Source organism: Oceanobacillus saliphilus, from assembly GCF_023522835.1.
Taxonomy (GTDB): domain Bacteria; phylum Bacillota; class Bacilli; order Bacillales; family Amphibacillaceae; genus Oceanobacillus; species Oceanobacillus saliphilus.
This window is the reverse complement of record NZ_JALCZU010000003.1, coordinates 288,358-346,028: the sequence shown is the minus strand read 5'-3', so window position 1 is coordinate 346,028 and position 57,671 is coordinate 288,358. Positions and strand designations below refer to the sequence as shown.

At 39.9% G+C, this 57,671-nt stretch carries 45 protein-coding genes (1 of these 45 running past the window's edge); 29 read left to right on the top strand and 16 right to left on the bottom strand.

The features are described 5' to 3' along the window. The first annotated feature begins 432 nt into the window (after nt 1–432). The 7 genes from MN204_RS07790 to MN204_RS07760 all read left to right on the top strand — a co-directional run bounded on the left by MN204_RS07790 (nt 433) and on the right by MN204_RS07760 (nt 8,098). The gene (locus MN204_RS07790; RefSeq protein ID WP_249870538.1) at nt 433–1,335 is read left to right on the top strand and encodes an EamA family transporter; all 903 of its coding nucleotides are present in this window, start codon (nt 433–435) and stop codon (nt 1,333–1,335) included. 223 nt (nt 1,336–1,558) lie between these two features. After that, a complete protein-coding gene (locus MN204_RS07785; protein ID WP_249870537.1) occupies nt 1,559–2,671 on the top strand; it encodes a carbohydrate kinase family protein in 1,113 nt (370 codons plus the stop codon). Continuing rightward, entirely contained in the window at nt 2,655–3,572 is a 918-nt protein-coding gene (locus tag MN204_RS07780) for a pseudouridine-5'-phosphate glycosidase (RefSeq protein ID WP_249870536.1), read from the top strand. The genes MN204_RS07785 and MN204_RS07780 overlap by 17 nt, the downstream gene beginning before the upstream one ends. A 205-nt stretch (nt 3,573–3,777) precedes the next feature. Next, entirely contained in the window at nt 3,778–5,001 is a 1,224-nt protein-coding gene (locus MN204_RS07775; protein ID WP_249870535.1) for a NupC/NupG family nucleoside CNT transporter, read from the top strand. A gap of 140 nt (nt 5,002–5,141) precedes the next feature. Further along, nucleotides 5,142–6,074: a nucleoside hydrolase gene (locus tag MN204_RS07770; protein WP_249870534.1), complete on the top strand. Its 933-nt coding sequence runs from the start codon at nt 5,142–5,144 to the stop codon at nt 6,072–6,074. A gap of 70 nt (nt 6,075–6,144) precedes the next feature. Next, nucleotides 6,145–7,026, top strand: a complete 882-nt coding sequence (rbsK, locus tag MN204_RS07765) for a ribokinase (RefSeq protein ID WP_249870533.1) — start codon at nt 6,145–6,147, stop codon at nt 7,024–7,026. A gap of 70 nt (nt 7,027–7,096) precedes the next feature. Beyond that, entirely contained in the window at nt 7,097–8,098 is a 1,002-nt protein-coding gene (locus MN204_RS07760; RefSeq protein ID WP_249870532.1) for a nucleoside hydrolase, read from the top strand. A 151-nt stretch (nt 8,099–8,249) separates the two neighbouring features. On the opposite strand, the gene MN204_RS07755 is transcribed toward MN204_RS07760, so the two are convergent. The 3 genes from MN204_RS07755 to yidA form a co-directional block, all read right to left on the bottom strand. Beyond that, on the bottom strand, nt 8,250–9,443 hold the full coding sequence (locus MN204_RS07755; RefSeq protein WP_249870531.1) for an Acg family FMN-binding oxidoreductase: 1,194 nt from the start codon (nt 9,441–9,443) through the stop codon (nt 8,250–8,252). A gap of 14 nt (nt 9,444–9,457) precedes the next feature. Next, nucleotides 9,458–10,042, bottom strand: a complete 585-nt coding sequence (locus tag MN204_RS07750) for a TetR/AcrR family transcriptional regulator (RefSeq protein WP_249870530.1) — start codon at nt 10,040–10,042, stop codon at nt 9,458–9,460. A 375-nt stretch (nt 10,043–10,417) separates the two neighbouring features. Continuing rightward, nucleotides 10,418–11,245: a sugar-phosphatase gene (yidA, locus tag MN204_RS07745; RefSeq protein ID WP_249870529.1), complete on the bottom strand. Its 828-nt coding sequence runs from the start codon at nt 11,243–11,245 to the stop codon at nt 10,418–10,420. Nucleotides 11,246–11,682: 437 nt separating this feature from the next. On the opposite strand from yidA, the gene MN204_RS07740 reads away from it, so the two are divergent. The 3 genes from MN204_RS07740 (at nt 11,683) to MN204_RS07730 (ending at nt 14,771) form a co-directional block, all read left to right on the top strand. Next, nucleotides 11,683–12,852 (top strand): hypothetical protein, encoded by a 1,170-nt coding sequence (locus MN204_RS07740; RefSeq protein WP_249870528.1) that lies wholly within the window; start codon nt 11,683–11,685, stop codon nt 12,850–12,852. Between the two features lie 325 nt (nt 12,853–13,177). After that, on the top strand, nt 13,178–14,422 hold the full coding sequence (locus MN204_RS07735) for a metal-dependent hydrolase family protein (protein ID WP_249870527.1): 1,245 nt from the start codon (nt 13,178–13,180) through the stop codon (nt 14,420–14,422). 127 nt (nt 14,423–14,549) lie between these two features. Further along, the gene (locus tag MN204_RS07730) at nt 14,550–14,771 is read left to right on the top strand and encodes a hypothetical protein (protein WP_249870526.1); all 222 of its coding nucleotides are present in this window, start codon (nt 14,550–14,552) and stop codon (nt 14,769–14,771) included. 316 nt (nt 14,772–15,087) lie between these two features. Here the strand turns inward: MN204_RS07730 and MN204_RS07725 are convergent, their stop codons facing one another. After that, entirely contained in the window at nt 15,088–15,648 is a 561-nt protein-coding gene (locus MN204_RS07725) for a sigma-70 family RNA polymerase sigma factor (protein WP_249870525.1), read from the bottom strand. 662 nt (nt 15,649–16,310) lie between these two features. Between MN204_RS07725 and trpB the strand changes: the two genes are divergently transcribed. Continuing rightward, a complete protein-coding gene (gene trpB / locus MN204_RS07720) occupies nt 16,311–17,474 on the top strand; it encodes a tryptophan synthase subunit beta (RefSeq protein WP_249870524.1) in 1,164 nt (387 codons plus the stop codon). Nucleotides 17,475–17,781: 307 nt separating this feature from the next. Further along, the gene (locus MN204_RS07715; RefSeq protein WP_249870523.1) at nt 17,782–18,417 is read left to right on the top strand and encodes a YdcF family protein; all 636 of its coding nucleotides are present in this window, start codon (nt 17,782–17,784) and stop codon (nt 18,415–18,417) included. A 188-nt stretch (nt 18,418–18,605) separates the two neighbouring features. On the opposite strand, the gene MN204_RS07710 is transcribed toward MN204_RS07715, so the two are convergent. The 8 genes from MN204_RS07710 to MN204_RS07675 all read right to left on the bottom strand — a co-directional run bounded on the left by MN204_RS07710 (nt 18,606) and on the right by MN204_RS07675 (nt 28,915). Next, nucleotides 18,606–19,424, bottom strand: coding sequence for an ABC transporter permease (locus MN204_RS07710; RefSeq protein WP_249870522.1), 819 nt, complete (start codon nt 19,422–19,424; stop codon nt 18,606–18,608). An 11-nt stretch (nt 19,425–19,435) separates the two neighbouring features. Beyond that, nucleotides 19,436–20,377, bottom strand: a complete 942-nt coding sequence (locus tag MN204_RS07705; RefSeq protein ID WP_249870521.1) for an ABC transporter permease — start codon at nt 20,375–20,377, stop codon at nt 19,436–19,438. A gap of 16 nt (nt 20,378–20,393) precedes the next feature. Next, nucleotides 20,394–21,953, bottom strand: coding sequence for an ABC transporter substrate-binding protein (locus MN204_RS07700; protein ID WP_249870520.1), 1,560 nt, complete (start codon nt 21,951–21,953; stop codon nt 20,394–20,396). Nucleotides 21,954–22,181: 228 nt separating this feature from the next. Further along, nucleotides 22,182–23,147: a P1 family peptidase gene (locus tag MN204_RS07695; RefSeq protein WP_249870519.1), complete on the bottom strand. Its 966-nt coding sequence runs from the start codon at nt 23,145–23,147 to the stop codon at nt 22,182–22,184. Nucleotides 23,148–23,170: 23 nt separating this feature from the next. Continuing rightward, nucleotides 23,171–24,190 carry an ABC transporter ATP-binding protein gene (locus MN204_RS07690; RefSeq protein WP_249870518.1) on the bottom strand — a complete coding sequence of 340 codons (1,020 nt, stop codon included), beginning with the start codon at nt 24,188–24,190 and terminating at the stop codon, nt 23,171–23,173. Further along, nucleotides 24,180–25,208, bottom strand: a complete 1,029-nt coding sequence (locus tag MN204_RS07685) for an ABC transporter ATP-binding protein (RefSeq protein ID WP_249870517.1) — start codon at nt 25,206–25,208, stop codon at nt 24,180–24,182. Before MN204_RS07685 ends, MN204_RS07690 begins: the two co-directional genes overlap by 11 nt. A gap of 59 nt (nt 25,209–25,267) precedes the next feature. Continuing rightward, nucleotides 25,268–26,488, bottom strand: coding sequence for a M20 family metallopeptidase (locus tag MN204_RS07680; RefSeq protein ID WP_249870516.1), 1,221 nt, complete (start codon nt 26,486–26,488; stop codon nt 25,268–25,270). Nucleotides 26,489–27,277: 789 nt separating this feature from the next. Then, the gene (locus MN204_RS07675; protein ID WP_249870515.1) at nt 27,278–28,915 is read right to left on the bottom strand and encodes a PucR family transcriptional regulator; all 1,638 of its coding nucleotides are present in this window, start codon (nt 28,913–28,915) and stop codon (nt 27,278–27,280) included. A 201-nt stretch (nt 28,916–29,116) separates the two neighbouring features. Here MN204_RS07675 and MN204_RS07670 point away from each other — a divergent pair, with 201 nt between their 5' ends. The 5 genes from MN204_RS07670 (at nt 29,117) to MN204_RS07650 (ending at nt 37,108) form a co-directional block, all read left to right on the top strand. Continuing rightward, nucleotides 29,117–30,472, top strand: coding sequence for an aspartate aminotransferase family protein (locus tag MN204_RS07670; protein WP_249870514.1), 1,356 nt, complete (start codon nt 29,117–29,119; stop codon nt 30,470–30,472). Between the two features lie 29 nt (nt 30,473–30,501). Continuing rightward, complete coding sequence (locus MN204_RS07665; RefSeq protein ID WP_249870513.1) at nt 30,502–31,962, top strand: CoA-acylating methylmalonate-semialdehyde dehydrogenase; 1,461 nt, start codon at nt 30,502–30,504, stop codon at nt 31,960–31,962. A gap of 397 nt (nt 31,963–32,359) precedes the next feature. Further along, nucleotides 32,360–33,997 (top strand): gamma-glutamyltransferase, encoded by a 1,638-nt coding sequence (ggt, locus tag MN204_RS07660; RefSeq protein WP_249870512.1) that lies wholly within the window; start codon nt 32,360–32,362, stop codon nt 33,995–33,997. A gap of 39 nt (nt 33,998–34,036) precedes the next feature. After that, entirely contained in the window at nt 34,037–35,647 is a 1,611-nt protein-coding gene (locus MN204_RS07655; protein WP_249870511.1) for an L-lactate permease, read from the top strand. A gap of 408 nt (nt 35,648–36,055) precedes the next feature. Beyond that, nucleotides 36,056–37,108, top strand: a complete 1,053-nt coding sequence (locus tag MN204_RS07650) for a C45 family autoproteolytic acyltransferase/hydrolase (protein WP_249870510.1) — start codon at nt 36,056–36,058, stop codon at nt 37,106–37,108. Between the two features lie 134 nt (nt 37,109–37,242). Here MN204_RS07650 and MN204_RS07645 read toward each other — a convergent pair whose 3' ends face one another. Further along, on the bottom strand, nt 37,243–37,791 hold the full coding sequence (locus MN204_RS07645) for a MerR family transcriptional regulator (protein WP_249870509.1): 549 nt from the start codon (nt 37,789–37,791) through the stop codon (nt 37,243–37,245). A gap of 356 nt (nt 37,792–38,147) precedes the next feature. On the opposite strand from MN204_RS07645, the gene MN204_RS07640 reads away from it, so the two are divergent. The 6 genes from MN204_RS07640 to MN204_RS07615 all read left to right on the top strand — a co-directional run bounded on the left by MN204_RS07640 (nt 38,148) and on the right by MN204_RS07615 (nt 43,764). Beyond that, nucleotides 38,148–39,146, top strand: coding sequence for a TRAP transporter substrate-binding protein (locus MN204_RS07640; protein WP_249870508.1), 999 nt, complete (start codon nt 38,148–38,150; stop codon nt 39,144–39,146). Nucleotides 39,147–39,192: 46 nt separating this feature from the next. Then, nucleotides 39,193–39,708, top strand: coding sequence for a TRAP transporter small permease (locus tag MN204_RS07635; protein WP_249870507.1), 516 nt, complete (start codon nt 39,193–39,195; stop codon nt 39,706–39,708). Continuing rightward, nucleotides 39,705–40,991 (top strand): TRAP transporter large permease, encoded by a 1,287-nt coding sequence (locus tag MN204_RS07630; protein WP_249870506.1) that lies wholly within the window; start codon nt 39,705–39,707, stop codon nt 40,989–40,991. The genes MN204_RS07635 and MN204_RS07630 overlap by 4 nt, the downstream gene beginning before the upstream one ends. An 18-nt stretch (nt 40,992–41,009) precedes the next feature. Then, nucleotides 41,010–41,918 carry a hydroxymethylglutaryl-CoA lyase gene (locus MN204_RS07625; RefSeq protein WP_249870505.1) on the top strand — a complete coding sequence of 303 codons (909 nt, stop codon included), beginning with the start codon at nt 41,010–41,012 and terminating at the stop codon, nt 41,916–41,918. 18 nt (nt 41,919–41,936) lie between these two features. Then, the gene (locus tag MN204_RS07620; RefSeq protein WP_438804692.1) at nt 41,937–43,157 is read left to right on the top strand and encodes a CaiB/BaiF CoA transferase family protein; all 1,221 of its coding nucleotides are present in this window, start codon (nt 41,937–41,939) and stop codon (nt 43,155–43,157) included. Between the two features lie 106 nt (nt 43,158–43,263). Then, a complete protein-coding gene (locus tag MN204_RS07615; protein WP_249870504.1) occupies nt 43,264–43,764 on the top strand; it encodes a LytA/YqiH family protein in 501 nt (166 codons plus the stop codon). Between the two features lie 587 nt (nt 43,765–44,351). On the opposite strand, the gene dsdA is transcribed toward MN204_RS07615, so the two are convergent. Then, nucleotides 44,352–45,719 carry a D-serine ammonia-lyase gene (dsdA, locus tag MN204_RS07610; RefSeq protein ID WP_249870503.1) on the bottom strand — a complete coding sequence of 456 codons (1,368 nt, stop codon included), beginning with the start codon at nt 45,717–45,719 and terminating at the stop codon, nt 44,352–44,354. Between the two features lie 1,098 nt (nt 45,720–46,817). Here dsdA and MN204_RS07605 point away from each other — a divergent pair. From MN204_RS07605 to nagE, 4 genes are all read left to right on the top strand, one after another. Continuing rightward, nucleotides 46,818–49,133, top strand: coding sequence for a TOTE conflict system archaeo-eukaryotic primase domain-containing protein (locus MN204_RS07605; protein ID WP_249870502.1), 2,316 nt, complete (start codon nt 46,818–46,820; stop codon nt 49,131–49,133). A 475-nt stretch (nt 49,134–49,608) separates the two neighbouring features. Next, entirely contained in the window at nt 49,609–50,112 is a 504-nt protein-coding gene (locus MN204_RS07600; protein WP_249870501.1) for a PTS sugar transporter subunit IIA, read from the top strand. A 30-nt stretch (nt 50,113–50,142) separates the two neighbouring features. Beyond that, nucleotides 50,143–50,967 (top strand): PRD domain-containing protein, encoded by an 825-nt coding sequence (locus tag MN204_RS07595; protein WP_249870500.1) that lies wholly within the window; start codon nt 50,143–50,145, stop codon nt 50,965–50,967. Nucleotides 50,968–50,985: 18 nt separating this feature from the next. Next, on the top strand, nt 50,986–52,440 hold the full coding sequence (nagE, locus tag MN204_RS07590) for an N-acetylglucosamine-specific PTS transporter subunit IIBC (protein WP_249870499.1): 1,455 nt from the start codon (nt 50,986–50,988) through the stop codon (nt 52,438–52,440). A gap of 387 nt (nt 52,441–52,827) precedes the next feature. Here the strand turns inward: nagE and MN204_RS07585 are convergent, their stop codons facing one another. Beyond that, nucleotides 52,828–53,370, bottom strand: a complete 543-nt coding sequence (locus tag MN204_RS07585; protein ID WP_249870498.1) for a Gmad2 immunoglobulin-like domain-containing protein — start codon at nt 53,368–53,370, stop codon at nt 52,828–52,830. Nucleotides 53,371–53,931: 561 nt separating this feature from the next. On the opposite strand from MN204_RS07585, the gene MN204_RS07580 reads away from it, so the two are divergent. Continuing rightward, nucleotides 53,932–55,323, top strand: coding sequence for an L-cystine transporter (locus tag MN204_RS07580; RefSeq protein WP_249870497.1), 1,392 nt, complete (start codon nt 53,932–53,934; stop codon nt 55,321–55,323). Between the two features lie 178 nt (nt 55,324–55,501). Then, on the top strand, nt 55,502–56,797 hold the full coding sequence (locus tag MN204_RS07575) for a M20 family metallo-hydrolase (RefSeq protein ID WP_249870496.1): 1,296 nt from the start codon (nt 55,502–55,504) through the stop codon (nt 56,795–56,797). Between the two features lie 286 nt (nt 56,798–57,083). On the opposite strand, the gene MN204_RS07570 is transcribed toward MN204_RS07575, so the two are convergent. After that, nucleotides 57,084–57,671, bottom strand: the 3' portion of a protein-coding gene (locus MN204_RS07570; RefSeq protein ID WP_438804691.1) for a lactonase family protein. The gene runs 459 nt beyond the window's last position; the window shows 588 of its 1,047 coding nt (coding positions 460–1,047); its start codon lies beyond the right edge, outside the window; its stop codon occupies nt 57,084–57,086.

Sequence of the window (57,671 nt, the reverse complement as noted above, 5' to 3'; positions counted from 1 at the left end):
TTTTGCACCATTAGCATTTAAAAAGTTTTAACTGCTTATTTTGAAAGATAACAAAGTATAAAATTTTGGCAGCAATTAATTCTTACACATAAACAGCCACGTCCAGCTCCAGCGCCCAGGGACTAGCGAGACTTCCTTCGCCTCCGTACGATAAGTCAACATCGACTCTCTCCGTCCGTCGTGTTTCCTTTATCTCCTACGCCTCAGTCCAGTCCGTACGTCCCTTACCGGGCGCTTGCGCTTTTGTTCTTTCTATCGTAATTAATAATTGACAAAAAGTCCAATCTAGCATTATATTAAAAGCTATTTATTTTTTGGTGCAAAACAAATCTAACGATAAGAGATTGCACCTTGAAATTTATAAGTAAACTTTATTCCGTCGGGTTCCAAGCTGTCCCTATGGAAAAATAATATATTCGGAGGAATTAAGTAATGAAAACACCCTGGATTTACTCATTGTTAGTTATTATTGCGGCCAGTAGTTATGGTATCGTATCAACGATTATTAAACTGGCAATGGAAGACGGTTTTACCGCATCAGAAGCGGTCACAAGTATGTTTATGATCGGTTTTTTCCTGGCCTTCATTATTTTTGTTTTGACAAATCGGGAAAAAATAAATTTTAACGGAATGAAAATTCTAGTTCTTGCTGGTTTTTTAACCGCATTAACGAATATTCTATATGGCCGCTCACTTATTTATTTACCTGCTTCTTTAGCTGTTGTTCTACTATTTCAATTTACCTGGGTTGGCATGCTGATTTCCTCTGTCGCCAAAAGGCAACTACCAAGCAGAATTGAATTTATTTCATTAATTGTGTTATTTGCAGGAACGATTCCGGCAGCAGGTCTGATCGATGCTGATTTAAGTCAAACTCCTCTTCAAGGCTGGTTATGGGGATTCGCTGCAGCGGTCAGCTTCTCCTTCTTTATTTATATGAATGGCAAAGAAATTAAAGGGATGAAAACATCAAACCGGTTGCTGATTGTTGCCTTTTTTGCTTCTATTACAACGGCAATCTTACAGTCCCCGCAAATTATTTGGAACGGGACGTTATTTGGTGAGGGACTTTGGGTTTATGGATTGGCTTTGGGATTATTTGGGATGATTGTTCCTGTTTTCCTATTTTCGATTGCAATTCCCAGAGTCGGATCTGGAAAGTCCTCGATCCTCAGTGCCTTTGAACTGCCAATTGCCGTGACAGCTTCAGTTATAATGCTTGGGGAATCTATAACGTTCCTGCAAGTTGTGGGGATTGTCGTTATTCTTATTGGTATTGGACTACCAGCAATGAAATACAATGAAAAGTTAGTCACTATAAAGGAATATAGGTAGTTTACGTAAGAATAAAAGCGCAAGAACTAAAGCACACTATCGTTATCGTTTACTAAACTAAGCTGAAAAATTTCCCATATTGAAGGAAAGATTTTTTTAACAAAAAAATCATGTAAAAATAAAAAGTTCTACTTCTATTTTCCGGGTTGACACTTTTTATGTGAAAGCGTATACTAAAACTAAAGTTTAGCAAATAAACTATTGTTTATTACCGTGAAAGTAGGTGAGAAAAATAACTTATGACACTAGCTATAATAGTGATTTAACGACTGGTAATCCATCATCCAATTCACAGAAAGAAAACATAGTGGATCTGGAAACATCTAAATCTTCAAATGCTAAAACAGATAAAGCAAATGTGGAAAAGAGTTTTGCAGTAAATAAAAATCAAAAGCAACCGGTTATTTGTATCGGTGGAGCTAACATTGATAGAAAGCTTTATGTGAAACAAGCTATTAGTTCTGGGACATCCAATCCGGTAACCTCCTCGAAAACAATTGGGGGAGTTGCAAGAAATATAGCTGAAAACTTAGGCAGACTTGGTGAATACGTTACGTTATTCTCCGTAGCCGGGAATGATATCGATTGGAAAGAAATTGATGCTGTTTCATCACCATATATGAATTTAGAACATGTTACGCAATTGGAGCATGCAGCAACTGGCTCTTATACGGCGGTATTGGATCAACATGGTGATATGAAAATTGCCTTAGCGGATATGGACATTTTTGAAGAAATAACTCCAGAATTGTTAAAGGGAAAAATCAATATGTTAAGACAAGCAAAATGCATCATCATAGATTTGAATTGCCCTGGAGATACTGTTGATTTTCTCAGCAAATTCACAATGGAATATAATATTCCACTCGTTGTGATCCCGGTTTCCTCTCCAAAAATGGACAGGCTTCCGAGTTCATTAGACTCGGTAAGTTGGCTTATTGTAAATAAAGATGAAACCGAAACATTTTTAAATACTAAAATTAAGAATATCGATGATTGGAAACAATCTGTAAAGGGCTGGCTAGAATTAGGGGTTAAGAATGTCATTGTTACAAATGGAGCAGAAGGTGTTATTCTCGGGAATGAAAATGGGGACATCCGTTATTATCCTGCTATTCATACACCCGAAGTAGTTGATGTGACAGGTGCTGGCGATGCATTTTGTTCCGCTGTCATCCATTCCTGGTTACAGAAGAGAACGATTCATTATATTATTCATTCTGGATTAGTGAATTCGCATAAAACGATAACCTCAAAACATACCGTTAGACAAGAATTATCAGCAGAACAATTAAAAATTGATATGGAGGAAATATTAAATGAAAAATTATCTTGAATTATCAAAAGAAGTACAGGAAGCAAAAGAAGCAGGGAAAGCAATTGTCGCATTAGAATCAACGATTATTTCTCATGGTATGCCATATCCGCAAAATGTAAAAATGGCTCGTGAAGTGGAACAAATTGTCCGTGATAATGGAGCGGTACCTGCAACAATCGCAATTATCGATGGAAAAATTAAAATCGGTTTAACAGATGATGAATTGGAAATGTTCGGTAATAGCTCTGGTATTGCTAAAGTGTCTAGACGTGATCTGCCCCAAATCATCGCAACAAAGCAATTAGGAGCTACAACTGTTGCAACAACAATGATTTGCGCTGAGATGGCAGGAATTGAAACGTTTGTAACAGGTGGGATAGGCGGGGTTCACCGTGGTGCCGAAACAACAATGGATATCTCAGCAGACTTAGAAGAATTATCACAAACAAATGTAGCTGTTATTTGTGCAGGTGCAAAGTCAATCCTGGATATTGGTCTTACATTGGAATATCTTGAAACAAAAGGAGTTCCTGTAATCGGATATGAAACGGAAGTTCTTCCAGCATTCTATACAAGAAAAAGTGAATTCAAATTAGGTTTCTCTACTGATTCTGTCGATACAATCGCAGATACAATGAAGGCGAAATGGGATTTAGAGCTTGATGGCGGGCTTGTAATTGCGAATCCGATTCCTGAAGAATATGCGATGGATGAAGCGTATATTAACGGAATCATTAATCAGGCAATCAAAGAAGCAGAAGAAAATAATATTGTCGGTAAAGACGCAACCCCATTTTTACTTGGAAAAGTTAAAGAGCTAACAGATGGCAAAAGCCTTGATGTTAATATCGAATTGGTCAAACACAACGCTAAGGTTGGTAGCTTGATTGCGGTAAGTTTTAATAATAAAAAGAAATAATGATCAGGAAAAAAGCAACCTCTATATACTACGCAACAAAATGATAGAGGTTGCTTTTAAAATCAAATTATAAACTGGTGTATATTATTTGCAGGCCCGGCATGTTTTCATGAAGAATGAATTCAGGTTTGATTGTATGGAGATAGAATAGTAGAATATTGAAATTCCTGTAACCGATTACAATAAGGGAAGGTGTGAAAAATAAATGAATATTTTATGGGGAATTATTGGTATCTTAACTGTTTTAGGTCTTGCATATCTTCTAAGCACTGACCGAAAACAAATATATATGCGCACCATTTTTGGGGCATTAGCAATCCAACTTATATTCGCGTTTTTAACTTTAAAATCATCAACGGGACGAGCTGTTTTGGGATGGGTCACTGATGCTGTACAGGGGATTATTGGTTACGCAAATGAAGGTATATCCTTTGTATTTGGATCTCTAGTAGGAGGCGATGGCTTTGTTTTTGCCTTTGAAGTATTGACTATCATTATTTTCTTTTCATCTTTAATTTCGATCCTTTACTATCTAGGAATTATGCAATGGGTTATTAACATTATAGGAGGAGCATTATCGAAATTATTACGAACAACAAAAACAGAATCCTTGTCTGCAGCAGCTAACATCTTTGTTGGCCATACGGAAGCACCATTGGTAGTAAAACCATTCATTAATAAAATGCATCAATCAGAACTTTTTGCCATTATGGTAGGAGGTATGGGATCTGTTTCAGGTTCAGTTCTTGTTGGATATTCACTATTAGGTATACCACTTGAATATTTATTAGCAGCAAGTTTTATGGCTGCACCATCAAGTTTATTAATAGCAAAAATAGTTATGCCCCTTCCAAAAGAAATTAGAGAAAGTATCGGCGGTAACGAAGATAATATTAAAGTTGAAAATAATGAGAAGGCAGCTAACGTAATTGATGCTGCTGCAAGTGGTGCGAGTACAGGCATGAAGATGGCATTAGAGATTGCTGGTACACTATTAGCATTTGTTGCTTTAATCGCTTTAATTAATGGTGTTTTTGGTATAGTAGGTAATTTTGTTGGAATTGAAAATTTAACAATGGAACGTATTTTAGGTACTATTCTTTCACCTCTCGCTTTTCTTATAGGTATTCCATGGGATGAAGCTGTAACTGCAGCGCAATTTATTGGTCAAAAAATAGTAGTCAATGAATTTGTGGCATTTGCTGGAATGGGTGCGATAGTTGAGACAATGTCCGCTAAAACGGTTATGGTTTTAAGTTTTGCACTAGCTGGATTTGCTAACCTTGGATCCATCGCTATTCAAATTGGTGCGTTAGGATCACTTGCACCAGATAGAAGAAAAGATGTATCAAAATTAGGAATGAGAGCAATGCTTGCTGGTACACTTGCTTCCTTATTAAACGCTGCTATTGCAGGTATGTTTATTTAACTTCATTTAGTTTCGTTATTCAGCAGGTAGGATAAACTTACCTACCTGCATACGTGCAATTAAGGCTGTCACCATAAGGCTTGGTGACAACTAAGTTTATTGATAAATAGGAAAAATCATAACATGAGGAGGTTTTTATAATGGAAAGAAAAGTTATATTAGACTGTGATCCTGGACATGATGATGCAATCGCAATTATACTAGCAGCTTCTAAAATCAGCAATTTGAAAATAGAAGCGATTACAACTGTTGCAGGAAATGTAGAAGTTGAAAAGAATACGTTGAACGCTTTGAAGGTTTGTGACATTATCGGTTTAGAAGATGTTCCTGTAGCACAAGGTGCAGAAAGACCTTTAGTAAAAGAAAGAGAAATTGCTGAGGAAATTCATGGTGAAACTGGTTTAGATGGTCCTGTTTTACCTAAAAATCCAACTAAACAAGTAATCGACAAACATGGTGTGGATGTCATTATCGAAAAGCTACTAAACTCGGATAATGATATTACTTTAGTTCCTACAGGTCCCCTTACAAACATAGCATTAGCGATGATTAAAGAACCTAGAATTGTTCCAAAAATTAAAGAAATTGTCTTAATGGGTGGAGGTACGTTTGGTAATTGGACCCCTGCGGCAGAATTTAATATTTATGTTGACGCAGAGGCAGCAAAAGTTGTTTTTGATAGTGGGGTTCCAATTGCAATGTTTGGATTGGATGTGACTCACCAAGCCATTGCAACAGATGATATCGTAAAAGAACTGTCTGAAATAGAGAATCCTATAGCTGATTTTGTTATTGATCTCTTAGAATTTTTCTCTAAAACATATAAAGAAGTTTTTGGTTTTGCGGGACCACCAATCCATGATGCATGTACCGTTGCATATTTAATCGATCCTTCTATTTTCGAATTAAACCATGTACGTGTTGATATTGAAACAAAAGGTGAATTTTCATATGGGATGACAGTTGTAGATACCCTGGCGACAACTGGCAGGGATCCGAATGTTCATTTTGCATATCAATTAGATTCGGATAAGTTTTGGGATTTGATGAAAAGGGCTTTGAAATCTTATTAAGAGACGGAGATTTCGACTGGGAATTCTCAACAAAATAGGTATAACAAAAAATGTGTAAGGAGGGAGCCTGGTGAGCAATCCTACGATTACAGTAATCGGAAGTATTAACGTGGATATGGTAACAACCACCGATGTTTTGCCTAATCAAGGTGAAACGTTGGTAGGCAGGGAATTTCATATAAAACCTGGAGGAAAGGGTGCGAACCAAGCAATAGCTGCAGCACGATTAGGAGCAAATGTAAACATGATTGGTAGAGTAGGCCAAGATAAAAATGGTACAGATATGCTCCAAGTGCTGAAGGATGAAAATGTCTCTACTAGCATGGTAAAAACTGTTGCTAATGTTAATACAGGTATTGCGAATATTTTGCTTTCCAATCGTGATAACCGAATCATCATCGTTCCAGGTGCAAATGATGAAGTAACCCCACATTTTCTGAAGCAATTCAAAAAGGAAATTATTCAAAGTGATCTTGTATTGATACAATTTGAAATTCCTCTTGAGACAATACTGTATTGCCTTGATCTTTGTTACGAAAATAATATACCAATTGTGGTAAATCCTGCACCAGCAAAAGAACTTCCTTATGATTATTGGCTTAAAGCAACTTACATTACTCCAAACGAAACAGAGGCAGAGCAATTATTCAAAGGCAGAGAGAAAGAATCGGCCCTGAATAATAAATTGATTATAACAAAAGGAGAAAATGGTGTTTCTTATTATAAGAATGATGAACTTGTAAACACTCCAGCATATTCGGTTACTCCTGTCGATACAACTGGTGCAGGGGATACGTTTAATGGTGCCTTATGTGTGGCTCTCTCTGAACATAAGAGTCTATCCGCCGCAATTCATTTTGCAAATGCGGCAGCAGCTCTATCCATTCAAAAATTTGGTGCGCAGGGTGGAATGCCGACAAGGTCAGAGGTGGATTCTCTTTTAACAGAATAATTCTCTTTGTATAAGGTATTCGTTTTGCATGGCAACAACTTGTTTGATTTTACCTGAGGGAAGTGAAAACATGGAAAAAAGAAAGGTTATCATTGACACAGATCCTGGCATTGATGATACGTATGCAATAGTTGCAGCTTTATCTTATAAGGGTTTTGATGTATTAGGAATCACAGTAGTTGCTGGAAACGTAGGTTTGGATAACTGTGTCGTTAATGCTCTAGGAGTTGTTAATTTAATGAATGCTGACTGTTTCGTTTATCCTGGAGCACAAACTTCATTAAATCAGTTGGATAACTTTGAGACCTATGATTTAAAGACTTCGGTTCATGGAGAAGGTGGACTTGGAAGTGTTACACTCACTCCTGATTTTTCGAAACGGTCAGAAACCCATGCTGTAGATTTCATATTGGAAACAGTAAAAGAGAACCCTGGAGAAGTCGAAATTATTACTTTAGGTCCACTAACTAATATTGCATTAGCGATCCGAAAAGATAAAGAAACGATGAAAAAGGTTAAGAAGATCTGGTCTATGGGTGGGGGTGTCCGATTTGGAAACCGTACACCTGTAGCCGAATTTAACTATTGGGCAGACCCTGAAGCTGCTAAAGAGACCTACGCGTTAGGTGAAGATATTGAAATCAATATGATAGGATTGGATGTTACACAACAAACTCGCTTTACTTTAGATGATTTGTTCTTTTTGCAAACAGAGTGTGGGGAATTGGGTGCGCTTTTAAGTGAAATGTCAAATCATTATACGAAAATCTATTGGGATTCTCTTCGGATTACCGGGGTTGTCGTTCATGATTTAGTTGCGGTAATGCTTGCAATTGACCCGAGTCTAAGCAATGAAGATGATATCTTTAATAGAGTCAATTTAAGTATTGAACATGAAGGAATGTGCAGAGGACAGACAGTGGTTCAATTATCTCCTAATGGTATGTACGAGGATGCTGGTCCCAAAAATGCAAATGTGTATATGGGAATTGACAATACAGCTTTTAGGAAAGCCTTTATTAAACTGTGCTTCCCAAAAGCTTATCCCATGTATATCAAATATATTTTATAGAAGAAGCATGGGGACGGTTCTCATGCTTCTTTTTTTGGTCGGTATGATTGTATAAAATTACCATTAACAGCATAAGTGCAATTATGGCTATCACAGTTTGGCGACAACCAAGTTTTGTAAATAAGGAAGCAAAAGAACCGTCCCCGTGCTTCTAAAAAGTTACTTGATCTACGGAACGTCTTGGGCTTGGTAGTGTGTCTTTTAAAGCGTAACCCAATCGGAATAAAAACAATCCCTGCCATGATGAATCACCAGTAATCTTTTTCAGTTCCATTCCGAACTTTTCTTTCGTTCCTAAATATTTTTCGCGGTCACTCATTTCATTCGGCTGGTTTAATGGGTGCATCCCAATATTTTGTGTCGATCCATATAAATGTATTCTTTGCCATGCTCTGCCTGCAAGCATTCTTTCTAGATTATCCGATGCATCTCTTACAGAAATCAATCCATAAGCTCCTGCTGTTGCGGTATGTCTTTCACGGGTTGACTTTAACCAAAATTGATTATTTTGATCGTCTGACAAAGGCTGAAGTATTTTTCCCATTGCTCTTGTCCAAATGGATTCACCTTGTGCATCAAGTGTAATGCCATCCCGTGATTCTTGAAGATCATCCCAATTTTCTTTAAACCACATATTACTAGATGTGCTCATATCATAATCCTGGATTATTGCTGCAGTCGCATTGACGATTAGATCTCCAATAAGCTTTTTCTCCTCTTCGGTTTTAAACCAAGTAAGTTTAACTTTTTCTTTCTCTTCAATAACATTATCTATATGTTGGAAAATCTCAGCTGGAATGGGACGTTCGATATCATATGCACCTCGGTCAGTATGGCGAATGGAGATAGCTTTGTAAAGAGCCGATTCTTTCTTACTTCCTTGCTCGAGTGTAATACGTGCAACATAATTTGGATCTGATGCGTGTGGGAAATAATTTATCGTTGGATTGTATTCATTATATGCAGCTGATAACATAAGATTCTCAATAGCACAGCCTAGGCCCATAAACATTTCTCTTCGGAACGGGTCCATAGCCCCGAGGTTTCGAGCCTCATCTGCAAAGAGTTCGATTTGTGTATCGGTCACTTTAAATAGCCATGGCTGACTATTATGTGGATTAGCGGCTAAAATAGCATCAGCTACCAATGCAAGGGGACCGTCGTATTCATTCTTGCTAATATCCCATGGCTCATATGCAGGACCAGAGGAGGAGCTGAACACACCTTGATCAAGAGCTCTGAATGCTATACTACCTGAAGTTAAAATAAAAATCGTTATTCCAGTTTTCTTTATAAATGTTCTCCTAGTCATCCCCTGTTTGGCAGCCTTATTATTTGCTTCCATTTCTCTCCTCCTAGTTAAATAGCTAAGTATGGTTTAAATACAGTTAAGATTAGTTGAACTCCTCTTTCCACTTGCTCGTCTGTAATTTCCTGACCATCTGATTCTAAAAAGGATAACCAGTAATTACTAATCAGCCAGCTTATTGTTAATAAAGAATCTATATCAGAAGGGCTCCTTAGATTACGGATAACCCCGGAGTTAATAAGGTTTTCTATTAGTTTTTTCTGTTCTTCTATTCTCTGCTTCTCTATCTCTTGGTGACGTTGTTGAAGCTGTTCGTCAATTCGCATAAGTGCAATTAACTCACGATAGAAAAATCGATATTTCCACTCTAGATGAAAGCTTTGTCTAATAATCGTTTGTAAACCATCTAGTATATCCCCGTTACTAGGAGCGACCCATATATGATCCCAATCAGAAATCATGCACTCCAGAATTTCGCGAATAATTTCCTCTTTATTTTTAAAATAGTAGTATAAATTTCCAATACTAACACCAGATTCTTCTGCAATGTGGTTCGTCGATACTGAACTTGTTCCGTAAGTATTAAAAAGCAGGACTGCCGAATCGACTATCTCTTCTTTTGTGTTTTTTTTCAATTTTATTCCTCCAAATAATTAGAGTAATTACTCAATTTCATTTATAGAGTAATTACTCTAATTTGTCTATAGGTTTATATTATGTAAATAAATCTTAACAGGAAAGAAGCATGGGGACGGTTCTCATGCTTCCTTTTTAGTGAGCAATAAGCAAAAGAAGCCTTCCTGTGCTTCTTTCACCAACAGAAAAAAGAAGTAATCGCCCACCGTACAAATCAAAGTGTGGGTAATTACTTCTTTTAATGTTGGAAGCATGGGACATTCCCTCATGCTTTTCTTATTGCTTCTGCATACGTGCAACAAAGGCTATCATCAATAGGCTTGGCGACAACCAAGTTTTGTAAATAAGGAAGCAAAAGAACCGTCCCCATGCTTCTATTTGGGAACACGTAAAGGTTCTAGTGCGAGTTTTTCGATTGCATATGCCACTCCGTTTTCATTGTTACTTCGGGTTTGGAAATCGGCTGCTGCTTTGATCTCTGGAATGGCGTTATCCATTGCCACGCCACACCCTGCGTACTGAATCATCGATAAATCATTTCCATTATCACCGATACTCATAACTTCCTCTTGCTTAATACCAAGCTGTTCCGAAAGCTTCCTCACTGCATTTCCTTTGCTTGCACTAGGATGAACAAATTCAAGGAAATAAGGGGCACTTCGAACAATCGTATACTCTTCATTTAGGTTCTCCGGAAGTGCTTGGATGGTTTGATTTAAGTTTTCCGGATTATCAATAAACATGATTTTTGGTATCGATAGGTTTGTTGGTATATCGCTCACCTGGCGATAACTTAATGGAATTTTATTTAAATACGATTCTAACACCGTATATTCACTAATATCGGCGTTCGGCGTATAAAGACCTTCTACATCAAAGAAATGCATTGGTGTGTTCAGTTCGATACTAAGTTCATGCAGCTTCACTAAATCATCATGTCCAAGTGAAATTTGTGCTACAACTTTGTTTGTATGCGTATCTTGAACAAATGCACCATTATATGCGATGACAAAGTCACCCTCTTCATCTAAGTTTAATGCTTTTATGTAGCTCCGCATTCCGCCAATTGGACGCCCGGAGCAGAGGACAATTTTAATCCCTTGTCTTTTTGCTTCATCCAATACATTTTTTACATCTTCGGTTACTTCATGACGGTCATTTAAAAGTGTCCCGTCCATATCTATCGCAATTAATTTATACAATGTTCATTCTCCATTCTCCAGTCTGATAGGACCATTATACGACAACAAGGCTTATTTGGCATGTGGATAGATTTGGAGTCATTCCCAAAGTCTTGCATTATAAAAGAAATTATTTCAAATTTTATAAGACAATTTTTCTTTGCTTTTCTACTTCTCGAACTATACCGTATCGTACGTAAGAAATCCTTTAATTTTTGGTAATAATTAGCTTTATAAGTGGCATCCTATGGAGTGACTTACATCGAGTAAAATCGTAATCGTTTACATAACGAAATTTGACGAATACTTCAAAAAACATATTGATTTTCACGAAATAGTACGTATAATGTGTATTTACAAACGCTCGAATTATAAGGTGAATAGCTTGCTAGGGGCCCAAATTTTAGAGTGAATTATCATAATAATAGAATTACAAACATCTTAGGAGGGTCTTTTTTATGCTTAGTAATCCACTTATCGCAACAACATTAATTTTTGCATTAATTGCTTTAGGGGAATGGCTTTCAATCGTTTCCCGAGCAAGAATTCCGATGCTGCTGACAGCTATGGTTGGCTACCTTGTTTTAGTTTGGACAGGAATCTTCCCAGTTGATCTGTTGGAAAGATCTCAATTTGCAGCGTTGGGCGCCATTCTCATTGGCCCTGTTATCCTGCATATGGGAACGATGATTCCTTTTGCTACTTTAAAAAGTCAATATAAAGCAGTACTGATTGCAGTCGGCGGACTCGTTGTGTCAGGGGTACTTGTACTGACCATTGTCACCTTCCTGTTTGATTATCCAACTGCTGTTGCAGGGGTTGGTCCTCTTAGTGGCGGAGTTGTAGCGTTAATCATTACATCTGAGAAGCTAACTGAGATTGGTCTTGCCAGCTTAATCATTATTCCAGCTTTAATCGTCGCATTCCAGGGAGTATTGGGAATGCCACTTGCTCAATTTTTCCTGCGTAAATATGCTGTTTCGATTCAAAAGGAAATGGATAACGGAACATTTGTATCTGTCAATGATACAGGTACAGATCATACTGCAACTGAGACGGCTTCATCATCAAGTCCAATCAAAACGAGTATGACTTTAAAATTATTCTACGTATTTGTTGGGGCAGCCATAGGTGTTTTGCTCGGTGAACTCACTGGAATTAACTACAGTCTTTGGTGTCTTATTATTGGTGTTGTCGGGTTAAAGATTGGTATTTTTGAATCGAAACAGCTTGAGAAAGCTAATTCATTTAACATATCGATGCTAGGAATTATTTTTGTCGTGATTGGTTCCATGGCAGGAGTTAGTCCACAAGACGTTGTCAGTAATCTGCCAAGTGTAATCGTACTGATTTTGCTCGGGACTACGGGTCTTTGTATTGGTGGATATATTGTTTCCAAACTGGTTAAATGGCATCCAAACAAAGGAATGCCTGTAGCGTTAACTGCACTATTTGGATTCCCTGCAGATTATATACTTTGTGAAGAAGTAAGCAGAAGTATTGCTCGAAATGAAAAAGAAGAAAAAGCAATTTTTAATGAAATACTGACACCGATGTTAATTGGCGGTTTTACTACAGTTACCATTGCTTCGATTATTATAGCTGGAATATTGGTAGAGACATTATAGAAGCTGTTTAAAAAGTCTGATAAAAATGACACACCAATCTCGCACGAATGCTTTCTTTTGTATTCCATAGAAAAGAAAAACATTTTCCTGTGTGCGAAGAGATTCTTTAGAAGCATCCTTTGTACGCATATATTAAAAAGCACACAACACGCTACTCAAAGATATGCTTCCTCAGAACTTTCGACGCACAGGACGTGCTAGTGTCGGTTTCGCAACAAAGCTTTTCGATGGAGCGAGTAATCGTAGGCTCCAGGACATTGCGTTCTTGGCCGACCGGTCCTTTTTATCCTTCTTTTTGAACAGAAATTATAGGAGGTAATAGTTAATGACTAGAACGCTAATTAAAAATGGTTTATTCATTGATGGAAATGGTGGCGCCCCCCAGGAGAACGCAGTTGTTGTTATGGAGGATAACCGTATTGTTTATGCCGGGCAAGAAAATGATTACCGTTCCACTGGTGAAGAAACGATTCTAGATGCGCAAGGTGGAACGATCATCCCTGGATTGTGTGATACACATGTACATATGATGCTGGAATTTTCCTCACCTGCAGAAAGACTGGCAACACCTTTCTCATTTATGTATTACCAAGCTGCAAAATATTTGGAAAGAACGCTTCATGCAGGTGTGACCTCCGTTCGTGACGCTCTTGGTACCGACCTTGGCGTAAAAAAAGCGGTTGACGAAGGATTAATAGCTGGACCGAGATTGCAATTAAGTATCAATGCGTTGACAATCACGGGTGGTCATGGAGATGGTTATACCGTATCAGGGAGAGACATGGATCTGCTTCCTTCTGATTATCCTGGAATGCCAAATGGCAAGTGTGATGGAGTGGAAGAGGTACGTAAGAAAACCCGCGAAATGCTGCGTGCTGGTGCAGAGGTAATCAAAGTACATGCAACTGGAGGTGTGCTAAGCGCAACAGATCATCCGGAGTTTACACAATTTTCACAGGCAGAGCTAGAAGCTATTGTTGAAGAAGGTAAATTCAGAAAAGGTGTAAAAGTGATGGCGCATGCCCAAGGTGCAGAAGGGATCAAGAATGCGGTAAGAGCTGGGATTCATTCAATCGAGCATGGAATTTTTATCGATGACGAAGCAATTGAACTGATGCTGGAAAAAGGAACATTCCTTGTCCCGACATTGCTTGCGCCAGTAGCAGTTCTTGAAACAGCAGATGAAATGGGAATGCCAGAAACAGCAGTACAAAAGTCCAAAGAGGTTATCGAAATTCACAAAGCAAGCATTGCAAAAGCATATAAAGCTGGCGTTAAGATTGCAATGGGAACCGATGCAGGCGTGATGAGGCATGGCACAAACCTTCGTGAATTAGGTCTGATGGCGGATGTTGGAATGACACCAATGGAAACGATCGTTGCTTCGACAAAAACAGCTGCAGAGTGCTTGGGCTGGGAAGATAAATTAGGAACCATTGAGCATGGGAAACTTGCCGACATTGTTATCGTTAAAGGTAACCCATTAGAAGATATCTACTCAATGGCAAATCACGATACCATTCAAGTTGTTATTAAAGATGGAAAAATAGAAAAGAACCTTCTTGTTTAAACAAAAAGCCTATCCTAAAACCGGATAGGCTTTTTTGGTACTGTCACTTCAACATAGATAGGATTAATAAATTTTATAAAACTGCAGAAGATATACTTGTCTTTACTATTACTGAGGAGGGATCTTGATGACTCAACAACCAATTGATGTAAATCAACTGACACAAGCAAAAGCAAATGTAACATTAACAAAGGAGTTATTAGCCCAAGCAATTGAAAAGTCTACATCAGACCAGGCACTTGCCCAAGAAGCAATTAAACAAGCTTCTTCTGAAATTGCCACTGCCCAGACAGTGATTAGCCAAGTTCAAAGTGCCATATTATCGCAACAAGCTCAATCTGAATCTTAAGAAGTATTGTAGGTGTTTCATTGTCCGAGGAACATCCTGCCTATTATGGTGTCAGCACTTCAACTTGTGAAGCATTGAAAATTTTTAGAAAAATAATGTAAGTAGAAAAAGGCCTGATTTAATTCTGGCCTTTTTTCATGGATTGGGTGTAATGTATCCCTTCTTTATTTGTAGCGATGTCAATGGCATTCTTTTGCTAAAGTACAGAAGTTTTCAAATAAGTATAGAGTTTAATTTAATTAATTCGTCAAACAATACTGATTGTAAGTGGTTTTGCGAGTGTGTGGGTCTGACCTGAAATTCCAAGAATCAATTGCTAAGGAAACTCCCCCTCCAGCGACCTGATAAACTCCGCATTTCGCATTTTCTTTCTTGCTTCCTTTCCCCAGCTCTTCACTGCCTCAACAGATACACCTTCCTGCTCGGCAATTTCTTTTAATGACTTGTCCGCAATAATATAGCCCTCCACCCATTTCCATTGCTTCCCCGACAATAGCTCCATTACATGTTGCCAAATCTGCTCATCTTCAATAATATCTTTAAAATTATCGACGTGAGTAGAAGATGATTCATTCGTCTGATACACAGAATTTTCAAATGCGGCTTCTTCATCTTTTGGAGCTAATATTTCTTTTTCCTGTCGTTTACTTTCTTTGCGAATCAGATCAATCAACCGGCGCCTAATAATGAAGTTGAAATACGTGTTAAGCGGGCCTTTATCAGGTTGATAGTTTTCATATGCATTCCACATTGCAATTGCCCCTTCCTGATAAAATTCTCGATGGGGATCTCGGATGTTAAGTTTGTGAAGATGGTAATGAATCCTCCGCTCATTCTGCTTGAAAATCTCTTCAAAGGTAAAGGTCTGCTTATCCATTATTCAATCACTCCTCAATTAGAAACTTAGACGCACTTTTGCAGTAGGAAAGGTTTATCTTTCTTTTCTGCTATATAAACTTATCCATAGCTATAATCGAAGTTGCTTCTTAGTTTGGGGTGCATGTAAAGAAATGCGTATTCAAAATACGACATAACTACAGTTATAAAGAAATTAGCGGGAAACAGAAGTTGTATCAGAAGGTGAGATAGGACATATGTGACAGGCAAGAAGGCCAGTTCCAGTGCTTCGTTCGAACCGGCCTTTGCTTTTTTGCATCCGTCCAAGTTGGAAGAGTACCCCAGCCAAACGGGAGAGCCCTCCCCTAATTCGGGAGAGCCCCCCGCTCAAGCGGGAGAGCCCCCCGCCCAAACGGGAGAGCTCCCCACCCAAACGGGAGAGCCCCCCGGTCAAACGGGAGAGACCCCCGGTCAAACGGGAGAGCCCCCCGCCCAAACGGGAGAGCTCTCCACCCAAACGGGAGAGCATCCCGCCCAAACGGGAGAGCCCACCCAAACGGGAGAGCCCTCTCTAACACTTCTCTTTTCCAATATCCATTATAATGCAAATCATTTCATAGCCCGCAAACCTTTAAGTTAATTAATTTTTCATATATAATAGAAAACATGGTTTAGAATTATAGATTAGGAGCTGAGAAAAGAATGAGTAGAGAGAGTGTAGCTGAGCAAGGGTATTTCGGAGAGTATGGGGGCAGTTTTGTTCCGGATGATTTGAAAATAGTATTAGATCGAATCGGAAATGAATTTCATCGATATAAAGAAGATCCGGAATTTCTCGAGGAGTACCGTTATTATTTGAAAGAATATGTTGGGCGTGAGAATCCGCTCACATTTGCAAAGAATCTTACAGAACAAATAGGTGGGGCGAAGATTTATTTGAAACGTGAGGATTTAAACCATACTGGAGCACATAAAATCAACAATGCTTTAGGCCAGATTCTTTTGGCAAAACGCATGGGTGCTAAGCGGATTATTGCAGAAACTGGTGCAGGTCAGCATGGGGTTGCGACAGCGACAGCGAGTGCAATGGTTGGTTTGCCATGTACGATTTACATGGGCAAGGTGGATACGGAAAGACAGGCATTGAATGTTTTTCGAATGGAATTGCTTGGAGCTGAGGTTGTTGCAGTGGATAAAGGCCGCGGCAGATTGAAGGAAGCTGTCGATGAGGCGTTTGCCGACCTTGTAGCAAACCAGAATGATACTTTTTACTTAATTGGTTCAGCTGTTGGGCCATACCCATATCCGGAGATGGTAAAGTTTTTCCAGGCAATTATTAGTGAAGAATCGAAAAAGCAAATTCTCGAAAAAGAAGGTAAGTTGCCGACAGCGGTCGTTGCCTGTACAGGTGGAGGAAGCAATGCGATTGGAGCCTTTGCCAATTATATCGAGGATGAAAAGGTGCGTTTAATCGGGGTAGAACCAGCAGAGGCACCGTCGATTTCGGAAGGGGTTTCTGCCGTATTTCATGGGTACCGTTCCCTGATATTATTGGATGAGGATGGAAATCCAAAACCAACTAATTCGATTGCTGCAGGTCTTGATTATCAAGGTGTCGGACCAGAACATAGCTATTTACATGCTACTGGAAGAGGAGAATATGTCACAGCTACTGGTCAGGAAGCACTGGAAGCCTTCCAGCAATTATCGAAAATTGAAGGCATCATCCCGGCGCTGGAAAGTTCTCACGCTGTCGCCCACGCAGTAAAATTAGCAAAAGAACTAAATAAGGATGATGTGATCATTGTCAACCTCTCGGGTAGAGGGGATAAGGATGTTAATCAGGTTTTTGATATGTTGAAGTAGCAGCAAAATATTTTTATGGTTTTATTCACAGTGAATGTAGCCCCAGAGAGGGAAGTTTCTATTATTCTTGAAACATGCAAACACTGGAACCAACGTGGAAGATTAAAAACACAATGTGAGCACAATAGCCCATCAACTCGGTCATACGGAGTAAGATGGGTTATTTGTTTGTAATGTTATAAAAGAGGGATTACACTTTGGATGAAGCTCTTCACAACTACGCTTATACTCAATATATGACCTGAATATCTGTCTCCTCTAACAGAATATAAGATTTTATTTACTACGGTATCAGGGAGGCAATACTATGAAAAAAACGAAAATCATGTTAATCCTACTTACTCTATTTATAGCACTTATACTTCTTTTTCTCCGCTATGGCGGGGAGTGGTTAGTGGCTGAAGATAATCTGGAAGAAATGGATCATGCGGTTATTGTTCTGCTGATGGGAAGTGTCGCTGACAGGGGACTTGGTGCTGCAGAGCTTTATGAGCAAGGCAAGGGGGACAGCATTCTCATGGTACGTTCGCACATGCCCGGTGCAGAGGCATTAGAGGAGCGGGGAATATCCATTTCTGGGGATGCAGATAACAGTCAGCGGATTTTATCGGAATTGGGAGTGCCAGAAGCGGATATTACTATTCTCCCAGGTGATGCCCAGAGTACAAAGGATGAAGCGTTAGCAGTTGCTGAGTATTTGGAGGGCAGGCCGAATATCGATCGGATCGTACTTGTTACATCGAAATACCATTCCCAGCGGTCCAAGCTTATTTTCAACAAAGCTCTCAAGCAATTGGATATAGAAATTTATTCAGCGCCAACTCCCTATGATACCTTTCATGCCAGAGAATGGTACTGGGACAGGGAAGATATTCAGCGTGTCGCAACAGAATACCTGAAACTCGCTCACTTTCTATTACTAGAGCAGTTTCAAATGAGATGATAGACCGGCTATCGGAAATCATTAGAAAACGTGGCATACGCCAAGTATTTTCGCGGATGTCATAGTTGTACTTGCTAAAAAAGAAGGCTATCCGGAATGTTAAACTTAACATTCCGGATAGCCTATTATTCGTATATAAGCAAGTATACTACCAACCTAGGTAAGTGCTACTCTTAATGCCAAGTTTTCTAAGAATTTGACCGTGGATCCATCATATCTCGAATAGCATTACTTAATAAATATAATCCCAACACCAACAGCGTGATCGCACCACCTGGGGCGTAGGTATACCAAGGGGAAGCAATCAAATAGGCCTGGGCATCTTTCAGCATTCTTCCCCAGCTTGGATCTGGCGGTTGGACACCTAGACCTAAATAGCTAAGTGCTGCTTCAGCTAACATCGCTATTGCAAAGGCAATCGATGCAGCAACGATGATTTGCGAAGAAATGTTAGGCAAAATATGTTTGAACATAATTTTATAAGACTGGACACCAATCAATTTCGATGCTGTGACATATTCCGCTTCCTTCTGCTGGACAAACCCACTCCTTGTTACCCGTGCAATACTTGGAATGGCAATGATACCGAGAGCTATTGATGTATTTATAATTCCTGGGCCGAAAACAGCAACGAGCATGAGTGCTAAAATGATTCCAGGAAAAGCCATGAGTGCATCCATGAATCGCATAAAAATCTCGTCTATCCAACCACCGACATAACCTGCGATACCACCGATTAATACACCGAAGAACACCCCGATAGTCACCGTCAGTGCCCCTACAATAAATGCAGTTTGGCTGCCTTTTAATATTCTGCTGAAAATATCGCGCCCAAATTCATCCGTACCAAAGATATGCTTACTGCTTGGTTCCTGAAGTTTGTTTGGGATATCCATCGAATTCACATCATAAGGAGTATAGAAGAAACTCACAACCATCATGCCAAGGAAGACGAAGAGTATCAGCGATCCCAGTATGAGATTTATATTTTTAGCATATTTACGCATCTTTACACATCCTAACGCAACCTAATTCGCGGATCGATGACAGAATACAAGATATCCACTACGAAATTAATAAACACGACGGTAATCGTAATATACATAACGATTCCTTGTACTAATGGAAAATCACGATAACTGATCGATGTAATTAACAATTGCCCGATTCCCGGTAAAGCAAAGACTTGTTCGACAATAATAGTTCCAGCAACTACTTCTGCCGTGATCAATCCAAAAATAGTGAGGATTGGAATCAAAGCGTTTTTTAAAATATGTTTATACACGACGATTTTTTCAGGTAAACCTTTACTCCGGATGGTACGCACATAGTCGAGTTGCATTTGCTCTAAAATCGAAGTCCTTACATAGCGAAATTTTACGGCAATTTGTGGAATGGCAATCGTTAATGCAGGCAGGATTAATGTGCTTAGTGCACCCTTGATACTTTCTGACCAGGGAATATATCCGCTGATTTTAAAGAAATCGACGTTCATCCCGATATAAAGAATAAGGATCATTCCCAGCCAAAAAGATGGGATTGCCATTCCTAATTGTGTCACGGATGATAACACTACATCACTGAATTTTTTTTGTCGTTTTGCCACAAATATTCCTAAAGGGAGAGCAACGAGTACAACGATGATTAATGCCATACTCGCCACCGACAATGTAACAGGCAACCGTTCCATTAACAGCGTACTGACCGGCATCGAAAACCGGATCGAATTTCCTAAGTCGCCAGTGAATAGCCCTTTTATCCAATCAACGTATTGTTCATGTAGTGGGCGGTTTAGACCGAGCTCATTCCTCAAGCTTTCAATTTGAGTCTCATCCGCCTCTGTCCCCAGCATGGTTCGTACAGGATCTCCCGGTAATATTTGAAACACGGCAAACGTAATGATGGATACGAGTGCGATTGTGACGACAAGTAAAAGTAAACGGCGAATGATGTAAAACATAGTACCAGCCCTCTGCTTAATCGAATTTAACTTCTTTCATATCATGGAACCAGAATGGATAACTCTTTAAACCTGAAATGTCTTGCTTTGAACCCCATAAGATCTGGTAGTCCGCGATATAAACTGCTGCTGATTCTTCATTTAAGATTTCTTGGGCCCGGTGATAATAGTCAATTTGTTTTTCTCTTTCCGTTTCTTTTAGCACGTCTGCCATTACCTGATCGAATTCCTCATTATCAAATAGGAAGAAGTTCTCTGCATCATTGGTCGAAATATAGTCATTTAAAATCTCGTATGCAGATGGTCTGCCTGTTAAATCGATTGTTGTCATTTCATAATCACGTCCAAAATAAACCCGCTCTAACCAGATACCCCATTCCACTACTTCGATCTCTACATCGATACCAATTTCTTTTAGATTTTCTACTGCGATTTGGCCAATGCTTGAATAGATATCATTGTGGGAAGAAACCGTGATTTTCGTTTTAAATCCATCTGGATAGCCTGCTTCTGCGAGTAGTTGTTTGGCTTTCTCCACATCCCGCTGATAGACATCCTGAAGTCCATCAAGGTAATAATCTCCCATGGCAGGGCTCATATTGGAACCGATTGGAGTAGCATAACCAGAGAAAACAGAGTCAATAATATCCTGTTTATTAATGCTTAAGTTAATTGCTTGGCGAACGTTGACATCATTAAAAGGTTCTTTTTCTTGATTAAAGGTAATGATTAACGTTGAGTTGTTATTTTGGTGGGAAATGTTAAAGCTGTCCTCCACCTCTGAAACACGATGGCCTGGAACGCCTGTCACATCTACTTCTCCAGCGATAAGATTCATGACGGCTGCCTGGTCATCCGATTGGAATACAAAGGTTACATTGTCTAAATAAGGCAGTCCATCTTCCCAATAGTCTTCATTTTTCTTTAGTTCAAGATTTGCACCTGGTGAATAGTTAACAAAGGCAAATGGACCAGTTCCAATTGGGTTATCATTATGTTTGCCATCATTACTTTGTGGTACGATTGCCGATTGTAATGCAGTTAAAGAATAGAGGAAATTAGAATTTGCTTCTTTTAATGTCATGACAAACGTTGTGTCATCAAGTACATCAATGGAATCTAAATTATCAAAGTTACCGGATAATTTTTCGCCGCCATTTAGTCCCATCAACCGTTCGAAAGTATAGACGACATCATCAATGGTTAAAGGTTTTCCATTATGGAATGTTACGCCTTGGCGAATCGAAAACGTATAGGTTAACCCATCTTCAGAAACTTCATAGCTATCTGCTAAACCTTCTGTTAATGAGCCGTCTGTTTGCGGGATAAATAATCCTTCAAACATATTTAAAATCATCTGGAATGAAATAGATGCGGTTGCACGATGTGGATCCAAAAAGTCTGGATCATCATTCACCCGTACCCGAATGTCCTGTACCTGATCTGCTGCTCCTGCTGTTGCTTCAGCCTCGTCTTTACTACCCGTTGTGTTTCCTTCATCTGCGTTGGAACAAGCACTAATGAAGAGCACGACCAATACCAAAACGATTGTCAACCAAAATTTTCTCTTTAACAAATTAACCACCCCTTTTTTAAAAGTAAATAAAGTATAAATTTTTGGCAGCAATTAATACTTACACCTAAACTGCCACGTCCAGCTCCAGCACCCAGGGACTAGCGAGACTTCCTTCACCTCCGTACGATAAGTCAACATCGGCTCCCTACGGTCGCCGTGTTTCCTTTATCTCCTACGCCTCAGTCCAGTCCGTACGTCCCTAAACGGGCGCTTGCGCTTTTGTTCTTTTTAATCGATTAAGCTGGAATAACTTTTCATATTATTAATCGGCTCTGCTGCTCTTATTGCCTTTAAAATGGCCTTTTCCATGGATTCTGCAGCAAGTGTGCCTAAATAATCCACCGGGTACTTTTCCGTGCCTGTTCCTAATACAAAGATCGTATCTCCATCAAACATCGTATGAACGGGGAAGATGACTCTTGCTAATGCATTCTGGGTGAGTGCAGCAATTTTTTTCGCTTCTGCTTTTGTCAGTTTTGCATTCATGGCGACAACACCAATCGTCGTGTTTGTTCCTGCCTGGGCTTGTGAAGAAACGTTTCTTTTTATGTAGTCGATACTATCGATGAATTCAGACGTTTCCGGATCCCATGCACCTGCAAGGATGGTGTTTGTTTGCGGATCTCGAATATCTCCTACCGCATTCACTGCAACAATCGCACCGACGATTAAATCTCCTACACCCTCAACCGAACAACTGCCTAATCCAGATTTCATCGAAAGCTCTGGTCCTGCTAGTTTACCAACCGTTGCCCCACATCCTGCACCTGTATTACCTTGTTGAAAGTCGCCAGCCTTTGCCATACTTGCCGCTTGGTAGCCCATCTTGATATCCGGTCTTACGTTCGGGTCGCCAACATTTAAATCAAAAATGACGGCACTCGGAACAATCGGTACTTTTGCTACGCCCACATCAAATCCGACTTCCTGCTCTTCTAAATATTTCATCATTCCAGAGGCTGCTTCCAATCCGTAAGCACTACCACCGGAGAGACAAATGGCATGAACTTCCACAATCGCATTAATCGGGTCAAGTGCATCCGTTTCTCTTGTTCCGGGCGCAGATCCGCGGACATCAACCCCACAGACGGCACCTTCCTCCGTCAAAATGGCTGTACAGCCTGTTAATGCCTGAGCGTCTTCGTAATTTCCCACCTTGACACCCGGAACATCTGTAATATTGCCATATCTCATTCATTGATCACCAAGCTTTCCTTTCAGACTTGAACCATACTGGATACCGTGTTTTCCTTTTTCTCTTTTTCTTCATATAAAAAGCATGCAACCTGCTGCTGGTCATTGACTTCTTTCAACAGCGGCCTATTCTGTTTGCATTTTTCCATAGCAAATGGACATCTTTGGTGAAACGCACAACCAACTGGTGGATCTACTGGACTTGGCAATTCACCTGTTATCGGAATTTCCTCCCGCTTCTGGTCGAAGTTAACAACGGGAATGGCTGAAAGTAATGCTTTCGTATACGGATGTAATGGATTAGCATAAAGCGAATCCTTTGTTGCAATTTCTACGATCCTTCCTAAATACATCACCGCAACCCGGTCACTAATATGCTTAATGACACTTAAATCGTGGGATATAAATAAATACGTCAGCTCAAATTCATCCTGTAAATCCAGCAGTAAGTTCAGTACCTGAGATTGAATGGAGACATCGAGTGCGCTCACAGGTTCATCTGCAATAATAAGCTTAGGGTTAATCGCCAGTGCGCGGGCAATCCCGATTCGTTGCCGTTGTCCACCTGAAAACTCATGGGGGAGTTTTTTCAAAGCCTCTTCAGATAAACCGACCTTTTCAATCAATTCCACAACCCTTTTTTTCCGTTCGGACTTAGTGAGGGTTGTATGCATTTTTATCGGCTCTTCGATAATCTTTTCAATCCTCATCCTGGGATTTAGGGAACCAAATGGATCCTGAAATATCATTTGCATTTGGTTCCGATGAACTTGAAGTGCTTTTGATTTCAGTTTTTCAAGGTGCTGCCCTTCAAAAATAATCTCTCCATCCGTTGGCTCTACCAGCTTCAAAATCGTTCGTCCCAATGTGGACTTGCCGGACCCTGATTCACCTACAATTCCGAGTGTTTCTCCTTTATACAGATTTAGCGATATATCATCGACCGCTTTTAATACGGATCGTTTTCCAATTCTAAAAGGTACTTTGACTGGGAAATAGGTTTTCAAGTTAGATACCTTCAGTAACACTTCTTTATTGGGCATCGTATTCACCGCCTTTTAGGAACGGAAGATGGCAGCGAGCTTTATGTCCATCTGAAATACGTACTAGCTCTGGTGCGACTTGTCTGCATTTTTCCATTACGAATTCACATCGGTCTGCAAAACGGCACCCTTCCGGAAACTGATGTGCTGGAGGGACATTTCCCGGTATGGATGGTAATCTTCTTAGATTTTGGTCCAGGTTTGGCATTGTTTTTAGGAGAGCCATCGTATATGGATGTTTTGGATTCAAAAATAATTCTTTAACTGCAGCTTCTTCAACAATTTGTCCACCATACATGACAAGCACCCGGTCGGCTGTTTCTGCGACAACTCCCATATCATGAGTAATTAATAGAATGGAAGAGTTAAACGTATCTTTCATTTTTAACATTAGCTTCAGAATCTGGGATTGCACCGTTACATCCAAAGCGGTTGTGGGCTCATCTGCAATTAATAATTTAGGGTTATTGGACAATGCAATTGCAATCATGACACGTTGCCGCATCCCACCAGATAATTGATGTGGATATTCATCAATGACTTTTTCAGAGTTGGCAATTCCAACGATTTTTAATAACTCGATTGCCTGCTTCCTTGCTTCTTTTTTGGATAGCCGCTGATGATAAACAAGCGACTCGATGATCTGATTACCGATCGTAAAAACAGGATCAAGAGATGTCATCGGTTCCTGAAAAATCATGCCAATGTCATTTCCCCGTACTTTCCGCATCGATTTTTCGGGTAGGGATAGTAACTCCTGCTCTTCTAATTTGATTGTGCCACTGATAATTTTCCCGGGTGGCATCGGAACAAGTCCTATAACAGATAACGAAGTGACACTTTTTCCACTGCCTGATTCACCAACTAAGGCGACTGTTTCCCCTTTATGAATAGAAAAATCGACACCATCAACGGCCTTCGCAACTTTTTTTCGGTTTATGTCAAAATAAATTCTTAAGTCGTTAACCTCGAGCAGGACATCTTTTTGTTTGTTATTTTCTACTGTTGACGATTTCATCTTAGCCCCCCGCAACTTGAACTACTATATTCATTGAAAACCAATCATTACTGGTTTTATCATTCTCTGTTTAAAAAGAGCAATGCCGCCTCCCGGTATATGGCTGTTGTTTCAGCTAATTCCTCAATATCAACATATTCGTTTAATTGATGTGGCACTTCACGATCACCAGCTCCAATCGTCACTATTGGAATACCATGTACATGTAAAAATGTTCCATCTGTTGCACCGGGCACCCCGTTATAGATGGGAGTTTTACCAGTGACACCTTGAACAGCTTCATATATTGCTTGTACGACCGGGTCGTCTTTTGCAGTTAAGGTAGGCGGGCGATTGTCAATGACGGTTAATTCCGAACGAAAATCTGCATCTTCCGCTTTTAGACGATCCACAATGGAATCTATCTTCTGTAATAAATCATCATGATTTTGAGCGGGAATGGTGCGTATATCCAGTGTCAGCATGCAATGGTCAGGAATAACGTTAATTTGAGCTTCCCCCTTAAATGGAGACTGAATAATGGTCGGTGTAATGGAAGGCCATTTCAGGAAGGGATCTTCCCCATATCTTTCTTGTTCTTCTTTTTCCAGCTTTTCCAATTCAACAATGAACCTTGCTAGTCGCCAGTTTGGATTGATACCGCTCCATGATATAGCGCCATGGGCCATTTTCCCAAAAATATCAACCTGTAATCGGATCGCACCACGTTGGGCAATACAAACTTGATTTTCTTCCGGCTCGCAAATAATTGCTCCATCGACTCCATCTGCCCAGCCTTGTTTAATGAAATGTTTAATGCCTAGCATGAGACCTTCTTCATCACATGGAATACAAAGAATAATCTTTCCTGTAAATTCCTCTTTATCTAATAGAATCGATTGTACTGCTGTAATCATACAAGCAAGATTCCCTTTCGTATCATTCGTTCCACGACCATACATTCTTCCATCTACAATTTCGGCACCAAATGGGTCATATTTCCATGCTTCCCGATTTCCAGCAGTTACCACATCTGTATGTCCTTCAAACAGGAGTGTTTTTCCTGGTTTACCAGAATCGACAATCCCAATAACGTTCGGTCTTCCAGGTACTACTTCTTCTATATGTGTTTCAATCCCGATCTGGTTCAAGTAATTTGCTACATAGCTCGCAACCTCGGTCTCATTACCTGTTGGATCGTTTTCCCGGTAAACACTAGGAATCTTCACCAGTTCTCTCGTTAATTGAATAACTGTTTCCCGATCTCTTGTGTACGTTTCACTGACAACTGTTTTTTTCAAAAGATATCCCCCTATTTTTTTACAAAATATTCGAATATTTTTATACATTATATAAGAATTTAGCAAACTAGTAAATAACTATTTTATTTAGAACTTCTTGGACGGAAGAGCCCCACCTCAACTCAGTAGAGTGTCCCGTCCGAACGGGAGAGCCCCACCTTAACTAGGGAGAGAGCTCCGTCTAAACGGGAGAGCCCCCCGTCCAAACGGGAGAGCCCCCGTCCAAACGGGAGAGGGCCCCGCCTAAACGGGAGAGGGCCCCGCCTAAACGGGAGAGAGCCCCGTCCAAACGGGAGAGAGCTCCGTCTAAACGGGAGAGAGCTCCGTCTAAACGGGAGAGAGCCCCGTCCAAACGGGAGAGAGCCCCGCCTAAACGGGAGAGAGCCCCGTCCAAACGGGAGAGAGCCCCGTCCAAACGGGAGAGAGCTCCGTCTAAACGGGAGAGAGCTCCGTCTAAACGGGAGAGAGCCTCGTCTAAACGGGAGAGAGCCTCGCCTAAACGGGAGAGCGAACTCTTAATCCAGCTTTCTATTCGATATAATATCGTTTTCGAATTCTAGTTAATTTACTCTTTTCTCACGTTACGAGTAAGCTTATCCTCTAAAGTAATTTACATCCTGCTATGCTATTAATATAATATACAATAAACTGAATATTCTATATTATAATTCTATCAAACACAGTTAACATCTTCCATTATGTTAAAAGTATGCAACCTATATTTTACAAAGTGTCCAATCGCAATCGAAGTAGAAGAAGGGACATGAACATGAATAAAAGTTTTCCCCTCTATGTAACGAACTCTTGAGATTCCTCTACGATTGATGTTTGCTTTAACAGTTCATAGCCGCTTAATGCGAGTTCAAGGGCTTGTCGATATGTAGGTTCCATGAAATTTGTATCAAGCAATTCCTCAATCTTTTCCAACCGATGATAAAGGGTTTGCCGCACAATGAATAATTGCTCCGCAGTTTCTTTTTTGGAACCCATGCACCGAAGATAGATAGCTAGTGTTTGTAGGAAATCGCTATTATTTTCTCGATCATATTTTAATAGCGGGTCCAGATAATCATGGACATATTCGGTCAGTCTTCCATTTTGTAATTGCTCCAGTAAAATCCGATAGACACCTATTTCTTCGTGAAAGGGGGAATTTAATAGATTCAGCTTTTGTATAAACATACTATCTTTCGCTTCCTTATAGCTTTTGGAAAGAGAAGTGTAGTGCTTTTTGACAGTACTGATTCCACATAATAAGTTACGGTTTTGTTCTTCATGTATGCTACGAATCGCTTCTAAGGTCTGCTCGAATTGGCTGACTGCTTTTTTGTTTTGCTGATCACTATAAAATGAAGTAATAATTGCTGTTTCGTGCTTTTCGATGGAAATGGCAGGGAAGAAACCGTATTTTTTAAAGGTGGACCGTAACATGATGGATTGCTGTAATTTGGCTTCCTCCCATTCATCTTCTGTATAGTCATTTATATCATTGGAAAGAAGAACCAACCGGTAATATAGATTTTCCGATGGGGCAGGTAATACTGATTCTGCTATGGATGGGTCATATGTGTCATCATGAATTAATTTTCGCACCATTTCATGTTCTTTATTCTGTTTTCGTTCTTCCTGTGTTCGATTCCGAAGCATAATTTGAGTAATTGCTAAAGCAGCTCGATCAACAATAGAATAATGAAATTCATCAAGGTAATTTTCCAATAAGGGATTTTCGATACATAAATAACCCCAGCCATGTCCAAGACCACGGATCGGGAAAAAAGTGCAGTTTTCCCCATGAAATTTCGTAATCTCCCTTACATTTGATTGTTGATCAATAATTGTGAATAAATCGGCCGGATTACTTTTTATATTAGGCGGATAATGGAAAATCTTTTTTTTATCCGTAATAAAAATAATAGAGGTTTTAAAATGAAGGAATAATTCATTTAATATTTTTAAAACCCCATTAGGCATAAGAGACAATTCATTAAACTTTTTAGAAATATGATAAATTTGGTGCAGCATTTCATGATGCTGATTAATAATCAATGTATGAAGGTCTTGTGTAATATCAACAAATTTTACGATAGTCGAGAAAACAATTAAAGGGAAATCGTGCTTATCCAGATATTCAATAATTTCCGGTGAGACTTGGTTTACATGTGTGCCAAGTTCAATACAAATTCCAGCAGCATTTTTTTGAATTAATTTCCTCATGGTGTCGACTTCACTAGGATTATCCAATCTGAACTGAGAACCGGTAGTAAGAATCAGTTCCCCACCATTTATCAAAGCTTCAAATTCTTTCGATTCCAGAATATGTGTCCATTTAATTTCCCGATTCAAGCCACCACGACCAGCAATCAGTTGGGCTTGTTTAAATGTTTCCCTTGCTAAAATGTCACCGATTGAAACCTTTAAGCCACTCATGGAACCGCCTCCATAATGTAAAAGTAAATGCAAAACGATTTAACATTATGTAACATGCCAAAACCATTTGGATGCTATAAGATAGATTATGTAATATATTAAAAATTTAGTCAAATCAACCAGCAATAAAAGTACCAGAATCATAGATAATTTGTTTCAAGTTAGACATGACGTGAAATTTATAAAAGGGAGGAAAAGAATATGGAAAAAGTTAAAGGCAAGCAGTCACTGATTGAAAAAGACCGCCGCCATGTATGGCATCATATTTCGCCATATAGTGAAAACAATCTGCCAATGGTGGTGGCGGAGGGAAAGGGCTCCTGGATTACCGATCATGAAGGGAATCGTTATTTGGATGGAATGTCTGGTTTATGGTGTGTCAATGTTGGATATGGACGGGAAGTATTGGCCCAGGCAGCATTCGAGCAAATGAAAATAATGCCTTACGTACCGATGACGAATACCCATGAGCCTGCGATTTTATTGGCGGAGAAGCTGAATGAATTGCTTGATGATGATTATATGATTTTCTATTCAAATAGTGGATCAGATGCCAATGAGGTTGCATTTAAAGTGGCACGTCAATATCATCAGCAAAATGGGGATGCCAATCGTTATAAAATCATCTCACGGTACCGTGCGTATCATGGCAGTTCAATGGGAGCATTGTCAGCAACCGGTCAGGCAATTAGAAAATATAAATATGAACCGCTTGTGAGTGGATTTTTACATGTTGCCCCTCCAGATAATTATCGGAAACCAGAGGGGATTTCAATAGAAGAATACAATGTTCAAAAAGCACAGGAAATAGAAGATACGATTATTTGGGAACAGAAAGATACGATTGCTGCAGTAATTATGGAACCGCTCATCACTGGGGGAGGTGTTATCATTCCTCATCCTGTCTATGTGGAAAAGGTCCAGGAAATCTGCAGGAAACATGGTGTGCTATTCATTATGGATGAGGTTATTTGTGGCTTTGGAAGAACTGGTCAGATGTTTGGTCACCAGCACTTTAATATAAAGCCGGATATTATTTCAATGGCAAAAGGGCTGACAAGTGCCTATTTACCATTGTCTGTTACTGCTGTTCGAAAAGATATTTATGAAGCCTTCAAGAATAATGAGGAAAATAGTCATTTGCGTCATGTGAATACGTTTGGCGGAAACCCGGCCGCATGTGCATTGGCACTTAAAAACATCGAAATTATTGAACAGGAAAACCTTGTTGCGAGGTCAGCAGAATTGGGCAATAAACTGCTAAGGGAGCTGGAGGGGTTACGTAACCATCCTTATGTTGGGGATATTCGTGGACTTGGATTTCTTGCAGGAATCGAGATTGTAGAGGATAAGCTGACGAAAGAGCCAGGTTCTAAGGAACGGGTTGCAAAAATAATAGCAGATTGTAAGGCAAATGGACTTATCGTCGGTAAAAACGGAGATACCGTAGATGGATATAACAATATCATCACCCTATCTCCCCCATTATCAAGTACGGATGATGATTTAGAGTTTATTTTAGCAGTATTAAGGAAAGTATTTGCAGCAAATCAGTAGAAAATTTGGAAATATAAGGAGAGTATCTAATGACAAAAACGACAATAAAGACATTACAAAATTATGTAAACGGAGAATGGATTGACGCCAAAACAGACAAATCGGAGACAGTTTATAATCCTGCAACAGGAGAAACAATCGCATATGTCCCCGTATCAACGAAAGAAGATGTAGACCTAGCAGTTATCGCCGCAGCCGAAGCATTCCAAACGTGGAAGGAAGTTCCTGTCCCAAAGCGAGCGCGGATTTTATTTAAATATCAGCAATTGCTTGTAGATAACTGGGAAGAGCTAGCCAGATTGATTACCCTTGAAAATGGAAAGAGCTATACCGAGGCATATGGGGAAGTTCAGCGGGGGATTGAGAATGTGGAATTCGCTGCCGGTGCACCATCGTTAATGATGGGAGAACAGCTAGCCTCCATTGCAACGGATTTGGAATCAGGTGTTTATCGCTATCCAATTGGTGTAGTGGGAGGGATTACACCTTTTAACTTCCCAATGATGGTACCATGCTGGATGTTCCCAATGGCAATCGCAACCGGAAATACGTTTATCATGAAACCATCGGAACGCACACCGCTATTAGCCAACCGATTGGCCGAACTACTGGAAGAAGCAGGTTTACCAAAAGGTGTATTTAACATTGTTCATGGTGCACATGATGTTGTTAATGGATTGTTAGATCATAAAAAGGTAGCGGCAATTTCGTTTGTGGGATCGCAGCCTGTGGCAGAATATGTTTACAAGCGTGGTACAGATAATTTAAAACGCGTACAGGCACTTTCTGGTGCAAAAAACCATTCCATTGTTTTGGGTGATGCCAACTTAGATAATGCAACTACACAAATTTTAAATGCAGCGTTTGGCTCTGCTGGGGAACGCTGTATGGCAGTATCTGTTGTGGCGGTAGAAGAATCTATAGCCGATGAGTTTATTGCATTACTTACCCAGAAGGCAAATGACATTGAGATTGGAAATGGATTGGATGAAGGGGTCTTTGTTGGTCCAGTGATTCGTGAACAGCATAAGGAGCGTACATTAAACTATATCGAATCGGGTGTGGAAGAAGGAGCTAAACTCGTCCGTGATGGTAGAAAGGATGAAGCAGCAAAGCAGGAAGGCTATTTTGTTGGGCCGACAATATTTGATGACGTAACATCGGAAATGAAAATCTGGCAGGATGAGATTTTTGCTCCAGTTCTATCCATATCACGAGTGAAGAATTTAGACAATGCCATTGATCTGGCAAATCAATCCCGCTTTGCCAATGGTGCATGTATCTTCACTAGGGATGGTGGTAGTGTAAGACAATTCCGTGAAACGATTGATGCTGGAATGCTTGGGGTAAACATTGGTGTACCAGCACCGATGGCATTCTTCCCATTCTCCGGCTGGAAGGATTCTTTCTATGGAGACCTTCACGCCAATGGAAAAGATGGATTACAATTCTATACACGCAAAAAAGTAATTACAACGAAATGGGTGTAAAAAAAGGAAGCATGGGGAGGGGTTCTCATGCTTCCTTTTTTAATGGAATGAATTAGGGGAAGAGGAACGTCTAGTTACTTTTCTAGCTCCGTCAAACGGGAGAGCTCCACTCCAATTCGGGAGAACCCCCCAGCCAAACGGGAGAGAACCTTCCCAATTCGGGAGAGAACCACCGCACCAATTCATTTCCCATTCAGTATAATACCGCTTTCGATTTTATCTCTTGCACTTAACCAATCAAAAAAATAATCATGTCCTTTTTACCGATCTCGGAAGATTCTAGTGCTTTCATCAAAGCACTAGAACCTTCCGCCTTTACTTTCCTAGTTTACCTACCAAACAAACTGGGAAGGAGAAATAGTAGATAACTCACATTAAAAAATTAGGAGGTATATTTTTGGGTAAAAATAACTCTTTTCTGGAAACAGGCAGACCGGTAATGGAAGGGAAGAATGGGGCAGTTACGTCGCCGCATTATTTAGCTACGCAAACCGGGAAGCGGATATTGGATCAGGGGGGGCATGCGGTTGAAGCTGCTATTGCCGTTAATTCTGTCCTTTGTGTGGTAATCCCGCATATGGCTGGGCTTGGTGGTGATTTATTCGCATTAGTTTGGGATGAACAGGAAGAGGAAGTTAGGTCTTTAAACGGTAGCGGAAAATCTGGAAGTCAGGTGACCAGGGATGTGTACAAACAAAAAGGGCTTGAAGAAATTCCGGAACGTGGCCCTTTAGCCGCGAATACGGTTCCTGGAACTGTGGATGCATGGTGGGCGCTTCATCAGCAATATGGAAAACTGGAATGGTCGAAGCTGTTTGAAGATGCTATCCATTATGCTGAGAGCGGATTTCCGATTACTGAAAAGGTAAGTGGTTTTGTTGAGGAAAAAGCTGATTTGTTAAGGGAATACCCGGAAACGAAAAAACTATTTTTCAAAAATAGGCGTCTAATTCAAGCAGGAGAACTTTTCGTGCAACCCGATTTGGCGTGGGCTTTCAAGCAGATTTCCGAAAGTGGCAGGGATGCCTTTTATCAAGGAGAGATTACTGATAAAATCATCGCTTCCATGGAAAAGCATGATGGTTTACTGATCAAAGAAGACTTCGCCAATCACAAGTCAGTATGGGACAAACCAATTTCGACGAATTATAGAGGTTACGAAATCTATCAAGTAAAACCGAATACGCAGGGAATTGCTGTATTAATGATGTTAAATATGCTGGAAAAATACGATATGACCTCGATAAAAGATGGTACAGCAGATTACTATCATCTGCTTGCTGAGACAAGCAAGCTAAACTTTCGCTTTAGAGATGAATGGGTGACAGACCCTAATTCTATTCAAATACCCTACAATCAACTTCTTTCCAAAAGTTTTTCAGCAGAGGTTAAAGAGCATTTTTCCTGGGATCATGTTCTTCGGGAAGAAGATTTGGATGAACTTCCTTCTATAAAAGGAAGCAGAGACACTGCCTTCCTCAGTGTCGTTGATGGGGAAGGGAACAGTATTTCTCTGATTCAAAGTATATTCCATGAATTCGGATCGGCTTTTATCCCAGAGGATTGCGGGTTCTTCCTGCAAAATCGAGGGACTTATTTTAGCTTGGAATACAAGCATCCAAATTGCCTGGAACCGAACAAGCGTACATTTCATACAATCATTCCCGCCATGGCAATGAAAGATAAGAAGCCATATATGTTATTTGGTTCCATGGGTGGAGAAGGTCAGCCGCAAACCCAATGTGCGATGCTGACGAAGGTGATCGATTTTGGCTATAACATTCAACAGGCTATTGAAGCACCTCGCTGGCTCTACGGGAAAACGTGGGGTGAAGACAGCTCGACACTAAAGGTAGAGGCTAGGATATCCCATGAAATCATCGATGATTTGAAAAAACGTGGCCATGAGGTTGAGGTCGTTGAAGACTACTCCCAAACGATGGGACATGCACAAGGGATAATCATTGACAGTGAAAGCGGGGTATATCGTGCTGGCGCAGATCCGCGTGGTGACGGTATTGCACTAGCTTGGTAAGTACGTTTTGAGAAAATGCTGGAATGGAGGAAATTGTTAATGGAGAATAATCTACCTGTAGATTTATTACATTGGTCTTTGGCCATGCTGCCATTGATCCTGCTATTAGTTATGCTAGTTGGTTTCAAATGGTCTGGTGGCACATCAGGCTGGATAGCGATGGCTGTTGCTACGTTAATCGGTTTCTTTATGTTTGAAGCGCCTTTGGATAACCTTGCAGTCGGGTTTGGAAAAGGACTTTGGGAAGCCTTTTTCATCCTGTTGGTCGTATGGTTTGCATTAATGCTGTACCATGCGACAGAAGAAGCTGGTGCATTTGAAGTCATACGGGAGGAAATACAGGAGCATAGTCAAAACTATTTGTTTCTTGTCCTTGGCTTTGGCTGGGTGTTTGCATCCTTCCTGCAAGGTGTGGCCGGGTTTGGTGTGCCAATCGCGGTAGTAGCTCCACTCTTGGTCGGATTGGGTGTGAAACCGATTGCTGCCGTTGTTATTCCATTAATTGGTCATGCCTGGGCGAATATGTTCGGTACACTTGGTGTTGGGTGGATTGCCACGGTTAATGCAGTGGAGATTGAGAACACGACTGCTACACTTCTTTACACTGGGATTCTATTGTGGATTCCCAATATAATCGCCGGGTTCATGATTTGCTGGGTGTTCGCAAGGTGGAAAGGTATAAAAGAAGGCTTTCTGGCTGTAATAGTCATATCGCTAATTCACGGTGGAGGTCAACTTGCATTAGTAGCATTTAATCCTGAACTTAGTACGTTTATACCTACTATTATTGCCGTAGGAGCACTTTTCCTGCTATCTAAAATGAAGCGATATAGTGAAAAGACAGAACTGGAAAAGGAAACGGATATTATCGAAGAAAAGGAATCAGAGTCGAAGGAAAAGCCGGACATATCGCTTCACCAAGCTTTCATGCCGTACTATGTTTTGTCGGTATTGAGTATTGTATTTCTTGGTATCCAACCAATACAAAGCTTTCTGGACCAGTTTGAATTCGGCTTCTCCTTTCCAGCGGTAGAAACTGGATATGGGTTTGAAATGGAAGCAGAAGCGTCTTATTCTCCAATTGCACCGTTTACACATCCAGGTTTCTATTTACTTGTATCCTTTCTTTTTGCACACTTTTGGTATAAGTACTTAGGGTTGCATCATGAGAATACGACTAAAAATGTTTTCTCTGAAATGAAGGACAATGCCTTTGGAGCATCCATTGCAATAACAGGTTTTCTGACGATGACAATGATTATGGAAAATTCCGGACAGACAAATGTACTGGCGCTTGGAATTGCGGAAGTATCGCCACCAGCTGTATATCTGGCCTTGGCAAACGTGATCGGGATTATCGGCTCATTTATGACATCATCCAACACGTCGTCCAACGTGCTGTTCTCACCATTGCACGGATCTGTAGTGAACTCGATGGACAATTTATCGCTGCCGCTCGTAATAGCTGCACAGTCTGCAGGTGGGGCGATAGGTAATGTGATTTCCCCTTCTAATATTGTACTGGGAACAAGCACGGCGAACGCGCAAGGAAGAGAGTCCGAAGTATATAAAAAGACACTTCTATTCGTACTGATCTCCGGTGTCCTCGTGTCAGTGACAACCGTACTCATGCATTTTCTGCTTGGGTAGGAATAAAGTAAGTAAGACTGGATTAATTCCTTCCTAAGAAAGGAAGGAGTTAATCCGGTTATTTTGGCATATCGGTATAATAAAGATTTCGGAGAAGCATAGGGACGGTTCTCGTGCTCCTTTTTAGCCCGATTTAATTGCTTCCGTAGAATCTGGAGAAAGTTTTTTACCATGGGAATTTCATCTTTCTTGTTATCAATTTTTATTGTTTGGATACCGGGCTCGAATAGATTATTTTTATTGTAAAAAGACAAACTAAGCGTTGAACATCATCTGTGTATTTCCATAATGAAGTTTAAATGTTAAACAATCCTCCATTCGATTTTAACGATGATTTCCGATATGCTTGGTTTGTTGCTTTATTTTTGAAATAATCGATTCGTATTAAAACAAAAAAGGATGATCATGATGCGGCAGGTATACAGTGACATTATTCAATTTCGAGGGAATCACTATGATTACGGATTTATGCAAGGGGAGAGTTTGAAGGATTCTTTAATTATTAAAAATAGGCATCGCCATTGGAAGTTAAGAAGGCCACGCTTTACAATCGATGAAAGGGAAGCTAGAAGTGCATTTATGCGGTTTGCACCCGGAATCTGGGAGGAGCTTGAAGGATTGCGAGATGCACTCGAGCAACCGATGGATATTATTTTGCGTGATTTCGGAAATTATCGGGTTCAGCCAGTGTACAGTGGCTGTTCGATTTTAACAGGGAAGGATTACATGATTCGCAATTATGATTATCATCCGAAGACGTATGAAGGGCGCTATAATTTTTTCCAGCCGGCGAACGGAGGCTATGCGGTTGTTGGGCCGTCACAGCGAATTACTGGTCGGATGGATGGCATGAATGAAAAGGGACTTGTGATGGGCTATAATTTTATCAATCGGAAGGATCCAGGTGACGGGTTCATTTGCCATATGATTGGAAGAATTATTTTGGAAACATGTGCCAACGTGGAGGAAGCCATTGCGCTTGTGAAGGAAATTCCACACCGGACGTCATTTAGCTATATTGTACTCGATAAAAAGGAAGAAACATATGTGCTGGAAGCGACTCCCAGGTCTGTGAAAGTAAATCGGGCCAACGTATGTACGAATCATTTTGAAGTGATGCAACACGAAAATCGTCGGTATATCGATGAATCACAGGAGCGATTGAACGCGATTCGAAAGCAAGAAGGTCAAGCGACAGATGCATATAAGGCTTTTCGACTTTTGAATGATACGGATAAAGGGGTATTTGTGGATAATTATAAAAGCTGGTCAGGAACACTACATACATCCGCTTATTTTCCCAAGGAGAGAAAGGCTTGGATCGCACTTGGTGGAGACCGGGAGCCAGTTGAATTTGATTTCGCTGCCTGGTTGAGCGGGGAAGATATTATGGAGGATAAAATAGTTGGTGAAGTGAATACGGATGCAGGATTTGCACATATGGATGAGAATGCCCGTTAGTTGAGTTGGAAGCTGCCGGAACAGGGACCAGGACGTGGGGTGAGGTGTATCATATTATTCCACAAAATTTTGGAATTGACCACAGTCACCGTAAGCAATTTCCTCCTTCGATGACTGTGATACAATCCCTGTTCCTATCTTATTCTTCTATCATGAACAGAATTCTTAAATAAATTAGCGAATGATTTTTTCTTTATTTCATATATGGATGTAGTTGTCTCCTGTTGTTTTAGTGCTTCTATTTCTTGATTTAGCTCATTTGTTTGTTCTTCCAATAGCCGAATTTTTCTGTTTTGTTCACGCTGAATTTGCTGTAATGCTTGTATTGTTTTTTCCTGGCTCGCCACATTCGAAACGGTTTTTCCTATGGTTTGCATGAGCGTTAAAATATTTTCCTTTTGACATCCTTCATCTATTGAATGTTGAATTTCCTCTAGTGAGCTGTTTGATGGAACTGGTACATTTCGATTTGCTAACATTTCTGTGATCTGACCGTTTTGATAATCCTGGGATTTACATTTTTTAATAAACTTTAACACATCAATCGCTTCTGGATGGTAATAAGTGACATTTTTCTCTACTGTTTTCGGGATGTAAACATTAAAATCTTCCATCCACTCTGACAACGTGTCTTTGGAAACATCGACAATATAGCTTAGCCCATTGATCGTTAACAATTCCAATGCTTTCACCGACTTTCAATTATTCTTTCACTGCAATCATCTTAACTAGATTCCAAGTGATATCACTAGCATACACCCCAACATAGGAAACAATATATCATAAATGTGGGAAAAATAAGTAAGAAGCACGGGGACGGTTCTCATGCTTCTAGCTGTGCAAAGTAACCTAAATAGAAGGCTGCTTTGTACTATTTTTTTCCATCATAAATGGAAGCAAAAGAACCGTCCCCATGCTTCCGCTCTGAATTCTGACAGTTCGTAAAATTGTTGTTTACTAAATTATCTAATTATGGTATGCTCTTTTTAATTTGCATTTGTCGAAAATTGGCGATTTTATTTTAATGGAGGCTTAAATGATGAAATATAATCTAATTTTTTTGTTAGCTGCCATCGCTTTGGTTGTTGCGGCATGCGAAAGCCCTGTAGCAAGTTCAAAAGATGATACGTTATCGCTCGTATTTGCCACGACGATGGATGATTCAGGAATCGATAAGGATATAAAGGACTTTTTCGGTGATAAAATAACTGAATTGAGTGACGAGTCGATTGAAATTGAATTTTTTATGGCTGGTCAGTTAGGTGGAGAGCGGGAGGCTTTAGAGCAAATGAATATGGGGGAGATTGATCTTGGCTACAGTGTATTGCAGGCTGAATTATATTACCCCGAATATAATGCAATTTCTATTCCTTTTTTGTTTGAGGATCTTGATTCTATGAGGGAATTTATGGACGGTGAAGTCGGGGATGAAATCAAAAGAATCAGCAGAGAAAAGGGTGGAATTATCCCAATGGGTCTGCATGGTTATGGTGCACGTTGGACAACATCGAATGTCCCCTTTTCAAACATTGAAGAATTACAAGGTCTGAAAATAAGAATGCCGGAAATTGAATGGTGGGTGAATGTGTGGGCAGAACTGGGAGCACTTCCGACACCAATTGCAGCTACAGAAATTGTAACGGCATTACAGACTGGCACGGTGGACGCTCAGGAAAATTTTCTTACAAACATCGCCGGACGGCAAATGTGGGATTATCAGAAATACCTAATGAAAACCGAACATATTCAACTGTTCCAGCAATGGGTTATCAGTGAGGATACATGGGAGAATAAGCTAACTCAAGAGCAACAGGAAATCGTCGCACAGGCGATTGACGAAACGCTCGCATATGCGGATGAAATCGTTTCTGAAAGTAATGAAGCATTCTTGGAAGAAATCGAAGCAAATGGAATGGAAATTGTTTATGTTGACCAAGAAGAATTGAGAGAAAAAGCACAACCGGCGATTGAGAAAATTACCCAAAATGAATTAGCTCCCGATGTATATGAAGAAGTCCAAAAAATAATGGGAGATTAATAGAAAAAGCTGTTTTAAACTTTGGTGATCTGGAGGGATGGAGTGCATGCTATTAAATCTTTATAAGAGAGCGTTGGCAGCCATAGCATTTTTGATTGAACATATAGCAACAATCTTATTTATCTTATTTTTTATTGTGGTGATCATGCAAGTGTTCTTCCGATTTGTGTTGAGCATGCCACTAACTTGGAGTGAAGAAGCCTCAAGATATTTAAATTTGTGGTCCGTGTTGCTTGGTGCAGTGCTTGCAGTGAAACACAAAGATCATTTACGCGTGGATTTGATCGATGGTTTGGTAAAAAAATGGCCGTACCGAGCACAGGTGGGATTTTACTTTTTTACGACGGTTCTTTCTGCGCTCGTGGCATTCAGTTTTTTGACAGGAAGCATAAGAATGACAATCGATCGCTGGCATATTCCATTAACGATGGTTCCGATTTCTCAAGGTGTCCTATACTTGGCGTTGTTTGTAAGTTCGTTGCTCATGTTAGTATTTTTTGGACATCAGCTTGTACGTTACATATTGGATTTCAGAAATAACGAAGGCGGTGATGTCAAATGATCATGGTGATTATGCTGCTGACACTCGTAGTCGCTCTTATAATCGGTATTCCCGCCGTTTTTTCAATGGGTATTGCTTCACTTACATATTTTCTGTTAGATCGAGGGCTTTTTGAAATTCCTGACGTTTTGATTGCTCAACGTACTGTTTTTGGATTGGATAGTTTTACGTTACTGGCAATCCCTTTATTCCTGTTGGTTGGAAAAGTAATGAATGAATCCAATGTGACGACGCGTTTATTTGATTTTGCCAAAGCGTTGGTAGGGCATCTGAAGGGTGGAATGGGCCAAGTAAATATTTTGGCAAGTGTCATTTTTGCCGGGATGAGCGGATCGGCAACTGCGGATGCTGCAGGGCTGGGTTCGGTTGAGATCAAAGCAATGAACGATGCTAATTATCCGAGGAAATTTTCTGCAAGTATTACGGCGGCTTCTTCTTTAATTGGACCGATCATACCACCAAGTATTCCTGTTGTACTCTATGCAATCATTGCGGGGGTGTCTGTAAATAAGTTGTTAGTTGCAGGGATTATTCCTGGGATATTGATGGCTACTGCGTTAAGTATTTTTGTGGCGATTCAGGCAACAAGAAATAATTTCCCTACCGAAGACAAGGCATCTCTCGGAAAAATTGCCCGTACTGCCAAAAAGGCCTTTTTGCCTGTATTGACACCTGTTATTTTAATTGGTGGTGTTCTGACAGGCGTATTTACTGCGACTGAAGCAGCGGCCGTTGGAGCTTTATATGCAATCATTTTGTCAACTATCATCTATCGTACCATTACACTGCCACATCTCTATAAAATTTTTAAAGAGACGATGCGTGATAGCGCTGTAATCATGATTATACTTGGAGTAGCAAATATATTCGCATGGATTCTTATACGGGAGCGTGTTCCGGTTACGTTTGCCAATACAATAACGACAATCACAGAAAACTACTATATTGTGATGGGGCTATGTCTCGTATTTCTGCTTTTATTGGGAATGTTTCTATCATCGATTGTTTCCATCGCCATTGCAACGCCAGTATTAGTACCACTGATTATGGAAGTGGGCGGGGATCCGATGCATTTTGGAATAATCATGATTGTAGCATTGATGATTGGTGAGATAACGCCGCCTTTTGGCATGGTTTTGTTTGCCATCACAAGAGTCGGGAACTTACCGTACATTGAATTGGTCAGAGGTGTCGTACCTTACATCATTCCAATTATGGTATTACTGGTCATACTCATTATTTTCCCATCACTCGTTACATTCTTACCAAACTTATTTTTATGATGATTGGAGGAGATGAATATGTTGGATAATGGAAACGTACTTCTTACCGATGTTACAGGCAGAGATGGTTTTCAGATGGAAGATTGGGTTGAAACAGAGGATAAAATCAGTATTATCAATGAAATAATCGCAGCTGGAGTGAGGCGAATCGAAGCAACTTCATTCGTTTCCCCGAGAGCGGTTCCTCAATTGAAGGACGCGAAAAAGGTAATCGAACACCTTCATCGCGAGAATGTCAGTATTATTGCACTCATTCCTAATGTAAAAGGTGCAGAATTTGCATTGGAGTCAAATGTGGATGAAGTAAATGTTGTCGTTTCTGTCAGTGAAACACATAATAAGAAAAACGTAAATAAAACAGTAGATGAATCGATAACCGGCATTGCTGACATCTATCAACTGATGGAATCGAATGGTAAAAAGGTAAATGTAGGTCTAGCTACGACTTTCGGTTGTCCATTTGAAGGGCTGTATGAAGTGGGCCGAGTCCATGAGGTTATCAAGAAGTTAACCGCTAAGGGATTGGACAGGTTTATGCTTGCAGATACCACCGGCATGGCAAATCCATTACAGGTTTCCCGATTTGTAAAAAGGCTGAAAGATGATTTTCCAGATGTAGACCTTAGTTTGCATCTTCATAATACAAGGGGAATGGGACTGGCAAACGTACTTGCCGGTTATGATGCAGGAATCAGAAGTTTTGATGCATCACTTGGTGGAATCGGTGGTTGCCCATTTGCACCAGGAGCTACGGGAAATGTGGCACTGGAAGATGTTGCACATATGTTTGATCAGATGAACATTCCGATTGATCCCGATCTGAATAAATTGCTTGCAGCTGCCAGGAAACTGGAGAAAGTATTGGGCTATAAGCTGCCGGGACAGGTGATGAAAGCAGGTCTATCGACGGATCTGCATCAGGCATAATAGAGGGGAGATAAAATAATGACATTTAAAAATATGAAAGAAAATAAACCATTGCAAGATATTAAGGTGTTGGAATTCGGTTCCTTTATTGCAGGCCCTTTCTGTTCGAGGTTAATGGCAGACTTTGGAGCAGAAGTAATTAAGGTAGAATCCCCAACAAATGGTGATCCTTTACGAAATTGGGGCTCTGCTAAATATAATGGTGAATCTTTATGGTGGCCAATCCAGGCGAGGAACAAAAAGTGTGTCACCTTAAATTTAAAGGGAAAAGAAGGACAGGAAATAGCAAAACAGCTTGTTAAGGAATCGGATATTATCGTAGAAAATTTCCGTCCAGGTACAATGGAAAAATGGGGACTCGGCTATGAAGAGTTGAAGGAAATAAATCCTTCCATTATTATGGTTCGAATTTCAGGGTTTGGTCAGACTGGTCCATACAAGGATAAAGCAGGATTTGGAAGTATTGGGGAAGCAATGGGTGGGCTCAAACACATCACCGGTTATCCTGACAGGCCGCCTACTCGTGTTGGTGTTTCCATTGGTGATTCGTTAACAGCGATGTTTGGCGTAATTGGTGCCCTAATGGCTCTTCATCATCGAGATCGTTCGCCGGACAGACAAGGGCAATTAGTTGATACGGCATTATATGAATCTGTTTTCGCAGTGATGGAAAGCAGTTTAACAGAATATATGAAGGTTGGCGCAATCAGGGAGCGTACTGGAACAATCTTACCGGGCGTTGCACCATCTAACAATTATCCTACGAAATGTGGCAAATGGATTGTGATTGGAGCAAATGCAGATAATATTTTTAAACGATTGACCCAAGTTATGAATAGGCAAGAGCTATCTGAGGATGATAGATTTTCAAGCCATAATGCACGAGGAAAGAATCAGGAAGAATTGGATGCCATTATTTCAGATTGGACAGCAACCTATGAGTTGGAAACCTTGACACAAATGCTTGATGAAGCAGGAGTCCCTGCCGGTGGTATTTATAATGCAGAAGATATAGCTAATGATATCCATTATCAAATGCGTGATATGATACTGAAAATTACCGACAAAAAACTTGGTGAACTACATATTCCCGGTATCGTACCTAAGCTAAGCGAAACGCCAGGTGCGGTGGAGTGGACTGGGCCAGAGCTGGGTGAACATAATGAAGAAGTGTATAAGGGTATATTGAAATACAATGACAAGGAGTATGCACGATTGAAGGAAAGTGGGATCATTTAGGGAAACATAGGACGATAGACAACTTTATTTGGTATACTTTTAACATGATAGTGATTCACTATCTTGTAACAGTCTATTAGACTAATATTCTATGGAGAGGTGAAATATGAAAGCAAAAAAATTATATTTTATACTGATTAGTGCCCTATTTTTAGTAGTCTTAACAGCATGCGGTGGAACGACTGCTGATCAAGATGAAAGTGAACCAGAAGAAAATGAAGTGGATGAAACGGAGGAGTCGGCAGTGCAAGATAGTCCTGAAACAGAATCAGATGCAGATGCAGATGTAGAGACGGACTCAGATACGGAAGACTCCTCAGCATCTGATGATCAAGGTACAACGTCTGAACCTGAAGAAGAACAAGCAGATGGGGATGATCAGTCGGAAAATGCTGATGTAGAAACCGTAAAAGAAGAAGCAACTTACAATGGACAGGGAGACCCCCATACAATAGAAGTGAAAACTGCAGATAGTACAATCGCACTGCAAATCACTGCATTTATGGATGACGATTGGTCTTCTGTAGAACCTGGAACACCGATGACCATTGAATACTACGAAAATGAAGCAGGCCAACTAATACTTGCAAATTATAGCATGGAATAGGAAGCATGGGGACGGTTCTCGTGCTTCATCAGCTAATATATTATAAAATAGAAGGTAAATTAACCTAACCAAGAGTAGTTAGTCACTGCTTAAACAGCAAGGTAGATCTAATTATTTCTGCTTGCTGATGATTGCTTGGAAATGGAATTAAAGTAGAAACGGTTGATAAGTCAGATTGTCATCGAACCGGGGATTAATGTAATAATTGGCTCACATATCGAAGAAAAACAAGCAGAGCAATGAAAACAAATACTATCTATTAATCGGAAAGTTAAGAAGGACTAGAGGACGAAGGAACGGTCTCTGACCATAACTAATAAAGTTAACCATCTCATAATGGGGTGGTTAACTTTTTGATTTTGAAGGAACGGTGAGGTTTCTCGAGACCAATTCTTATCGAGCGGAAATGTCGTACTGAGTAGCGGGATTACGCCACTATCATGCGCCCTCTGCACCATAGTGGGTGACCACACACCAATGTCAAGCAACCACAATCATCTATCCAATTAGAAAGAGACAGTCCCCCAAAGTTATAAGCTTTAAGACTGTCTCCCTCATTATAAGAGCAACATTTTCAAAAACAAATGCTAATCTTTATTTTTAATCGCTAACCCCTGTTGATAATATGCCTCCATGACCTCATTAGGTACCATACTTCCACCAGTTCCCCAAGCTATATGTGTTGCATTCGCCATTTTTTGTGTTAAATTTTTATCTTTCAAATAATTTCGTCCCTCTTCTTCTTTAAACAATTGGACTGGCCCGTGAACGCCAGCAAGTGCGGATGGCTCCAGACGAATATTTTCTGTATCTATAAGGCTAGTTAGTAGAACATATAATGTTTGATCATCTACTGTGTAACTTCCGCTGATTAAATTTTCCAGCGTCTTACCAACAAAGCCAGAAGCTCTTCCAACCGCAAGTCCATCTGCATCTGTAATATTATCGATGCCGAAATCCTGAACTGAAATTTTGTCATGTTTACCTGTCATGAGGCCGATCATCATGGACGGTGAATGCGTAGGTTCAGCGAAAAAGCAATGTACATCATCTTTAAAAATCATTTTCAACCCAAATGCAACGCCACCCGGACCACCGCCAACTCCACATGGAAGATATACGAATAGTGGATGATCCTGATCCACGACCACATTCATTTCATCCAGTTGTTTCTTCAATCTTGTTGCTGCTACAGCATATCCTAAAAATAGATTTATCGAATTTTCATCATCCACAAAATAACTATTTGCATCTAAATCGGATTGCTTTCTTCCTTCTTCTACCGCTTTCCCATAATCAGAGGTGTGTTCAACAACGGTTACACCTTTCTTTCGGAGCAAATCCTTTTTCCATTGTTTTGCATCGACTGACATGTGGACGGTAACATTAAATCCAAGCTTCGCACCGATAATTCCGATACTTAGCCCTAAATTACCTGTCGATCCTACAACAATTGAATAATGAGAAAAAAAGTCTCTGAATTTCTGACTATTGATGATAGAATAATCGTCGTCCATCGTAATCATTCCATGTTCTATAGCTAAATCTTCAGCATGTTTTAAAACTTCATAAATACCGCCTCTTGCTTTTATCGAACCAGAAACAGAAAGCTGATTGTCACATTTCAATAATAGCTTCCCATCTACTTTTTGCTGAAACATTTCTTCAAGACAACGATTCATTTCTCGTATCTCGACTGTTGGGGACTCGATTATGCCATTTAATTCTCGAGTTTCAGGAAAGGCTTCCGCGATATATGAAGCAAAACGTTGTAATCTCTCTTCTGCTTTTTTAACATCCGCCTCCGTCAATGAAATGTGATGTACCGCATCATCAAAAGATAAGTAACTAGGATTCTTCCAAAATACTTCCTCGGTAGAGCTGATTTTCTCCAGTAACGGATAGTCTTTTTTCCATTGCTTTATTGTTTTGCCTGCGATTAATTGGTTGTTCATTTGTGTTTGCCTCCTAAAGGGTAAAAATGACGTGCTGATATTTAGGGGTGAAGATTTTTGTTGTTTAGGGATGTGGGATAGGAACCGACTGACAATCCCATGCTTCAGGAATCCAGCATAACTCTTTCATTTGCTTTCCTACTGCTTTGTTTTTATGTTATGGAGATTAATGGTATTACGTAATTTGACTGGATATAGTTTCAGATTAGCGGATTTCCTTCATCATTGTCCATAAAAGTAATGGATCATCTTTACAAGGAATAGGATTTCTATATTAAATATGAATAAATGTTTGTATTTAATCTGTTGGCAGTTCATGTATGCGCTTCTTAGAGGAGAGTGAGGTTGTGAGGGATAAAGAGTAAATAGATGTCCTGCATAATAAAATTTTTGATAGTTTCCAGCAGTAAACTAACTTTGACAATTCCCTGTAAAAATGGATGATTTAGGCTTAACTCCCAGCTTTGTTTTGTTGCTTTTCTTAAAGACTATGAAAAGCGCATAAAAAATTCCTCCCTTATATTTCAGGATGTCTGACTACCTTTTTTAACTACTGTCATTTTCTAAGTCAACAAGTAGAATGGTCGTATCAGTATTAACGTTCTTCCACTTCCTCCACTGGTAAGAACAAGAAAAGATTCAAATTAGCTCATCTGAAGCCCTGCTCAACCACCAAGCAGAAACGTATTCTTTTTTAACATCCAATTAATAGATCTTTTATGAAGAGCTTGTTGTAAATAAAGGACTTACTTTAGCTTCTTTAATCAATCCCAGTAGAACTTATCAATTTTGCTTTTATTATAGATGCAACTCCTTTTGGAATAGGATAAAAGAACTAAAAATGATTATTCGCCAGTAATATCATCAGGGTGAAGTTATAAATTCAATATCTTACGTTTGACTTTTAAGGGCCTGTCACTTCCCGGATTTTGGCGGAAGTTGTTGAAATAAATCTTGGAATAGAGCTCGCAAATAAGTAATGGTCCGATATTAAATTATTTCCTTTTTCAAATCAGGTATGTTTCTGGTAAGCTAGGGTGAGAATGAAAATTAGGTATTCAAAGTGCTATTTTCTTAGCTGACAACAAGGAGGCTACAATGGAAGATATTGAACAAAAACTTGTAGAGGCACTGGAAGAATGTAAACGGTTAAAAGGAGAAAACTATAGATTAAAACAATTATTAAAACAGTATCAAGTCCCTTCCATAACAAACAAAGAGGCTTCTGTTAATACTAGAAAACAAGAAATATTGAAAGAAAGATTGGAACTTTTTCGGAATTTATTTAAAGGAAGAGAAGATGTCTACGCAGTCCGTTGGGAATATGAGAATGGAAAGGCAGGCTATTCTCCTGCCACTTTTAAAAAAGGAGAAAACAAAAATTATCTCCCAATTACCGATAAAGTTATTTATGAACATCTTTCTGGTAAGAAAATTATTGGCGTGTATCCTATGCTGAAAAATGAAACTTGCTGGTTTTTAGCTGTGGATTTTGATAAGACAAATTGGGAAGAAGACGTTCGTGCATTTATGGATGCATGTAATGCAGTGCATGTCCCGGCGAGCATTGAACGATCGCGATCAGGAAATGGTGGTCATGTTTGGATATTTTTTAATGAAGCAATTCCAGCACACTCAGCAAGGAAACTGGGAAACTTTCTCCTGACATACACACTCAATAGAAGATACCAGGTAGGTTTCGATTCGTATGATCGGATGTTTCCTAATCAGGACACACTGCCGAAAGGTGGCTTTGGTAACTTAATTGCCTTGCCACTACAACGTTATCCGAGAGAATCGGGAAATAGTATCTTTGTAGATTATAATTTTAATCCATATCCTGACCAGTGGGAGTACCTGTCAAAAATAAAAAAATTATCGCTGGGAAATGTTGAAAAGATTATTGGAAAGAAAAATCAAATTGGCCCATTTACGAATAGAAAAAGTGAAACTATTGCAGTTCGTGAAAAACAGCCTTCAGAATTAAATGTTGTTTATAAAAATGGAATAATTATACCAAAAACTAATTTACCTCCCTCATTACTCAATAAAATAATTCGTTTAGCTACGTTTAATAATCCAAATTTTTTCAAAGCGGAAGCAAATCGTTTATCAACTTATAATATACCTCGAGTGATTGATTGTGCGGATATTTTGGAGGATTATTTCATTTTGCCTAGAGGTTGTCTGGAAGAATTAAAAGAAGTAGTGGAAAAAAATGGGGTTGAATTAAGAGTAAAGGATGAATCAAATTTATCAAATATGATAGATGTTGAATTTTATGGGCAGTTGACAGCACAACAAGATGATGCAGTCAACAACCTGTTAAATCATAGAAATGGGATATTATCAGCTCCAACAGGCTTTGGCAAAACAGTAGTTGCAGCCTCATTAATTTCAAAAAGGAAAGTAAATACCTTAGTAATCGTACATACCAAACAATTGATTGATCAATGGAGAGGTAGTTTGTCCATTTTCCTGAAAATAGATGCTGCTAAAATTGGCCAAATTGGGGGAGGTAAAAATAAAGCAAATGGTCAAATAGATATCGCGACTATACAAAGTCTCAACTATAAAGGAATAGTAAAAGATGTTATTAAGGATTATGGACAAATTATTGTCGATGAATGCCATCATATTTCAGCTTTCAGTTTTGAAAACGTTCTAAAAAAAGCGGAAGCAAGCTATGTACATGGACTGACTGCAACACCTACAAGGAAAGATGGTTTACAACCAATAATGAAGATGCAATGTGGACCAATTCGATATAAAATAAGTGCAAAAAACCAAGCTAAAGTTCGTCCTTTTCAACATATATTGGTTCCCAGAAAGACAACATTCAAAAGTAAACGAATCGGTAATGATGTTACCTTGCAGGAACTATATAAGGAAATGATTCACGACGAGAACCGAAATGAGTTAATTTTTAATGATGTATTGAAAGAGCTAGAGATGGGGTCTTCACCAATTATATTATCCGAAAGAGTTGAGCAGGTAGAGAAATTTGAGAAGATGTTTACAGGCTTTGCAAAGAACATTTTTGTTTTAACAGGTGGTATGAAAAAGTCTGAAGAGGAATCCCGGTTAAAAAAGTTGCAATCTATATCAGACGATAAGGAAAGATTAATCATTGCTACAGGGAAATACATTGGAGAAGGTTTTGACCATGCAGTTTTGGATACCTTATTCTTGGCAATGCCAATATCTTGGGAAGGCACACTGCTGCAATACGTAGGCAGGATTCATCGAATTCATGATAGTAAAAATGCTGTAAAAGTCTACGATTATGTAGATCATCGTGAAGAAACTTTCCGGAAAATGTTTGAGAAAAGAAAGAAAGGTTATAAGTCCATGGGTTATATCGAACATGGGAGAGCTTTAAATGAGAGTAATGAGCAGATGAAGCTGTTTTAAGGAATGTTAGATTTGTGGTTGTCTAAAATTTATCAAAAAGTAATCGCAAGAGGCGCAACTTGATTACTATGGTAGAAATTCTTTAAAGCAAATTGTCGGAGAAGAAGTGCTCGATTAATTGGACTAGATGAGGGACATTGTCTTAGTTCAGTAGAGCAAGAATCATACCCTGAATCTACGGTGCAAAGTAATCTTATGAAAAGGATGGTTTTCACTATTTTCCGTATGTAGAGGGAAGCAAGAGAACCGTCCCCGTGCTTCCTCTCGTGATACCGTTTACATTTTTGTTGATTTTTACATGAAGCGGTGCTATTATTAAAGTAACAATTAAACATGGATCACATGTTACTGATTCGATCAGGCATGGTGGTAACTGGAGGATAGTAGTCTTTAATCCTTTCGTTCCCCCATGCCTTTTTGTTTCTCTTTGATATGCTAAGTGGGTAAAATAGAACTATAGTGGAGGTAGAAACGAATGTTTAAGAAATTTTTCAATAAATCTATTGAATCAGCGAAGTCTCAGAAAGCACAGATTTTCGTACCGATTACAGGGAAAGTTGTTCCTATCGAGGAGGTGCCAGATCCTATTTTTAGTGAGAAAATGATGGGAGAAGGTGCAGCAGTGATTCCGTCCGAAGGGAAGGTTGTCGCCCCAGTAAACGGTGAAATCATCCAAGTGGCACCGACAAAACATGCAATTGGAATTTTATCGGAAGATGGCTCTGAAATATTAATTCACATAGGTCTAGAGACCGTTGCATTAGATGGGGAAGGTTTTACCGTCCATGTCAACGTAGGAGACAAGATAAGCGTAGGACAGGCATTAATGGATTTTGATTTAGAAGTGATTAAAACAAAAGCTAGCAATATCATCTCGCCCATTGTAATTACCAATAGCAAGGATACGAATCGTACGTATAAGCAAACGGACGCTACGGAAGGGAAAGCTGGGGAAACTGCCATTTTCCACGTTAGTTAGTTAACTTGTATGAGCTGGTAAGGAGGTGTCATGTTGAAAATCAAAAAAATTTTAAATAATAATGCGGTCATTGTCATGGATAAAGCAGAGGAAAAAATTGCAATAGGAGCAGGAGTTGGGTTTGAAAAAGGCAAAAATGATATTTTAAATCCCCAAAAAATTGAAAAGCTTTTCATCTTAAAAGAAAATGAGAAACTTCAGCAATTGCTTCAGCGAATACCAGAAGAGCACTTTATTCTAGCTGAAAAAATTATCGCATATGCCGAAAAACAGCTCGATACGAAGGTGAACGATCATATTTACCTTGTTCTTAGTGATCACCTTTCCTTCGCGATTGATCGCCACAAGCAAGGAATGGTAGTGAAGAATAAGCTGCTGCATGAAATTAAGGTGTTATATCCAAAGGAATTTGATATTGGACTTTGGGCTGTAAACTATATTAATGAAAAATTAGCAATCCACTTACCAGTTGATGAAGCGGCATCGATAGCACTTCATATTCATACGATGAAAATTCAAGGAGGTGATTTGAAAGATACGATTCGTCAAACGTCGATTTTAAAAAGTATGGTCGATTCAATTCAAGATTTTCTTGGCATACCGATTAGTGAGAGTGATTTATCCTACGAGCGCTTAATTATTCATCTTCGTTTTGCGCTGACAAGGGCTGAGACAGAATCGTCAGACTCCATGGATGAAGAAATGCAAGCTATGATTAAACGAAAGTTCAAGCATTCCTATCGTTGTGCAATGAAAGTCAGTGATGAATTATCGAAAGTTCATGGGATTGAATTACCAGATGGGGAACTAGGCTATATTGCCATTCACATCGAAAGAATTAAAAATCAATCTTAAGATGGGAGGAAGAAAACAATGATGAAATATTTACAAAGACTTGGTCGCTCATTAATGCTGCCTGTTTCAGTTTTGCCTGCTGCTGCGATTTTAATGGGGATAGGTTATTGGATTGATCCTGAAGGCTGGGGGTCTGGAAATGCAGTCGCAGCATTCCTGATCAAAGCTGGTGACTCGATTATTGCAAATATTCCTGTTCTTTTTGCAGTGGGTGTTGCCCTTGGAATGGCAAAGGTTAAAGATGGATCTGCAGCATTAAGTGGGTTGGTCGGTTATTTGGTTGTGACGACTTTACTCGGAATAGATTCTGTTGCAATGCTGCAAGGTATTGAAGCAGGTGCAGTGAACGCAGCATTCGGAAATATTGAAAACGCATTTATTGGTATTATCTCAGGTCTCGTTGCTGCCAACATGTTCAATCGCTTTAGTGAAGTACAATTACCAGATGCACTGGCATTCTTTAGTGGAAAAAGGCTTGTGCCAATTATGACGTCCGCTGCTATGCTTATCGTTTCAGCAATTTTATTCTTTGTATGGCCTGTAGTATATGGTGGATTAGTTTCTTTTGCACAAGGAATTTCCAATCTTGGTGCTGCTGGAGCGGGTTTATACGGATTCTTCAACCGCCTGCTAATTCCAACAGGACTGCATCATGCATTAAACTCTGTATTCTGGTTTGATGTTGCAGGTATTAATGATATCGGTAACTTCTGGTCCGGAAATGGTGAAAAAGGTATAACAGGTATGTACCAAGCAGGGTTCTTTCCAATTATGATGTTTGGTTTGCCGGCAGCAGCACTTGCCATGTACCATACTGCAAAAACAAAACGTAAAAAACAAGCAGCTTCATTATTATTGGCAGCTGGCTTCGCATCATTCTTTACTGGGGTAACCGAACCACTTGAATTCTCATTCATGTTCTTAGCTCCAGCACTTTATGTTGTTCACGCAGCATTAACAGGGATTTCATTATTTATCGCTGCTACCTTCCAATGGACAGCAGGATTTGGGTTTAGTGCAGGATTAGTTGACTTTGTCCTAAGCTCCCGTCTGCCTCTTGCAAATGAACCTTACATGCTATTATTGCAAGGGCTCTTCTTTGCAGTGATTTATTACGTTCTATTCCGTTTCTTAATTACGAAGTTCAGCCTAAAAACGCCTGGTCGTGAAGATGATGAGCTCGTAGAAGAAAATGCTGGATCTCCAGAAGAGACTGGCAGTAAGAAAGACAGATTCGTTTCAATGGCAACACAAATATATGAAGGACTTGGTGGCGACGAAAACGTTCATGCACTTGATAATTGTACTACCCGCCTAAGGTTGGAAGTACGTGACATGGATAAAGTCGACCAAGCCAAAATTAAAGCGACAGGCGTACCAGGGATTAATGTCATTGACAAACATAACATCCAAGTTGTCGTAGGTACAAATGTTCAATTCGTAGCCGATGAAATGGCCAAACTGCGAAAATAAGAAATAGAGCAGTGCCTGTTACACCCCGAATTTTGGTAGAATTGTCGATATGAATCAGTGGTGTGAACTCGACTACAGGGATTCCCGTAATGGTATTGGTAAAGGGACTCTAGGCAATATCGCTTCGTGCTAACAATAATTGTATTGTTGTCGCACTTTATAAACAAAAAAGAAATAGCTACCCCACTCCTAAGTGAGGGTAGCTATTTCAATGTGTAGCTTTACTAATGTCAGCATCTTAAACAGCCTTTATGTTACGAAGCTAGGTGTTCAGGTACGTAGCTATTTTTAATTATAGTCCTAGCCCCGACTAGTATGCCAACACTAGAAACTGTTCTCCTTTTGTAAAATTAGAAGCAAGAGAACCGTCCCCACGCTTCCGCACACCTAGTTTCTATCCGCAACAGTAACGGGAATTATCAACTCATTAACCCTCGATCCATCCTCAGCACTTTCTTCAAAAAGAATGATGCTGCCTGAATTGTTGGATAACTCATCAAATTCAATAATGATCTCAAATTCCCCCCATTCAGGAGCCCCTGCAGTAGCGGTTGTGAATCCTTCGTCAAGAATATAATGCCCATCTTCAAATTCATATAAAACAGTACCTTCATAGACTCTGGCCAAACCTTTTACAACAATACGATCTTTCACTTCAGTGTTTGGGGCTGGCTGAAAGATTTTAAAGGCCTCGTTTTCGGCCACAATTTCTGGCGATTCTTCAGATGTATCTTTTTCCTCCTGAGCTTGTTCATCAGCTTGCTCCTCCACAGTGTCCTGTTCATCAGCTTCGTTCTCGGTTTCAGGTGCATCAATTTCTTCTTCTACTGGTGGAGTAACCTCAGTGTCATTTGTCCCCTGTGCACAGGCAGTGAAGATAATGAGACTTGCGATTAGGATTGATAACAGTAATTTCTTAGCTTTATTCATTTGAGAGCCTCCTTTTTTAACAGATCTGACTTACGTATAGTATATGCGTTTTTTGTAGAAAAGCAGATAAGTTTTGTGAAAAAGTTTAAACTGGTGTTTTTTGGAAATAAGGATATCGCATGGCGGAGGGGATTGTCCGCACCAGTTATCATTCTAAAAGGAATGCAAGTGGTTAATCATTGGTGCATAGTGATTTTGGGGAAGAAAAGGGACTGGGTGGTCAAACTCTACTTCCATATTTTGACGGGTAAAATGACGGAGTTCCACGCTAAGCCACCAACTTTATGAAAAGAGGCAACTAGAAATGCCCCTGAATAATTCTGTTTTAAAATAGTACTATTATTCATATCCTTCCTGCTTATTCATGTCTGTATACATATAAATAAAAAAACTTTCCAACCTGTATAAGTACAATAAAGGCTGTCACTGAAAGGCTCCGTGATAACCAAGTTTTCGAATGATAAACATGAATGCATCTTGTAATTTCCATCAAACCGATGTATAGTTATTCCGTAGTAATCGTATAGGAATAATTCAGGTCGAAATTAGGAGGTTAAAAGAATGGAAGGTTTATTTATACTTGTAAATATTGCAGCATTACTTGCAATTATTGGTCTATTAATTTATATGCAAAAGAAACATGTTTCGTTTTCAAAACGTGTATTTACGGGGATGGGTCTTGGGATTGTCCTTGGTACGCTACTGCAGATGCTGTATGGAGTAGGATCTGATGTGCTAGTAGGAACATTGGATTGGTATAGTATTGTCGGAAGTGGATATGTTCGCTTATTGATGGTAATCGTCGTACCGCTTGTCATGGTGTCGATTATTCGGGCCATTATTAATCTGGAAAAAACGAAAGAACTTGGAAAGATGGCTGGATGGGTCATCGGTATCCTGATTTCAACAACGTTGATCGCAGCATTGGTTGGGATTGGTTCTGCATTTTTGTTTGATCTGAATGCAGAGCAAATCGAAGCTGGCCAAGCGGAAAATGATCGTGCAGCGTCAATTGAAGCGAGATATGCAGAGATGGAAGGGCAAACGACACCGCAGAGAATATTGAACTTCATTCCAAGTAATATCTTTTTGGATATGACTGGTGACCGTCCAACATCTGTCATTTCAGTAGTTATATTTTCAATTATTGTAGGGATAGCCTTCCTTGGCATTCGGAGAAAAGAACCGGAACAGGCAGAAATGTTCCTTAAAATCGTCAATTCCTTCTATGCAATCGTTATGCGAATTGTGACGTTAATTCTACGTCTGACTCCATTTGGCGTACTGGCATTGATGGCAAACATGGTAGCAAGCACAAATTTTGCCGGAATAATGGAACTAGGGAAATTTGTACTTGCATCCTATGTAGCGCTGATCGCGATGTTCATCATTCACTTGGTCATCGTTGGCGTATTTGGCTTAAATCCAATGAACTACTTGAAAAAAGTTATACCGGTACTAGGTTTTGCGTTTACCTCCCGTTCCAGTGCAGGGACGATTCCATTGAACATTCAAACACAGAAAGAAGCACTTGGCGTTGATGACGGTACAGCGAATCTGTCCGCTTCATTTGGCGCAACAATGGGTCAAAACGGCTGTGCAGGAATTTACCCGGCAATGCTTGCGGTGATGATTGCACCAACTGTAGGAATTAACCCATTATCATTTGAGTTTATTATTCAATTAGTACTCATTACTGCCATAAGTTCATTCGGAGTCGCTGGAGTCGGGGGCGGTGCTACTTTTGCAGCAATTATTGTCCTTTCTTCCATGGGTCTTCCAGTTGGGCTGGCAGGTTTACTGATATCTGTAGAAGCATTAATCGATATGGGACGTACAGCACTTAACGTGAACGGTTCTATCGTTTCAGGAACACTAACATCCAAAATTCTCGGTAAATTAAATCTAGAGAAATTTAATGATAAAGCAGCAGCTACTGAACGCGTTGCTTAGGTTTGAAAACAGTCATCTCCATTGGGATGGCTGTTTTTTTGGAAGCATGGGGACGGTTCTCTTGCTTCATTTCTACTCTAATATCGGTGAGAAGGTAATTGAATTTCATCCTTTTGCTTGTGCCAAATGTTATTATGAATATAATAGGAATCGACTGGAATTATGAAAGGAGATCAACATGACATCTACAACATTTTTGAACAAACTAATGAACGAATATGATAGTCACTTAAATCATTCCGGAATAAACGGCGAGAGGATTGCCGACAGGTTAGCTGAGCTATCGGAAATTGGCGCTACTGAAGACGGTGGTGTAACCCGAATCGGCTACTCAGCACAGGAAAAACAGGCAAAAGAACGAGTCGTCAGCTGGATGAAAGAGGCTGGGCTTACAGTAACGATGGATGGAGCGGGAAATGTTTTTGGAAGATTGGAAGGGAAAAGTGATTCTCCAGCTGTCATGTCAGGCTCACACCTTGATAGTGTTCCAAACGGTGGGAATTTTGATGGGCCATTAGGTGTTCTTGCTGCACTGGAGGTCGTTGAAGCCTGGAAGGAGAATGGCTATACGCCGCCAATCCCGTATGAGGTCGTGGTTTTTTCCGATGAAGAAGGTTCAAGATTTAAGGCTGGACTAACTGGCAGTAGATCTTTTACCGGGAAAATAACAAATGATGAACTGGATCTATTCCAAGATGATAGTGGGCAATCGTTTGATGAGGTCATTGCTGCATATGGAAGTGACCGGGAAGCTTTTTTAAAGGCAAATTATCATTCGAAAAACTTGAAACTATTTGTAGAGGTACATATCGAGCAAGGTACTGTATTGGAAAAGCATGACGAGCCAGCTGGAATTGTTAATGGCATCGCGGGCCCAGCTTGGCTGGAGGTTTCTTTCAAAGGAAAAGCTGGACATGCGGGCAATACGCCAATGGAAAATAGGAAAGATCCAGTTATTGCAGCGGGTATGTTTGTGCAGGAAATCGAATCTTTACCAAGGGAAGTGAGCCAGACAGCCGTTGCAACGGTCGGTAAAATGAATGTGCTGCCAAATGGCATAAATGTTATTGCGCAGGAAGTTAATTTGATGGTTGATATTAGAGACATTACCGAACAAACTCGTGATCAGCTGCTGGAGATGATTTATCAAAAAGCTGAAAACGTCGCGGCAAGAAGAGGGATCGACGTAACGTGGAATATCAATACAAAAATAAAACCATTGCCTATTGCACCAGAACTTCAGGAGAAACTGGCAACTATTATGGACAAGTCAGGCATCAAACCAGTGTACATACCAAGCGGCGCGGGGCATGATGCAATGATAATTGGAGAAGAAATTCCAGTTGCGATGATTTTCACCCGCAGTAAAGATGGCATCAGTCACAACCCGGCCGAATGGTCCAGCTTAAATGATTGTGTGAAGACCGTTCATCTACTGAAGGGGTTTGTTGAAGGAATTATGGAGGAAGCGTAGGGAGCGCGGGGACGGTTCTCTTGCTTCTTTTCTGGGATTGATAATAATAAATGCTCTGAACTGGACCTGCTAGAAGTTAGCAGACAGTTAAGAGCATTTTTTGTTTTGCTCAAGATTCAATGTTTCTGGGGAAGGGTTTTCGGAATTCGTATTGCGGATAAAACCTGTAAGACGCGGCATAACGTCATAAATAGCAGAATTATTCTGTTACTCACGTATGGAAAACAGGCTTTACCTATTCAAATTTGCATGGAAGCAGGAGAACCGTCCCCATGCTTCCCTGCTTCTACAAAAACTTAATACAAATGGCTTCGGGGGCTTCTATATCCTTCTGCACTAACGTTAGCTTTCCAGTCTCGGAATCCCGTGAAAACAGAACAAGATTATCCGATTCCTGATTTGCTACGATTAGGAATTTTTCTGTTGGATCCAAGACAAAATCACGTGGCCAATCCCCTTCAGATGGAGTAGTCTCGACAAAGCTAAGCTTTCCAGTTTCATCATCTGTTTTAAATATGGCAATACTGTTATGTCCGCGATTCCCTGAGTAAACATATTTTCCGTCGGCAGAAATATGAATGGCGCTACCCTGATTATTTTCGGTGAAATCTCCAGGAATGGTGCCTATTGATTGCAGGATTGAAAAGCTTTCGTCATCACTGTCATATTTAAGAACGACGACTTGGGAGCTGAATTCCGTTGCAAGATAAGCGATATCTTTACGTTTCGGATGAAATGTTAAATGTCTCGGTCCGCTTCCTGCTGGTAGTGCTAAACGATTAACTTCACTTAGATCACCTTGTTCGCTGACCGTACAAGTAGTCAATAAATCACTTCCTAAGTCAACAACAGCTAAATATTTTTCGTCTGGCGT

What these genes read in the sequence shown, in the direction of transcription:
- MN204_RS07755 (WP_249870531.1), bottom strand. Translation starts at nt 9,443, where the DNA reads ATGGAAGCAAATAATAAGGCTGCCAAACAGGGGATGACTAGGAGAACA.
- MN204_RS07710 (WP_249870522.1), bottom strand. Translation starts at nt 19,424, where the DNA reads ATGCGTAAATATGCTAAAAATATAAATCTCATACTGGGATCGCTGATA.
- MN204_RS07675 (WP_249870515.1), bottom strand. Translation starts at nt 28,915, where the DNA reads ATGAGTGGCTTAAAGGTTTCAATCGGTGACATTTTAGCAAGGGAAACA.
- MN204_RS07690 (WP_249870518.1), bottom strand. Translation starts at nt 24,190, where the DNA reads ATGCCCAATAAAGAAGTGTTACTGAAGGTATCTAACTTGAAAACCTAT.
- MN204_RS07640 (WP_249870508.1), top strand. Translation starts at nt 38,148, where the DNA reads ATGAAATATAATCTAATTTTTTTGTTAGCTGCCATCGCTTTGGTTGTT.
- MN204_RS07650 (WP_249870510.1), top strand. Translation starts at nt 36,056, where the DNA reads ATGCGGCAGGTATACAGTGACATTATTCAATTTCGAGGGAATCACTAT.
- MN204_RS07575 (WP_249870496.1), top strand. Translation starts at nt 55,502, where the DNA reads ATGACATCTACAACATTTTTGAACAAACTAATGAACGAATATGATAGT.
- MN204_RS07695 (WP_249870519.1), bottom strand. Translation starts at nt 23,147, where the DNA reads ATGAGATATGGCAATATTACAGATGTTCCGGGTGTCAAGGTGGGAAAT.
- MN204_RS07705 (WP_249870521.1), bottom strand. Translation starts at nt 20,377, where the DNA reads ATGTTTTACATCATTCGCCGTTTACTTTTACTTGTCGTCACAATCGCA.
- MN204_RS07730 (WP_249870526.1), top strand. Translation starts at nt 14,550, where the DNA reads ATGACTCAACAACCAATTGATGTAAATCAACTGACACAAGCAAAAGCA.
- MN204_RS07715 (WP_249870523.1), top strand. Translation starts at nt 17,782, where the DNA reads ATGAAAAAAACGAAAATCATGTTAATCCTACTTACTCTATTTATAGCA.
- MN204_RS07600 (WP_249870501.1), top strand. Translation starts at nt 49,609, where the DNA reads ATGTTTAAGAAATTTTTCAATAAATCTATTGAATCAGCGAAGTCTCAG.
- MN204_RS07605 (WP_249870502.1), top strand. Translation starts at nt 46,818, where the DNA reads ATGGAAGATATTGAACAAAAACTTGTAGAGGCACTGGAAGAATGTAAA.
- MN204_RS07580 (WP_249870497.1), top strand. Translation starts at nt 53,932, where the DNA reads ATGGAAGGTTTATTTATACTTGTAAATATTGCAGCATTACTTGCAATT.
- MN204_RS07585 (WP_249870498.1), bottom strand. Translation starts at nt 53,370, where the DNA reads ATGAATAAAGCTAAGAAATTACTGTTATCAATCCTAATCGCAAGTCTC.
- MN204_RS07740 (WP_249870528.1), top strand. Translation starts at nt 11,683, where the DNA reads ATGCTTAGTAATCCACTTATCGCAACAACATTAATTTTTGCATTAATT.
- MN204_RS07665 (WP_249870513.1), top strand. Translation starts at nt 30,502, where the DNA reads ATGACAAAAACGACAATAAAGACATTACAAAATTATGTAAACGGAGAA.
- dsdA (WP_249870503.1), bottom strand. Translation starts at nt 45,719, where the DNA reads ATGAACAACCAATTAATCGCAGGCAAAACAATAAAGCAATGGAAAAAA.
- MN204_RS07615 (WP_249870504.1), top strand. Translation starts at nt 43,264, where the DNA reads ATGAAAGCAAAAAAATTATATTTTATACTGATTAGTGCCCTATTTTTA.
- MN204_RS07760 (WP_249870532.1), top strand. Translation starts at nt 7,097, where the DNA reads ATGGAAAAAAGAAAGGTTATCATTGACACAGATCCTGGCATTGATGAT.
- MN204_RS07770 (WP_249870534.1), top strand. Translation starts at nt 5,142, where the DNA reads ATGGAAAGAAAAGTTATATTAGACTGTGATCCTGGACATGATGATGCA.
- MN204_RS07635 (WP_249870507.1), top strand. Translation starts at nt 39,193, where the DNA reads ATGCTATTAAATCTTTATAAGAGAGCGTTGGCAGCCATAGCATTTTTG.
- MN204_RS07735 (WP_249870527.1), top strand. Translation starts at nt 13,178, where the DNA reads ATGACTAGAACGCTAATTAAAAATGGTTTATTCATTGATGGAAATGGT.
- MN204_RS07630 (WP_249870506.1), top strand. Translation starts at nt 39,705, where the DNA reads ATGATCATGGTGATTATGCTGCTGACACTCGTAGTCGCTCTTATAATC.
- nagE (WP_249870499.1), top strand. Translation starts at nt 50,986, where the DNA reads ATGATGAAATATTTACAAAGACTTGGTCGCTCATTAATGCTGCCTGTT.
- trpB (WP_249870524.1), top strand. Translation starts at nt 16,311, where the DNA reads ATGAGTAGAGAGAGTGTAGCTGAGCAAGGGTATTTCGGAGAGTATGGG.
- MN204_RS07670 (WP_249870514.1), top strand. Translation starts at nt 29,117, where the DNA reads ATGGAAAAAGTTAAAGGCAAGCAGTCACTGATTGAAAAAGACCGCCGC.
- MN204_RS07655 (WP_249870511.1), top strand. Translation starts at nt 34,037, where the DNA reads ATGGAGAATAATCTACCTGTAGATTTATTACATTGGTCTTTGGCCATG.
- MN204_RS07725 (WP_249870525.1), bottom strand. Translation starts at nt 15,648, where the DNA reads ATGGATAAGCAGACCTTTACCTTTGAAGAGATTTTCAAGCAGAATGAG.
- MN204_RS07685 (WP_249870517.1), bottom strand. Translation starts at nt 25,208, where the DNA reads ATGAAATCGTCAACAGTAGAAAATAACAAACAAAAAGATGTCCTGCTC.
- MN204_RS07790 (WP_249870538.1), top strand. Translation starts at nt 433, where the DNA reads ATGAAAACACCCTGGATTTACTCATTGTTAGTTATTATTGCGGCCAGT.
- MN204_RS07595 (WP_249870500.1), top strand. Translation starts at nt 50,143, where the DNA reads ATGTTGAAAATCAAAAAAATTTTAAATAATAATGCGGTCATTGTCATG.
- MN204_RS07780 (WP_249870536.1), top strand. Translation starts at nt 2,655, where the DNA reads ATGAAAAATTATCTTGAATTATCAAAAGAAGTACAGGAAGCAAAAGAA.
- MN204_RS07620 (WP_438804692.1), top strand. Translation starts at nt 41,937, where the DNA reads ATGACATTTAAAAATATGAAAGAAAATAAACCATTGCAAGATATTAAG.
- MN204_RS07775 (WP_249870535.1), top strand. Translation starts at nt 3,778, where the DNA reads ATGAATATTTTATGGGGAATTATTGGTATCTTAACTGTTTTAGGTCTT.
- MN204_RS07625 (WP_249870505.1), top strand. Translation starts at nt 41,010, where the DNA reads ATGTTGGATAATGGAAACGTACTTCTTACCGATGTTACAGGCAGAGAT.